The following is a 57,671-nucleotide window of genomic DNA, read 5'->3' as shown; positions in this document are numbered from 1 at the left end:
GGACGGCTCGCTCAGCGTGCCGGCCGATGCGGTGCAGAACGTCGATGGCAGCAGTGCGGTGTTCGTCGCCGTCGAAGGCGGCTTCAAGGCGCAGCCGGTGCTGGCTGGCCGTCGTGCCGGTGACCGTATCGAGATCCTCGGTGGCCTGACCGGCAGTGAGCGCATCGTCGGTGCCAATGCCTTCCTGCTCAAGGCCGAACTGGCCAAGGGCGAAGCCGAGCACGGCCACTGAGGAGGCGACCATGTTCAAGCTGATCATTGAAACAGCGGTGCGCCACCGCTGGCTGGTGGTGTTCATGGCGGCGCTGATCGCCGCCGTGGGCCTGTTCCAGCTGGGCAAACTGCCGATCGACGCGGTGCCGGACATCACCAACCGCCAGGTGCAGATCAACACGGTGGCACCGGCGCTGACGCCGGAGCAGATCGAACGGCAGGTGACCTACCCGCTGGAAACCGCGCTGGCGGGCATTCCCGGCCTGACCACCACGCGTTCGTTGTCGCGCAATGGCTTCTCGCAGGTCACCGCGATCTTCACCGATGCGACCGACATCTACTTCGCCCGCCAGCAGGTGGCCGAACGCATGCGCGAGGCATCGGAAGACCTGCCCGATGGCGCGTCGCCGATGCTGTCGCCGGTCACCACCGGCCTCGGCGAAGTGCTGATGTGGACGGTGGACTTCACCGCGTTCGATCCGGCCAAGCTGGCCAAGCCCGGTGAAGCGGGTTGGCAGGCCGGCGAGTTCTACCGCACGCCGGAAGGCAACCTGCTTCGCACGCCGGAAGAACGTGCCACCTACCTGCGCACCGTGCAGGACTGGATCATCGCGCCGCAGATGCGTTCCAGCCCGGGGCTGGCCGGCGTCGATACGGTCGGCGGCTACGTCAAGGAATACGGCGTGCATCCTGACAGTGCCAAGCTGGCCGCGCATGGCCTCGGCCTGGCCGACCTGGTCACGGCCCTGCAGCGTTCCAACGTGCAGGCCGGTGCCGGTTTCGTACAGCGTGCCGGCGAAGGCCTGGTGGTACGTGCCGACGGCCTGGCGCTGACCACCGACGATCTGGCACAGGCCCCGGTAGCCACCCGCAATGGCGTGGTGGTGCGCGTGGCCGATGTGGCCGACGTTGACCTGAGCCGCGCACCGCGCCTGGGTGCGGCCAGCCGCAACGGCCATGAGGCCGTGCTGGGTACCGCACTGATGATTGCCGGCGGCAACAGCCGCACCGTGGCCCAGGCCGCAGCCGCGCGCCTGGAACAGGTGAACAAGTCGCTGCCGGCCGACATCGTGGCGGCACCGGTGCTGGACCGCAGCGTGCTGGTCAATTCCACCATCAAGACCGTGGCCAGGAACCTCACCGAGGGCGCGCTGCTGGTGGTGGTGGTGCTGTTCCTGCTGCTGGGCAACCTGCGTGCGGCGACGATCACCGCGCTGGTGATTCCGCTGTCGTTCCTGTTCGCGGTGATCGGCATGAACCGCTTCGGCATCAGCGGCAACCTGATGAGCCTGGGTGCGCTGGACTTCGGCATCCTGGTGGACGGTGCGGTGATCGTGGTCGAGTCGACCCTGCTGATGCTGGGCCAGCGCCGCGCCGAACTGGGTCGTGCGTTGACCGCGATGGAACGCCTGCGCGTGGCCGCCGATTCGGCCATGAAGATGGCGCGCCCGGCGGCCTTCGGCCAGTTGATCATCCTGCTGGTGTTCGCGCCGATCCTTACCCTGGAAGGCGTGGAGGGCAAAACGTTCCACCCGATGGCAGCCACCTTCATGCTGGCCCTGGTCGGTGCCTTCATCTTCTCCTTCACCTTCGTGCCGGCGATGGCCGCGCTGCTGGTGCGCGAGCCGAAGGTCAAGGACGGCGATGCGCATGCCGATGATGGCGAGCACGAGACGAAACTGATCCGCGTGCTGCGTGCGCGCATCGAACCGGCGGTGCGCAAGGCTGTGGGCCATCCGCGCACGGTGCTGGCCGGTGCGGTGATGATGGTGGTGGTGGGCATCGGTTCGTTCTCGCTGCTGGGCCGCGAGTTCATGCCGACACTGGACGAAGGCAACGTGGCGATGCAGGCCCTGCGCGTGCCGTCGACCTCGCTGGAGCAGTCGCTGGCGATGCAGCTGGCGCTGGAAAAGGCGATTGCCAAGCAGCCGGAAGTGGAGACCGTGTTCTCGCGCACCGGTACCGCCGAGGCGGCGATCGACCCGATGCCGACCAACATCTCCGACAGCGTGATCGTGCTCAAGCCGCGCAAGGACTGGCCGGATCCGAAGCTGGGCAAGGATGCACTGGTGGCACGCTTCGAGAAGCTGGCCGGGCAGCAGCTGGGCAACAGCTTCGAGTTCAGCCAGCCGATCGAACTGCGCTTCAACGAACTGATTTCCGGCGTGCGTACCGACCTGGCGGTGATGATCTTCGGCGATGACTTCAACCAATTGCAGAAGGTGGCCGACCAGGTGGCGCTGAAGCTGCGTGCGGTGAACGGCGCGGCCGACGTGCGGGTGGAACAGATCTCCGGCCTGCCCACGCTGAACGTGGCCATCGACCACGTGGCGGCGGCGCAGTACGGCCTGACTGCCGCGGACGTGAGTGATGCGCTGTCCACCGGCATCGGCGGCACGGCGGCCGGCAAGATCTTCGAAGGTGATCGCCGCTTCAACGTAGTGGTGCGCCTGGACGATGCCTCGCGCAACGATCCGGACCAGCTGGCCTCGCTGCCGATCGCCACGCCCTCGGGGTTGGTGATTCCGCTGTCGTCGGTCGCCCGCATCACGGTGAGCGAAGGGCCGAACCAGATCAGCCGCAACAATGGCAGCCGCCGCGTAGTGGTGCAGGCCAACGTGCGTGGCCGTGATCTGGGCGGCTTCGTCGGCGAAGCACAGGCAGCGGTGGCTGACGTGGCGCTGCCGCCGGGTGCCTACCTGACCTGGGGCGGCCAGTTCGAGAACCTGCAGCGCGCGGAGAAGCGGCTGGCGACGGTGGTGCCGGTGGTGTTCCTGCTGATCGGCAGCTTGCTGTTCATGGCCCTGCGCAGCGGCAAGGAAGCCATTCTGGTGTTCAGCTGCGTGCCGTTGGCGCTGGTCGGCGGCATCCTCGCGCTGCTGCTGCGTGGCATGCCGTTCTCGGTGTCGGCGGCGGTCGGCTTCATCGCCGTCTCCGGCGTGGCCACCTTGAACGGCTTGGTACTGATGCAGGCGATCCGCGAGCGCTTGGATGCCGGTGACCTGCCGCTGCAGGCGGCGATCAACGGCGCCTCCAGCCGCATCCGCGCGGTGCTGACCACGGCGCTGGTGGCGATCGTCGGCTTCATTCCGATGGCGATCGCCAGCGGTTCCGGTGCGGAAGTGCAGAAGCCGCTGGCGACGGTGGTGATCGGTGGCCTGATCACCGCCACCGTGCTGACCCTGCTGGTGCTGCCGACCTTTGCAGCACGCGTGGCCAAGCCGCGGGCAGTGGGCTGAAAGACCACGGGGTCGGATCCTGCGATCCGACCCCGTTTGCCAATCCCGGGTAGTGGGGGGGGGGGGGGGGGGGGGGGGGGGGGGGGGGGGGGGGGGGGGGGGGGGGGGGGCGGGGGGGGGGCCCCCACGCGGGGTGCCGCGGGCCGGGGGCGTTCTTTGTCCCCGGGGGGGGGGGGGGGGGGGGCCCCCCCCCCCGCCCGCCACTACCCTTGCACGGTCAGGCCTTCTTGCGTTCGGCGATGTAGGCCTGGATCTGCTGTTCCAGCACCGGCAGCGGCACCGAACCCTGCTTGAGCAGGGTGTCGTGGAAGCCCTTGATGTCGAACTTGTCGCCCAGTTCCTTCTCGGCCTGCGCACGCAGGCGCACGATGGCGATCTCGCCCAGCTTGTAGCTCAGCGCCTGGCCCGGCCAGGAGATGTAGCGGTCCACTTCGGTGGTCACTTCATGCTCGCTCAAGGCGGTGTGGTCGCGCAGGTAGGCCAGCGCCTGCTCGCGGCTCCAGCCCTTGCTGTGCACGCCGGTGTCGATCACCAGGCGCGCAGCGCGCCACATTTCGTAGGTCAGGCGGCCGAAATCCTCGTACGGGGTTTCGTAGATGCCCATCTCCACGCCCAGCTTCTCGCAGTACAGCGCCCAGCCTTCGCCATAAGCGGAGATGTAGGCGTTGCGGCGGAACTCGGGCAGGTTCTTCTGCTCGGCGGCGATCGCGCCCTGCAGCGCGTGGCCCGGATCGGACTCATGCAGCGTCAGTGCCGGCAGGTTGTACAGCGGGCGCGACGGCAGGTTGTAGGTGTTGAGCCAGTAGGTACCCATGCCACCACGGCCGGCGGTCCAGAACGGCGCGATATCCGGCGGCACCGGCACGATGGTGAAGCGCGCGCGCGGCAGCGTCATGTACTTGCCGAGCTGGCCATCGGCCCGCTTGGAGATCCATGCGGCGCGCGACAGCAGCTCTTCCGGTGTCTTGGCATAGAACTGCGGATCGGTGCGCAGGAAGGCCAGGAACTCGGCGAAGCTGCCCTTGAACTTCACCTGCTTGATGATGTCGTTCATTTCCTTCTGGATGCGTGCGACTTCATCCAGGCCGATGCGATGGATCTCGTCCGGCGACAGGTCCAGCGTGGTGTACTCGTGGATCTGCTGCTTGTAGTACGCCTTGCCGCCCGGCATCGCTTCGGCGGCCAGGGTGGTGCGCGCCTGCGGCACGTACTCGTTGACGAAGAAGGTGCGCAGCTGCTGGAACGCCGGCACCACCTTGCCACTGATCGCTTCGCGCGCCTGCGCCTGCAGCCCGGCCTGCTCGGCGGCCGGGATGCTGTTGGGCAGCTTCTTGAACGGCGCGTACAGCGGCGATTCGGTCGGGTCCTTCAGTTCGGCAACGGTGGCAATGGACACTTCGCGGCCATCGAGCACGGCGCGCGGCACGCTGAAGCCGCGCTTCAGGCCGGCGCGCATGTTTTCGGTCTGCTGGCCGAAGTAACGCGGCACATCGTTCAACCGTGCGATGTAGTTCTGGTAGTCCTGCACGGTCTTCATCTCGCGCCGGGCCATGAAGGACAGGTTGGACCAGAACGAGGAGTCTGCGTTGAACGGCATCTCGTAGCCGCGCAGGCGCGTCTCTTCGGCCAGGTTGAACACCTGGTCGCGGTAGATCGCGTAGTTGACCTGGTTGTCGGGCGACAGGGTCTTCGGGTCGATCTTCTTCAGCGCAGCGAGGGTCTCGTCCCACACCTTCAGGCGCGCCTGCTGCGCGGCCGGGCCGACGTCGGGCATGCGGGTGGCATTGGCCGGGGCATCCTCGTCTTCACTGGCCTCGCCGCCGCCCTCCTGGCGCCACTTCCATTCCTTCTCGTACAGCGCACGGAAGGCGGCGTCGGCGGGCGATTCGGTGGCCACGCTGGCCGGGGCGGCGGTGGTGGGCGGCGCGGCCAGGGCCACCGCGGGGGCGGACAGGGCGATCAGCAGGGCAACGGCAAGACGGGTTTTCACGAGCACAGGTTCCCGGGAAGGCAGACCCCGATCATGGCACCGCCCACCGCCCGTGGCATGGGACGAAGGTCCTGCCTGCGCAGCAGGCAGGACCGGGAACCGGCTGCAGGCCGGGGCCCCAGCGCCGAAGGCGCGTGGTAGAGCCGACTGTTAGTCGGCTGCTCTTCAGCCAGACACAGCAAACCCCGCGCTGCGCGCAATAGTCGACTGACAGTCGACTCTACCCACAGCAGGCAGGACCGGGAACCGGCCACAGGCCCCAACGCCGCAGGCGCGTGGTAGAGCCGACGGGGTAGAGCCGACTGTTAGTCGGCTGCTCTCCAGCCCAATGTGGCAAAGCCCGCGCTTCGCGCGAAAGTCGACTGACAGTCGACTCTACCCTCAGCAGACCGAGCCCCCGCCAGCGCTCAGTGGCTGGCCCTGTCCCGCTTCCAGCCGCGGTGCTTGATGTCCAGGTGCAGGCTGTACAGCGCGGTGAACGCCGGGAACAGGTTCTGCAGCACGCCCACCGAGTCCTGCTTGGCCGAGAACAGGAAGTAGCTCAGCGTCATCAGGCTGCCGACCACGCTCATGTACCAGAACAGACGCGGGATCACCGGCTTGCCCGCGCGCTTGGAGGCAATGAACTGGACCAGCCAGCGGCCCCCGAACATCAGCGCGCCGGTATAGCCGATCAGCTTCCAGCCGGTCACATGCAGGCCGGTCCAGTACAGCCAGGTCAGCGGCTGATCCAGCCAGTGCAGCTCCAGATCCATCAACGCTCCTCCACCGCGGTGCGCTTGCTGCGGGTGATCAGCCAGGCCACGCCACGCAGGTCACGGATGCCGACCAGGGCGCGGCCGAGGTTGTTGTACTTGGAGACGCCGGCGGTACGGTGGCGGTGGTTGACCGGCACACTGGTGGTCTTCCAGCCCGCACGCTGCATCAGTGCCGGCAGGTAGCGGTGCATGTGGTCGAAGTACGGCAGGTCGAGGAACGCACTGCGCTCGAACAGCTTGATGCCGCAGCCGGTATCGGGCGTATCGTCGCGCAGCATGCGTGCACGGATGGCGTTGGCCCACTTGCTGGCCCAGCGCTTGCTGCCGCTGTCCTGGCGGTTGACCCGCCAGCCGGCGAACAGCTTCACCTGCGCCTCTGCCGCATCGCGCGCCGCCAGCAGCTTGGGAATGTCGGCCGGATCATTCTGCCCGTCGCCATCCAGGGTCGCGATCCACGGCGCACGTGCGTGCTTGACGCCGGTGCGCACGGCGGTGCTCTGCCCGCTCTGGTTCACGTGGTGCAGCACCCGCAGTTCCGGTGTGGTCGCCTTCAGGCCCTGCAGCACCGCCAGGGTGTCATCGCGCGAGTGGTCATCGATGTAGACGATCTCGAACGGCAACCGGCCACGCAGGGCAGCGGTGATCTCGGCCACCAGCGGTGCGACGTTGTCGCGCTCGTTGAACACCGGGACGACGACGGAAAGCTCGGGTTGGCTCATGGGGGACTCGGCCAAGAGGGAACAAAGACCGCGCATTCTCCGAAACCAAGGTTATCCGAAGATGAATCCGGCTGTGTGAGGATCCCTCCTCAGGCGCGGTCGCCAAAATACTCGCGGCACCACTGCACGACGGGCGGCAGACCCGCTTCGATCGGGGTCGCCGCGTCGAAGCCGAATGCGTCATGTGCACGCCGGGTATCCGCCATCGTGCGCACCATGTCGCCCGGCTGCATCGGCTTGTAGACCTTCTGCGCAGGGCGGCCGGCGGCCTGCTCGATCACGCCGATGAAGCGCTCCAGCTCGACCGGCGTATGGTTGCCGAGGTTGAACACCCGGTGCGGCACCGGACCATCGGCCGGATGCGCGAGCGCGCCGAGGATACCGGCCACGATGTCGGAAACATGTGTGAAATCGCGCTGCATGCGGCCTTCGTTGAACACATCGATCGGCCGCCCGGCCAGCACCGCGCGCGAGAACAGCAGCGGTGCCATGTCCGGCCGGCCCCACGGGCCATACACGGTGAAGAAGCGCAGGCCGGTAGCATGCAGGCCGTACAGCTGCGCGTAAGTGTAGGCCATCAGCTCGTTGGCCGCCTTGGTGGCCGCATACAGCGAGCGCGGCTGGTCCACGCGCTGGTCCTCGGAGAACGGCGGCGTGGCCGAATCGCCGTAGACCGAGCTGCTCGACGCATACACCAGGTGCTGCACGCCACGGTGGCGGCACAGCTCGAGCATGTTGACGAAGCCGACCAGATTGCTGTCCACGTAGGCGTGCGGATTTTCCAGCGAATAGCGCACGCCGGCCTGTGCAGCCAGATGGATCACCGCGGTCGGCTTCACCTCGTCGAACAGCGCGGCCAGGCCCTGCTGGTCGGTCAGGTCCAGGGTGCGCAGGTCCAGCGTCGGGCACAGCGCGGCCACGCGGTCGCGCTTGATCTGCGGGTCGTAGTAGTCGTTGAAGTTGTCCAGACCGACCACCGGCTGGCCCGCCTCCAGCAGCGCGCGGGCGGTGTAGGCACCGATGAAGCCGGCAGCGCCGGTAAGCAGGATGGTCATGGCAGGGGCCTGGAAGCAGTCATATAGGCCGCTGATGTTACCGGTCTCAGAACAAACCGAAACGCTTCTTCGCCACGTTGACGCGCCCGGGCTCGATCACATCCTGGATGCCCTTGGCATCGAAGCGGTCCAGCAGGGCCTCGGCGCCCTTTTTCAGCTTCAGGTCCATCTCTTCCGGGTACAGCGGGACCAGGGACATGAAGCAGATGGTCTTGCCGTCTTCCAGTTCCAGCGCAGCGAAGTCCTCCGGGGCAGTCACCGGCGGCAGCACGATGGCACCATCGAAGCCGGCACCCGGCGCGTAGGGCTCGCTGGGGTGGCCGTTGGGGATGGTATGGCCATAGCCCAGCCAGGTGTCGTACTCGTGCGGCAGCCGCGCCATGCCCTTCAGCAGGCGCACCGGCCAGTAGTTGCGCTCGTCCTCGAAGGCCTCCTGCGAGATCGGCCAGTCGGCCGGCAGGGTCACCATCAGTTCCATGTAGCGCGGCACGTCCGCCTCCACGTCGGCGGGCACGGTCATCGGCAGGTCACTCATGCCCGACGTCACCAGCCGCACATGCGGGCAGTGGTCATTGGGAGGCACCACGTGTACGTCGATATGCACCAGGTCGGAAATGATCTCGTGCAGGACGGTGGCGATCGGCCCGAGATGGCGCTCGATGTGCGCGCTGATCGCCTCGATGTGCTGCTCTTCGCCGACGGCGGGCACGAAGTCCTTTTCGCGCTGGTGCACCAGGATCTGGGTGCCGTCCGGACTGACGTCCCCGTATTCGTTGCTCATGTCCTGCTCCCTGATGAAGCCGCGGCGCGCGCGGCAGTACGTTCCCTGTCACCGGCAGGACCCGGCGCGCCGCGTCCCCCGTCACTGCGCCGGGCTCAGCCCTGGCGCGTACGCAGTTTTTCCAGCACGCCGTCCAGGGTATCCAGGTCGGTGTAGTGGATGATCAGCTTGCCCTTGCCACCGCGGCCGTGGCTGATCGCCACCTTGGCCCCCAGCGCTTCGGACAACTCGGTTTCCAGCGAGGCGATGTCGGCCTGCTGCACCTTCGGCGTGGCCACCGGGCGGTTGCTGGGCACTTTGCCAGCGGCGAAGGCCTGCGCACGGCGCTCGACCTCGCGCACCGACCAGCCTTCGTCGGCCGCTTCCTGCGCCAGCTTGCCGGCCAGCTCGGGGGCAAGGGTCAGCAGCGCACGGGCATGGCCCATTTCCAGGCGACGGGTTTCCAGCAGCAGGCGGATGGCCACCGGCAGCTCCAGCAGGCGCAGCAGGTTGGACACCGCCGCACGCGAGCGGCCGACGGCTTCGGCAGCCTCGGCATGGGTCAGGGTGAATTCGCTGATCAGGCGCTGCAGCGCTTCGGCCTCTTCCAGCGGGTTGAGGTCTTCGCGCTGGATGTTCTCGATCAGCGCCATCGCGATGACGGTGCGGTCTTCCAGCTCGCGCACCACCACCGGCACTTCATCCAGGCCGGCCAGCTGCGAGGCGCGCCAGCGGCGCTCACCGGCGACGATCTCGTAGTTGCCCGCCGGCAGCTGGCGCACCAGGATCGGCTGGATCACGCCCTGCGACTTGATCGAATCAGCCAGCTCGGACAGCTTGCCCTCGTCCATCTCGCGGCGCGGCTGGTACTTGCCCGGCTGCAGCTGGCCGACGGCCAGCTTGCGCAGCACTTCACCCGGCAGCGGCTCGATCACCGCGGTGGTGGCCTGCACCTGGCTGACCGCCCCCTTGGGACCCAGCAGGGCATCCAGGCCACGGCCGAGGCCTCGCTTCTTGGCTGCCGGCTTGCTGCTGGTCATCAGACGGTCTCCACGGCCTTGGCGGCCTTGTTGCGTTCGTTGTTGCGGCGGATGATCTCGCCGGCCAGGCCCAGGTAGGCCACGCCACCGCGCGAGGCGCGGTCGTAGCCGACGATGCTCTGGCCATGGCTGGGCGCCTCGGCCAGGCGCACATTGCGCGGCACGATGGTGCGGAACACGCGGTCGCCGAAGTGCTCGGTGAGCTCGGCCGAGACCGCGTTGGCCAGGTTGTTGCGCACGTCGAACATGGTGCGCAGCACGCCTTCGATCTCCAGCGCCGGGTTGAGGTTGGCACGCAGCGCTTCGATGGTTTCCACCAGCGCGCTCAGGCCTTCCAGTGCGTAGTACTCGCACTGCATCGGTACGATCACCGAATCGGCGGCGGCCAGCGCGTTGAGCGTCAGCAGCGACAGCGCCGGCGGGCAGTCGATCAGGATGTAGTCGTACTCGTCGCGGATCGGCGCCAGCGCACGCTTCAGGCGCTGCTCGCGTTCGCTCTGCGCCATCAGCTGGATCTCGGCCGCAGTCAGGTCGATGTTGCCCGGCAGCAGGTCGTAGCCTTCGGCCGTCTGCACGCGCACATCGGCGGCGCTGGATTCGCCCAGCAGCAGATCGTAGGTGGAGGCGGCCAGCTCGCGCTTGTCCACGCCACTGCCCATGGTCGCGTTCCCCTGCGAATCCAGGTCGACCAAGAGCACGCGCTTGGGTGCGTTGGCCAGGGAAGCGGCCAGGTTGACGGCGGTCGTGGTCTTGCCGACGCCACCCTTCTGGTTGGCGATGGCGATGATGCGGGCCATGCGGGTGTGCCTCGTCGACGTGTGCTGGGACCGGTCATTATGCGTACAACCGGGCCCTTGCGGAAATCGTGGATCGCCAACCTCTTGTTCCACAAGGGGCTGGCGACGGGAATCAGGGACCTGTAACAGTGACCAGGTGGCGTTCGCCGGCCAGGCCGGGCACGCTCAACGGGGTCACCTCGCGCACCTGCCAGCCAGCAGGCAGGTCCGCGATCTCTTCATGCGGGTAGACGCCCTTCATGGCCAACAGCACGCCGCCGGGGCGCAACAGATGGCCACCGACGCGGACGATGCCGGCCAGGGTGTCCATCGCACGCGCGGTCAGCTGGTCGTAGTGGCCAGCTTCGTCCAGCGCCTCGGCGCGCGATTCGGCCACGCGGGCGTTGCCCAGGCCGAGCTGGCGCACGGCCTCGCGCATGAAGCGCGCCTTCTTGCCGTTGCTCTCCACCAGGGTGACCTGCAGGCCCGGGCAGGCGATCGCCAGCGGGATGCCGGGCAAGCCGGGGCCGGTGCCGAGGTCGGCCAGGCTGCCATCGGCCACGAACGGCTGCATCGCCAGTGAATCGAGCAGGTGGCGGGTGACCATCTCCTGCGGGTCGCGGATGGCGGTGAGGTTGTAGGTGCCGTTCCAGCGGTGCAGCAGGGCCAGGTAACGCAGCAGCGGCGGCGCCAGCGCGGCGTCCAGGCCCATGCTGGCCAGGCCCTGTTCCAGCGTGGCAGCCACGCTGGCGGGAAGTGGGTGTTCGCTCATGCCGACATTATCGCCGGTTTTGCGCGCTGATTCCCCGCTTCAGTGCGGATACCAGGCCAGAGCAGCGCGGAACTGCCCGGTGGCCTGCCATTCGTTCAGGTGCCAGCGCGCGGCCTTGCCCAGTTCCGGGTCGCACCAGCGCAGGTGCAGGGCGCCATCGGCCCCCGGCGCCAGCTGCAGGCGGTGCAGGCCGAACGAGATGCCCTGCCCGTGCGCCTTCAGGATGGCCTCCTTGACGCACCACACGCGGAAGAACCAGTGCTCGCGCCCGGCCGCGTCCAGGCTTTCCAGCCAGGCCACTTCCTCGGGGTGGAAGAAGCGCTGCACGATTTCCAGAAGACGCGGCCGCGGGCGCAGCAGTTCAAGGTCCACGCCCAGTCGCACGCCTTCGCCCAGCGCTACCAGCAGCACCTCGCCGCTGTGGCTCCAGCCGGTGCCGTAGTGGGCCAGCGCGCCGCTCAGTTCCGGCCGGCCCTTGTCATCACGGACCAGTGGCAGCGTCTCCGGGTCGGCGCCCAGCGCCTGCGCCAGCACCTGCCGCGCCTGCGGTTCGCCGCGCTGGCCCGGCACGTGCGGGCGCCGCCAGACCGTCACCGGGCCGAAGCGCCACGGGCCATCGAGGGTGGCTGGCAGGCTCATCCGCACGCGCCCATCACGCAATTCCACGACGGGTTCACGGCCGTGCGCGTCAACTGGTCACAGTTCCCCACCGGAGGTTCGATCATGGGCATCATCATCTGGCTGATCGTCGGCGGCATCGTAGGCTGGCTGGCCAGCATCATCATGAAGCGCGATGGCCAGCAGGGCATCATCCTCAACATCGTGGTCGGCATCGTCGGCGCGCTGATTTCCGGCTGGCTGTTCGGCGGCGGCATCAACGAAGCGATCACCCTCCGCACCTTCCTGTTCTCGCTGATCGGTGCGGTGATCCTGCTGGCGATCGTCAACCTGTTCACCCGCAAGAGCATACGGTGATCTGAGGGTAGTGCCGGCCGCTGGCCGGCAGACGTTTCAGAACGGGCCCGGCAATCGTCGGGCCCCGTTCTGTAGAGTCGAGCTTGCTCGACTCCATGGGAGATCAGTCGAGCAAGCTCGACTCTACTTCCACCCACGCCGGCGCATGGTCGCTCGGGCGTTCCCAGGTGCGTGGCTCGCGGTCGATACCCGAGGCCACCGCACTGCCCTTCAGCGCATCGGAGACCAGGGTCAGGTCGATGCGCAGGCCCAGGTTGCGGCGGAAGCCAGCGGCACGGTAATCCCACCAGCTGAAGGTGCCCGCCTCGTCGTTGTGCAGGCGGAAGCCATCGTGCAGGCCCAGCTGCAGCAGCTTGTTGAGCGCGCCGCGCTCGGCGGTGGAGGTCAGGATGTGGTTGTCGTTCCACACCTCCGGGTCGTGCACGTCGCGCGCATCCGGGGCGATGTTGAAGTCGCCCATCACGATCAGCTTCGGGTGCCGCTGCAGTTCTTCGGCGATCCAGGCATGCACCGCTTCCAGCCAGCGCAGCTTGTAGTCGTACTTGTCGGTGCCGATGTCCTGGCCGTTGACCACGTACAGGTTGATCACCCGCAGGTCGCCGAAGGTACCGGCGATGACGCGCTTCTGCTCGTCCTCGAAGCCGGGGATGCCGATCTGCACGTCCTGCGCCGGCTCACGCGACAGCAGCGCCACGCCGTTGTAGGTCTTCTGGCCGGCGAACACGCTGCGGTAACCCGCGGCGATCAGCGCCGCATCGGGGAACTTGTGGTCCTCCAGCTTGGTTTCCTGGATACCGACGATGTCCGGGCCGAACTCCTTGAGCCACTGCTCCAGGTGCGGCAGGCGGACATTGAGCGAATTGACGTTCCACGAGGCGATCTTCATGGGGGCATTCTACCCGGGTGGGCTTGGGTAGAGGCCGACCTTGGTCGGCCTCCCCCAATCCCTCCTAATCCTTTCCGCCAAAAAATCGACGCTTTCGACTTTTGGCCGAACATGACCGAAATTGGCGCCTGGGATATGATCGCTGCCGCAAGATGCCACCCGCCGCCGAGCGCCCCTGTATGGATACGCGTGTGACTGCCGACAGCAACTTTCACTTCCTGCAGGAACACGATCCCGTCTTCCTGAAGCTGGCGATGATGGCCGAACAGGTCTTCGCCAGTGATCCCAACACGACGCTGATCAAGCTGAGGCAACTTGGCGAGGCCATCGCACAGGACCTTGCCGCCCGTGCCGCCATTCGTCGGGATTCCCAGACCAGTCAAGCCAGCCTGTTGTATCAGTTGGGCCGTGAACTGCAATTGGATCCGAAGGTGCAAGACCTGTTCCGGATCCTTCGTGTCGAGGGCAACAAGGCGACGCACGAGTTTGCCACCCAGCATCGTGAAGCCATGGACGGCCTCAAAGTCGCGCGGGAACTGGCGATCTGGTACCACCGTGCTTTTGGCACCAACGCGGCCCAGTTCAAGCCGGGCCCGTTCCTCCCCCCCAAGGATCCTGCAGCACCCCTGCGTGAGATCCAGCATCAGGTCGGCCAACTGCAAGCCGAGCTGGATGCCGCGCGTCAGCAGCACGATCAGAGCAAAGCCCTGATTGACCTGAAAGAGCGCGAGGTACAACTCAATGCAGAATTGGCTGAGGCTATGGATGCCGAGGCCCGGGAGCTCGCAGCGGCAGTCGCTCAGCGCGAACAGGAACTACAGCAGCTTCGGGCAGAGTTCGAGCAACGTGTAGCGGACCTTCAAGCTTCCGTCGGGGTCGCAACGAACGCGACGCAGCAGGTTGCCCGGAGCACACAGCGATCCAGCGCCAGCTTCGAGCTGAGCGAAGATCTCACCCGCATCCTGATTGACCAGCAGCTTCGCGATGCGGGATGGGAAGCCGACTCGCTGGAGCTCACCTACGCGAAAGGCGTCCGTCCGGAGAGGGGTCGCAACCTGGCCATTGCGGAATGGCCAACCTCTGTACCTCATGCCAATGCAGACTATGTGCTTTTCATCGGTCTGACGCCTGTTGCCATCGTTGAGGCCAAGCGCAAGGGGGTTAATGTCGCCGATCGCATTCCGCAAGCCGAGCGCTATGCGCGCGACCTGACCGCTGAGGGTGGCGTCGAAATGGCGTGGGCTGGTGCAGGCTTGCATGCTGGCTGGGAGGACGGCCAGGGTGGAACGTTCCAGGTGCCCTTGGCATTCGCCTGCAATGGACGTCCATTCGTCAAGCAACTTGCCGAACAGTCGGGTGTCTGGTTCCGCGATCTTCGCTCGCCCTCCAATCTGCGGCGCGCACTGCACGGTTTCCATACCCCAGCGGATATTCTGGACCAGCTCAAGCGGGACCGCGCCAAGGCAGAGGCGGAGCTCGAACATGAAGGTATGAGCTACCTTCGCTTGCGCGATTACCAGCAGCGTGCGATCCATGCCGTGGAAGAGGCGCTCGCCGCCGGCGAGCGCAACTGTCTGTTGGCAATGGCCACCGGTACTGGCAAGACGCGCACCATGATCGGATTGATCTACCGGTTGCTCAAGAGCGAGCGGTTCAATCGCATCCTGTTCCTAGTGGATCGCTCGGCACTAGGCACACAGGCGAGTGAAGCAATGGCCGAGATGACGCTGGAACAGAATCAGACACTGGCCCAGATCTACAACCTCGACGGGTTGGACGACACGCGAACTGCCGACGAAACCCGAGTTCAGGTCGCAACCGTACAGGCAATGGTAAGGCGCATCTTCCAGTCGGACGCGCCGCCAGCAATCGGAACGTTCGATTGCATCGTGGTCGACGAGGCCCACCGCGGCTACACCCTCGACCAGGACATGACCGAGGGTGAGCTGGCCGTGCGCGATCATGCGCAGTACCTGTCGCAGTATCGCCGGGTTCTGGACTACTTCGATGCCTGCCGAATTGGTCTGACAGCGACCCCGGCCAAGCACACAACCGAAATTTTCGGAAAGCCCATCTACACCTACAGCTATCGGGAAGCTGTAGCTGACGATTGGCTGATCGACCACGAGCCCCCGATCCGTTTTGAAACACTGCTCAGCCGCAACGGCATTCATTTCGACAGTGGAGATCAGGTCAGTGTGGTCAACATCCACACGGGCGAAGTGGACACCGCGGAGCTGGAGGACGAGCTTGATTTCAATATCGAGTCGTTCAACCGTCGTGTCATTACACCCAATTTTGATCGGGTCGTCTGTGAGCGGCTTGCCAAGGAATTGGATCCTGATGGCGAGGAGAAGACGCTGATCTTCTGTGTCAGCAAGAAGCACGCAGAGCACGTCAAGAACCGACTGGATGAAGCACTGAAGGCCATGCATGGCGATCAGTACAATCAGGCGAGCGTCGCGGTCATTGTCGGGGATAGCGACAAGGTCGATCAGCTCATTCGTTGCTTCAAGAATGAGCGCTATCCCAATATCGCAATTACCGTTGATTTGCTGACCACCGGCATCGACGTGCCCACCATCAGCAATCTGGTCTTCATGCGTCGGGTCCGCTCGCGCATCCTCTATGAACAGATGAAGGGGCGCGCGACCCGTCGCTGTGATGGGATCGGCAAGACCGTATTCCGCATCTTCGATCCGGTGGATCTGTATGCCGCCCTTGAAGAGGTGGACACCATGAAACCGCTCGTGAAGGACCCGAACGTCGGTATCGAGCAACTGATTGGTGAGCTCGGCCATGAAGCGAGCTTCAGCGCACCCGGCAATGATGGCGGAAGTCACGCGGATGATGCGCTGGCCCAGCTGAGCCAACGCATCATGCGCGTGCTGCGCCAGGCCGAGCACAAGGCTGAGCGCAGGAAGGACGTACGCGACAAGCTCGATGCGCTGGAGGCCGAATGGGGTGTGCCGCCTGCACAACTGCACAAGCACCTACATGGACTGGGCGCACGCGAGGCGGCTGCGTTCCTGAAGCGTCATTCCAACTTGCCGCAACAACTGCAGGAAGTGAACCAACTGTTGGGAACCGAGCGTTACCCCATCATTGCCGAGCATCAGGACGAACTGCTCTCACGCGAGCAGAGCTATGGCGTGAATGAGGCTCCGGAGGACTATCTGGACAGCTTCAATGCGTTCATTCGGGATCAGATCAACCAATCCACGGCCTTGAGTGTCATCGTCAACCGGCCGCGAGACCTGACCCGGGCACAGTTGAAGGAGGTTCGCCTGCTGCTGGACCAGAATGGCTACAGTGAGGCGCATCTGCGGGGCGCCTGGCGTGACAGCACCCAGCAGGAAGTCGCAGCCAGCATCATCGGCCACATCCGGCGCGCGGCGCTGGGAGAGGCGCTCACTCCCTTCGACCAGCGCGTGGAGCGGGCGATGCAGGGCATCTACGCCCAGCAGGCCTGGACCCCGGTGCAGCGCAAGTGGCTGGCCCGGCTAGCGCAGCAGTTGGTGCACGAAGTCGTCATGGGCCGTGAGGACGTCCAGCGGGTCTTCATTGGCGACGGTGGTGCACCCAAGCTTGATCGCCTGCTGGATGGCAGGCTGGACCAGGTACTGGGTACCCTGGGCCAGACGGTCTGGGAGCGGACAGGCTGACGGTGGCGGATGAGCCGATTAGGATGCATAATCGGCTCACATAACGAGCCGAATAGCCCCCTTGCTCGGCTCACTGTTCTGGAAACCCGCCCATGAGCTCCCCACACTGGATCTGGCAGCATCCCGAGTGGCCGCACTTTCACTGGAAAGCGGACGAGCTTGCTGTGGACCTTCGCGAGTGCCAGCAAGCCTATGGCCAAGTGCTGGGCATGGCGGGAGCCGTTGGGGGTGACACGCAATGCGAGCAGGCGCTGAATGCCCTCCTCTCCAGTATTGTCACCTCTTCAGAGATCGAGGGCGAGCACCTGGATGTCGGCTCGGTCCGGTCATCGCTGGCACGTCACCTGGGCATGGTTGATGCCACACCACGCCGCACCACTGCCCGAAGCGAGGGGCTGGCCGAGCTGATGCTGGACGCCACGGGCCACGCACAACAGCCCTTGGATCTTCCGCGCTTGATGCGTTGGCATCACTGGTTGTTTCCCAACGAGGAAGACGCCCTGCTCCCCAATCGCATCCAGATAGGGCAGCTTCGCGGCGAGGCTCCCATGCAGGTGGTCTCCGGCAGGATCGATCGACCACGCGTGCACTTCGAGGCCCCGCCCCGTCAGCGCTTGGAGTTGCAGCTGGACGCCTTCCTCGACTGGTTCAACAGCTCCCGGCAGGACGCAACACTCGACCCACTGCTGCGCGCCGGTACTGCCCACCTATGGTTCGTTACCCTGCACCCGTTCGACGACGGAAATGGCAGGTTGACCCGGGCCCTGACCGATCTTGCGCTGGCCCAGTCACAACCGCAGGCAATCCGTTTTCATGCGCTCTCGGCCGCCATTCTGGCCGACCGCAACGGCTACTACCTCAGCCTGGAGACGACCCAGAAGGGTGGATTGGACATCACCGCCTGGCTGCACTGGTTCCTGGGGACTCTCCATACCAGTCTGACCCAGGCGGTGCAGCGCATCGACAAGGTTCTGACCAAGACACGTTACTGGCAGGCGCACCGGGAGCAGCCGCTGTCCGCCGAACAGACCAAGGTACTCAATCGTCTGCTGGATGGCGGAGAGCGAGGTTTCACACCGGGCATCAGTGCCAGCCAGTACCAGACCGTGGCCAAGGTCTCCAAGGCCACCGCCACCCGCCACTTGACCGATCTACTGGAAAAGGGCTGCCTGCGCCGCCTGCCCGGCGGAGGCCGCAGCACCCGCTATGAAATCAACTGGCCGGCATTGGACGCGTCCCTGCCTGCCCTTACTGCATCTATGGAAGACAGCACCAATGAACCATAACGATATCGTCCAGAAACTTTGGAACCTCTGCGACGTCCTGCGCGACGATGGCATCAACTACAGTGACTACGTCACCGAGCTGGTGTTGCTGCTGTTCCTGAAAATGGAATACGAGCAGGTGCGGAACAACGAAGCGTTCGAGCACAAGCTTCCCGCAGGCTGCCGATGGCCCGACCTGACAGCCCTGTCAGGCACCAAGCTGCTCACCGGGTACAAGCGCATGCTGCTGGACCTCAGCCAGAGCGATGACCTGATGATCGCGGCCATCTATGCCGATGCGCAGACCAGCCTGAAGGAGCCGCGCCATCTGGAGACGCTGATCAAGGCACTGGATGGCCTGGACTGGTTCAGCGCGCGCGAGGATGGCTTGGGCGACCTGTACGAAGGGCTCCTGCAGAAGAACGCGAACGAGACCAAGTCTGGTGCGGGACAGTACTTCACCCCGCGCGCATTGATCGACTCGATCATCCGCTGCCTGAAGCCACAGCCGGGTGAGGTCATCCAGGACCCGGCGGCCGGTACCGCCGGCTTCCTGATTGCCGCAGACGGATACATCAAATCACAGACCGATGATCTGTACACCCTGACGGACAAGGAGCGCCGCTTCCAGCGCCGCAAGGCGTTTGTCGGCATGGAGCTCGTCCCGGGCACCCGTCGCCTGGCGCTGATGAACTGCCTGCTGCATGGCATGGATGGCGAGGGCGAAGGCGTGGTGCAGTTGGGCAACAGCCTGGGCAATGCCGGTGCAGACCTATCGAGAACTAAGGTCGACATCATCCTCTCCAATCCGCCGTTCGGTACCGCCAAGGGCGGTGGCGGCCCCACCCGTGACGATCTGACCTATCGCACTAGCAACAAGCAGCTTTCATTCCTTCAGCATATCTACCGCGGTCTCAAGCCTGGTGGTCGTGCCGCAGTGGTACTGCCGGACAACGTGCTATTTGAAGCCGGGATTGGGACCGAGATCCGTCGCGACCTGATGGAGAAGTGCAACCTGCATACGCTGCTGCGCCTGCCCACCGGCATTTTCTACGCGCAGGGCGTGAAAACCAATGTGCTGTTCTTCCAGAAGGGCACGCCAGAAAGTCCGCGCCAGGAAACGGGGTGCACGAACGCTACGTGGGTGTATGACCTGCGCAGCAACATGCCCAGCTTCGGCAAGCGGACGCCGTTTGGTCCTGTGCACTTGAAGCCGTTTGAAGATGCTTATGGAGAAGACGCAAACGGGCGCAGCCCGCGTGTGGATGAGGGTGAGGAAGGCCGGTTCCGCTGCTTCACGCGCGATCAGATCAAGGATCGCGGTGATTCGTTGGATATCACTTGGCTGAAGGATGCTGACAGTGTGGATGCGGGTAATCTGCCTGCGCCGGAAGTGCTGGCGGCTGAGGCCATGGCGGAGCTGTCGGAAGCGCTGAGGGAGTTGGCTACGTTGATGCAGGCGCTGGGTGCGGGTAATGAGGCGTTGGAGCAGAAGCGGTTGCTGGCTGAGCTGATGGGATTTGAAGTTGCTGACGTCGAGGTGGAAAGTGAATGAGCTTCCAAGCAATTGGCTGGCACTGACCTTGGGCGACGTCGTCGACTATGGCTCAAATCAAAACGTCCAGCCAAGCTCTATGTTGGCAAGCCATTGGATGATTGAGCTTGAAGATATTGAGAGGGATACTTCTCGGATCATTTCCAAGACGAGCGTTGAGCAACGTAAGCCGCAAAGCGCAAAGAGCAAATTCCAAGCGGGGGATGTGCTCTACGGCAAATTGCGTCCGTATCTTAACAAAGTTCTCCATGTCGACTTCGCTGGCTACTGTTCCAACGAGATCATCGCGATCACTCCTGGGGAATTGAATGCGCGATATCTCTACTATTTTTTGAAGTCTCCGATCTTTCTCTCTTACGTTTCAGCAGTCACTCATGGCGTCAGAATGCCAAGATTGGGAACAGAGCAGGCAAGATCAGCGCCCTTTCCTCTAGCACCCGCCAGTGAGCAGAAGCGCATCGCGCAGAAGCTGGATATCCTCGTGGCGCAGGTCAATGCTCTCAAGGCACATATAGATCGCATCCTGAGATTAATTGAACGTCTTCGAGAATCAACCCTTAGCTCTGCGTCTTCTGGAATGCTATCTGAGGACTGGAGATCATTGAATCCTGGTGCGAAATTCCAGCTCCACAGTACCCAACTCAGTGCGCGCACTCGACGCGGCGTTCCAAGCCATGTAGCGATGCCCGACGCAATCAGTTCCTTCAACGTTCCAAGTGGATGGATATGGGCGTCAGCGGCTGAGCTCCTTAGGGCCGGTGCTTTTATAGATATTAAGGATGGAAATCACGGTACAAACCATCCAAAATCCAATGAGCTGGGCACCGACGGACTTCCTTTTGTCACTGCGGCAAACGTACTAGCGACTGGAAGAATAGACTACGAAGCCGCTCCGAAAATTTCAGGAACTCCTCTAAGTCGAATTCGAGTCGGATTCGCTGAACCCGGAGATGTTGTATTTACGCACAAAGGCACAGTAGGTAGAGTCGCGATTAATGACAGATCTTGCGTACTTACGCCTCAAACGACCTACTACAGGTTGGATAGCAGCCAAGTTTCAAGCAAGTATTTGCGAATTTTCCTCCAATCCCCTCTATTCACTGCTCAGACCGCCGTGGTGAAGTCTCAGACAACGCGCGATTTTGTACCTATCACCGCTCAGTACGCGCTCTTTCATCTTCTACCGCCCCTACCAGAGCAATTGGAGATCGTGAGGCGAGTCGAACGGCTCTTCTCAATCGCTGAACAGTTGGAAGCCAAGGTCGCCACGGCCAAGCAACGTATCGACGCCCTGACCCAAAGCATCCTCGCCAAAGCCTTCCGGGGTGAACTGGTCCCCCAGGATCCCAACGACGAGCCGGCCGGCGTACTCCTCGAGCGCATCCGTGCCCAGCGCGCTGCTGCACCCAAACCCAAGCGTGGCCGCAAGGTCGCAGCCAACTGATTTACCCCCGAAAGGACTCGCCCGCATGACAACCTTCGACAGTACCAAGCTGCCACTGAAAGACCTGCTTAAGGACATCGTTGACGGCAAGATCCAGCTGCCGGACTTCCAGCGAGGCTGGGTATGGGACGATGAGCACGTGCGTAGTCTGCTGGTCAGCCTTGGCCGTTCATTCCCGGTGGGTGCGGTGATGCTGTTGGAGACAGGTGGCGCGGTGCGTTTCCAGGTACGCCCTGTTGAGAACGTCCCGCACGAAGGCCTGCTGCCTCCGGAGAAGTTGATCTTAGACGGGCAGCAGCGCCTGACAACGCTCACCCAGGTACTCAAGCTTTCCGGTCCGGTGAAGACCACAACGGACAAGGGCAAGCCCGTCGATCGCCATTACTACATCCATATCCCCACTGCGTTGGCCGGGCCAGACCGCCTGGACGAAGCGATCATCGCCACCGATAGCAATCGTCAGCTGCGCAGCGACTTCGGTCGCAAATTGGATCTGGATCTCTCCACGCGCGAATTGGAGTGCCAGCAGCTCTACTTCCCCTGCTCAGAGATTCTCGAAGCAATGGCATGGCTGAAGGACCTCTTCAAGTTCAATGTCACAGCACAAGCGCAGTTCTTTGAGTTCAAGGAAAGCGTACTGGATGCCTACAACGAGTATCATATTCCACTCATCGTACTGAAGAAGGAAACCAGCAAGGAAGCTGTGTGCCTGGTCTTCGAGAAGGTCAATACGGGCGGCGTTCCGCTGTCGGTATTTGAGCTGGTCACCGCTACCTATGCCGCCGATGGCTACAACCTGCGCGACGATTGGTATGGCAGCCAGCAACGCGGCGTGATCTCGCGGCAGAAGCGGCTGGCTAGAGAGCCTCTTCTGAAGAGCGTGGAAAACACCGATTTCCTGCAGGCCGTGACCATGCTGCATACATTGGAGAAGCGTCGCGCAGATCTGGCCGCAGGCAAGAGCGGCAAGCATGTAGCGCCGGTGAGCGCCAAGCGCGCCTCGGTGCTGGAGCTTCCGCTGGAGGCCTATCAGCGCTGGGCAGACATCGTGGAACAAGGCTTCATTCGTGCCGCCAAGTTCCTGCGCCATGAGTGCTTCACCTCTCCGCGGGACCTGCCCTATCGCACACAACTTGCCCCGCTTGCTGCAGTACTGGCACTGATCGGTGCCGATGAGCGATGGCGCGAACCGCAGATCCACCAGAAGTTGGCTCAGTGGTATTGGTGCGGCGTGCTCGGTGAACTGTATGGCGGCGCGGTGGAAACGCGCATGGCCAATGATGTGGAAGAGTTGCTGGGCTGGATTGAGCAGGACGGACAGCAGCCACGAACCATCTCGGATGCCGCATTCCAGATCGACCGTCTCGCGTCGCTTGCGTCACGACTGAGTGCCGCCTACAAGGGCATCAACGTGCTGGTGCTGCGTGAGGGTGCGCAGGATCTCTACTGGAAGGGACGTATCCGCGACCTGGAAGCCGACGATATCGCATTGGATATTCACCATATCTTCCCGCGCGACTGGTGTGAGAAACAGGACATTCCGCGACGCCGCTACGATTCGATCATCAACAAGACTCCGATTTCCTACAGGGCAAATCGTATGATTGGTGGCTCAGCGCCTTCCCTCTATCTGTCCGCACTGCAGTCGCACAAGCAGGTGCTACTTGACGACGCGGGAATGGACGCATTGCTGGCAAGCCATCGAATTCCCGCTGCCGTGCTGCGCGCTGACGATTTTGAGGGACTCTGGAACCAACGCCAGCTGGCTCTGTTGGCTCTGATTGAAGGTGCGATGGGCAAGAAGGCCACTGCACAGGCCGAGGCTGAAGCCCTGGTGTGATCGCAATTGGGTGTGCCAACCAAGGTTGGCACCCACCGGTAGTGCCGGCCGCCGGCCGGCAACCCCATGAACCGTCGGCAAGACCCTGCAGTTGCCGGCCAGCGGCCGGCACTACCGAAGCAGCAGCTTCAACAACCCCGCAACCTTCGAATACGGCGGCCGCAGCCGGTCACTGGCAGCCCAGCGCGACTGCCACAGCACCGGCAGCCGCTTGCTCATGGCATCGAACCCGGCCCGGCCGTGGTACGCGCCCATGCCGCTGGCCCCCACCCCGCCAAACGGCAGGCCATCGGCGGCGAAGTGCAGCAGCGTGTCATTCACTGTCACCCCGCCGGCCACCACCTGGCCGAGGATGCGCTCCACCGTGGCCCGGTCATGGCTGAAGGGATACAGCGCCAGCGGCCGGTCGCGCGACAGCACGTCGGCCAGCGCCGCATCCAGATCCGGGTACGCCCGCACCGGCAGGATCGGCCCGAAGATCTCCTCGCGCATCAGGTCCAGGTCGTCCGGCGGGTCCAGCACCACAGTGGGCACCAGCAGCCGCTCACGATCAGCCCGCGCATCGTCCACCTGAGCCAGCGGAATCACAGGTACACCGCGTTCGCGCGCCTGCGCCAGGTAGCCCTGCAGACGCCGGTACTGTCCTTCGTTGATGATGCGCGTGTAATCGTCGGCGCTGCCGAAATCGCCATAGCGCTCGCGTACCTGCTGCTGCAGCGCCTGCACGAACTCGCGCTGGCGCGCGGTGTCGATCAGCACGTAATCCGGCGCGATGCAGGTCTGCCCGGCGTTGAACCACTTGCCGGTAGCCAGCCGCGCAGCGGCTTTGTCCAGCGGGAAATCGCGGCAGACGATGGCCGGCGACTTGCCGCCCAGTTCCAGCGTGACCGGCACCAGATGCTCGGCGGCGGCAGCCATCACCTTGCGGCCAACCGCCGTCGAGCCGGTGAACAGCAGATGGTCCAGCGGCAGCGAGGACACCGCCGCCGCCACATCCGCCCCACCCTGCACCACCGCCACGCGATCGGGCGGGAACACACTGGCCAGCAGATCGGCCAGGAACGCGCTGGTGCGCGGCGTTTGCTCGGAGGGCTTGAGCAACACGTGGTTGCCGGCGGCGATGGCGGTGGCCAGCGGCACCAATGCCAGCGTGACCGGGTAGTTCCAGGGCGAAATCACCCCGACCACGCCCAGCGGCGTCGGTCGCAGCTGCGCGCGCGCCGGCCACAGCCGCCAACCGGCACCGACGCGCTGCGGCTTCGACCAGCGCCGCAGGTGACGGCGCAGGTGGTCGATGGCCGACAGCACGCTCATGCCATCGGCCAGCTTCGATTCGGTGTGGGCGCGGTGGCCGAAGTCCTCGGCGATGGCCCGGGCCATTTCGTCCAGGCGCGGCTTCAGCGCCTCGCGCAGGCCGCGCAGGTCGGCTTCGCGCTGGTCAAGCGAAGGGCGCTGGGCCTGCCAGGCGCTTCGCAGGGTGTGCAGAACAGCGGGAAGTTCGGCGGCTGAAGTGGTCATTCCGCGACTATACGGCGTACGCGCGTGAGACAGCCGGTAGTGCCGGCCGCTGGCCGGCAACCTCATGGATCTTCGGCAACTTCGTGCAGTTGCCGGCCAGCGGCCGGCACTACCGAAACGAAAAGGCCGCGGTCTGCACCGCGGCCTTTTCTTCACTCCATGTCGATCACCGTTATTTGGTGATATCCACGTCCTTGGTTTCGCGCAGGAACAGGCCGCCGATCACCACCGACATCAGCGCGATGATGATGGGGTACCACAGGCCGTAGTACAGGTTGCCGGTACCGGCCACCAGCGCGAACGAGATCGCCGGCAGGAAGCCACCGAACCAGCCGTTGCCGATGTGGTACGGCAGCGACATCGAGGTGTAGCGGATGCGGGTCGGGAACAGTTCGACCAGGTAGGCGGCGATCGGGCCGTAGACCATGGTCACGTACAGCACCAGCAGCCACAGCATGAAGATGGTGCCGGCGATGTTGATGCGGGCACCATCCGCCTTGGCCGGATAGCCGGCGGTGGTCAGCGCGGTCTTCAGCTCCGCACCAAACGCATCGGCCTTGGCCTTGCCTTCTTCCTTGGTCAGGCCGGCGGCCTCATACGAGGTGACGCTGGCGCTGCCCACGTTCACCATCGCCAGCGAACCGGCGGCGGCGGGCTGCACGTCGTACGGCACACCAGCCTTGGTCAGCGCGGCGGTGGCCACGTCGCAGGAGCTGGTGAACTTGCGCAGGCCAACCGGATCGAACTGGAACGAGCAGGTAGCCGGATCGGCCACGACCAGGGCTGGTGAGTTGGTGCGGGCTTCTTCGATGGCCGGGTTGGCGAAGTGGGTCAGGCCCTTGAAGATCGGGATGTAAGTGACGGCGGCCAGCAGGCAGCCGGCGAGGATGATCTTCTTGCGGCCGATACGGTCGGACAGCCAGCCGAAGAAGATGAAGAACGGCACGCCCAGCGCCAGCGCGGCCGCGATCAGCAGGTAGGAGGTGGTGGCATCGACCTTCAGCATGCTGCTGAGGAAGAACAGCGCGTAGAACTGGCCGCCGTACCAGACCACCGCCTGGCCAGCCGCAGCACCCAGCAGGACCAGCAGCATCAGCTTCAGGTTGCCGCCCTTCAGGCTGTCACGGAACGGCGTCTTGGAACCCTTGCCCTCGGACTTCATCTGCTGGAACAGCGGCGATTCGCTCAGCTGCAGGCGGATCCACACGGACACGCCCAGCAGCAGGATCGAGACCAGGAACGGAATGCGCCAGCCCCAGGCTTCGAAGGCTTCGTTGCCGAGGAAGTAGCGGCAGGCCAGGATGATCAGCAGCGACATGAACAGGCCGAGCGTGGCGGTGCACTGGATGAAGCTGGTGTACAGGCCGCGCTTGTCGTCCGGCGCATGCTCGGCCACGTAGGTGGCTGCACCGCCGTACTCGCCGCCCATCGCCAGGCCCTGGGCCAGGCGCAGGATGATCAGGATCACCGGTGCGGCGAAACCGATCGAAGCGTAGTTGGGCAGTACGCCGACCAGGAAGGTCGAGATGCCCATGATCAGGATGGTGACCAGGAAGGTGTACTTGCGGCCGATGCGGTCGCCGAGGCTGCCGAAGAAGGCCGCGCCGAACGGACGCACGAAGAAACCGGCAGCGAACGCCAGCAGGGCGAAGATCATGCCCGTGGTTTCATTGACGCCACTGAAGAACTGCTTGGCGATGATGGCGGCGAGCGAGCCGTACAGGAAGAAGTCATACCACTCGAAGACCGTACCGAGGCTCGAGGCGAAGATGACTTTCTTGTGGCCCTTGGTCAGGGTGCCCGCTTTGTGCGCGGTGCTGGGTGTACTGGACATGGGACGCTTCCCCTCCGAAGCAATCGTTGTTGGTGGGTGCCGACCTTGGTCGGCACGCAATTCGGTAGGTGCCGGCCGCTGGCCGGCACGCTCTTAGAAGCTGTACTTCGTGGTGAACTGCAACCGCGTGATGTCACCCTTGTTGCCGTTCTCCACTTCGCGACGGCCATACATCAGCTCGGCACCGATATCGACCTTGGGCAGCGGCGAGTAGAAGATGTTGCCGCGGATGCTCTGCACGCTCTTGGTCACCAGCGGGCCGAGGATGCTGTCGTTGTCGTAGTCGCTGCGCGCGTAGATCAGGTTGGTGCGCAGCTTTGGCGAGAACGCATGCCGCCAGCCCACGTAGCCGGCAAGCACGCCGGTCGGGTTGAGCTCGTCGCGGGCCACGTCGTAGGCGCTGTCTGCGGTGATGCCCAGGCCGATGTAGCGGGCGATGCCTTCGCCGCCGGTCAGCTGGTAGTGCAGCGAATCGCTGTCACCCATCACCCACTTGCCGCCCAGGGTCAGGCCGCCGGCCACCTTGTCGGCCTTGGCGCCGGTGGCCTGGTTGTCGACCTTCAGCTGACGGACGATGCCGCCGACACCGAAGGTGCCCCAGTCGCCCTTCCAGCCATAGCGCATGGTCAGATCAGGCAGGCTGCCACGGTCGGAGTTGGCGCTGGTGTTGGTCCATGCCCCGGTGACCGGGTTGCGGGTACCGGTGAGGGTGGTGGTTTCCGGGTTTTCCAGTGCGACGCTGAAGCCCCCCTGGGTGTAGCGCACCTGGGCCTGGCGCACGAAGATCACGCCGTCGGTGGGGCCGACGAAGTCGACCGCTTCGGGCAGTGCGGCCGCGTCCATGAAGTTGGACCAGGTCTGGCCGGCCATCCAGTTGTTCCAGTACATGTAGGCGTGGCGCAGGGTCACACCGTAGGTATTGGTGGCGGTCTGGTTGCCCAGCGAGTTGCCGAAGAAGTCCATCTCGAAGAACGCACCGGCCTTGTTGCCCGATTCGCTCACGTTGTCGATGCCGAGGTTGAAGCGCGAGAACTTGGCATGGGCATTGAAGTCGGTGCCCGAACGCTTGCCGCTGCCGCCGGCGCCTTCCACCGGCGTCTGTCCCGGCAGGTACAGCGAGCGGCCGGTGGCGTCGTCGGCCAGCTGGCCATCGCTGGTCTGGGTGGCGAGGAAATCGGCCTTGATGAAGCCGCCGATCTTGACCGTGGTGCCCGGCGCCGCGCCCGGGGTGATGGTGGTGACCTGGATCGGCTGCTTGCCGGCTGGCACCTGTGCGACCGGCTTCTGCTCGACCTGCACCGTGCGGACTTCGGTCACCGCCTGCTGGGTCTGGCTGATCTGGGTCTGTTGTTGTTGCTGCGAAGACAGCAGCAGCTGGACCTGGCGTTCCAGTTCGGCAACGCGTGCTTCCAGCGCTTTCTCTTTGGCGGTCTCTGCGAACGCCATGCCCGGTGCGACCAGGGCGACCAACAGGCAGGCCGCCAAAGGTTTGCGCACGGCTTTCAACGTACGGTGGCTCATGTTGCCCTCTCTCCCAAGTGGCAAGGTGATGCCGCGCGTGGGGCACGGTCGAGCCGAGACTGCGGGGCGATTATGTATAGCGGCTATTCGCCATTGGTCGAACCCGGCCCTGCTGGGCGCTCACTTTCGACCATGGTCTAACCACAGTGGTGACGCGGCCGGGGGTGGATGGGGCAAACTGAAGGGGATCGGTCGCTGCGATGCTGCGACCGCACATACAAAGTCAACGTGCAAGTGAGGGTGCCATGGCTGATATCTACCCCGTCGATCCGCAGTTCGCCGCCAAGGCACGCATCGACAAGACGTCGTACGAACAGCAGTACCAGGCTTCGGTGACCGACCCGGATGGTTTCTGGGGCAAGGCCGCCGAGCGCCTGCAGTGGATGCGCAAGCCGACGAAGATCAAGAACGTCAGCTACGACCTGTCCGATTTCCACATCAAGTGGTTCGAGGATGGCGAGCTCAATGCCAGCGTGAACTGCCTGGACCGCCAGCTCGAGAAGCGCGGCGACAAGACCGCCCTGCTGTTCGAGCCGGACGGCCCGGATGCACCGGCCCAGCACGTGACCTATCGCGAGCTGTACGAGCGCACCTGCCGCCTCGGCAACGCGCTGCGCAACCTCGGCGTCAAGAAGGGCGACCGGGTCACCATCTACCTGCCGATGATCGTCGACGCCGCAGTGGCCATGCTGGCCTGCGCGCGCATCGGTGCGATCCACTCGGTGGTGTTCGGTGGCTTCGCGCCGAACTCGATCGCCGACCGCGTCAGCGACTGCCAGAGCAAGCTGATCATCACCGCCGACGAAGGCCTGCGCGGCGGCCGGAAAATTCCGCTCAAGGCCAACGTCGATGCCGCGCTGAAGCTGCCCGGCACCAATACCGTGGAAACCGTGCTGGTGGTGCGCCACACCGGCGGCGCGGTGGACATGCAGGCGCCGCGCGACCGCTGGTTCCACGACGTGGTGGACAGCCAGCCGGCCAGCTGCGAGCCGGAACGCATGAACGCGGAAGACCCGCTGTTCATCCTCTACACCTCCGGTTCCACCGGCAAGCCGAAGGGCGTGCTGCACACCACCGGCGGCTACCTGCTGTACGCGGCCTACACCCATGAAGCGGTGTTCGACCTGCGCGAGGACGACATCTACTGGTGCACTGCCGACGTCGGCTGGGTCACCGGCCACAGCTATATCGTGTACGGCCCGCTGGCCAATGGCGCGACCTCGCTGATGTTCGAAGGCGTGCCGAACTACCCGGACACCTCGCGCTTCTGGAACGTCATCGACAAGCACAAGGTGACCATCTTCTACACCGCCCCGACCGCCATCCGTGCACTGATGCGCGAAGGCGAGGAACCGGTGAAGAAGACCTCGCGCGCGACGCTGCGCCTGCTCGGCAGCGTCGGCGAGCCGATCAATCCGGAAGCCTGGCGCTGGTACTACGAAGTGGTCGGCGACAGCCGCTGCCCGATCGTCGATACCTGGTGGCAGACCGAAACAGGCGGCATCCTGATCTCGCCGCTGGCCGGCGCGATGGACCTCAAGCCGGGTTCGGCCACCCTGCCCTTCTTCGGCGTGCAGCCGGCGCTGGTCAATGCCGATGGCGAGATCCAGGATGGCCCGACCGAGGGCAACCTGATCATCCGCGATTCCTGGCCGGGCCAGATGCGCACGGTGTACGGCGACCACCAGCGCTTCATCGATACGTATTTCCGCACCTACCCGGGCAGCTACTTCACCGGTGACGGTTGCCGCCGAGACGAGGACGGCTATTACTGGATCACCGGTCGCGTCGACGACGTGATCAACGTGTCCGGCCACCGCATCGGCACCGCCGAAGTGGAAAGCGCGCTGGTCTCGCATCCGAAGGTGGCCGAAGCGGCCGTGGTCGGCTTCCCGCACGACGTGAAGGGCCAGGGCATCTATGCCTACGTGACCCTGGTGGCCGAAGAGGCACCGAGCGACGAACTGCAGAAGGAACTGGTCGCCTGGGTGCGCAAGGAGATCGGCCCCATCGCCACGCCGGACCACCTGCAGTGGGCGCCGGGCCTGCCGAAGACGCGCTCGGGCAAGATCATGCGCCGCATCCTGCGCAAGATCGCCGAGAACGCGCCGGACCAGCTCGGCGACACCTCGACCCTGGCCGATCCGTCGGTGGTGGCGTCGCTGGTGGACGAGCGCAAGGTGCGCTGATGGCGTGACCGCAGGCGCAGGACGCGCCAGGGACGTGGCCGGGAGGAGGGACCCGGCCGTGTCCGACCCGTCCTGCACCTGCCATCACGTCGCTCTTTTTCCTGATCGATAAGCTCGACCCATGACCACCCTCCTGATTGCCGATGACCACCCCCTGTTCCGCGAAGCCCTGCGTGGGGCGGTGCAGCGGGTCATCCCCGGCGTGCAGCTGTTCGAGGCCGACAGCGTGGAAGCGCTGTATGCACTGGCCGACCAGCACAACGACGCCGACCTGGTCCTGATGGACCTCAACATGCCCGGCGCGCAGGGTTTCAACGCGTTGGTGCACATGCGCTCGCTGCACCCGCAGCTGCCGGTGGTGGTGGTATCGGCACGCGAGGAGGCGACGGTGATGCGCCGCGCGCTCGATCATGGCGCGCTGGGCTTCATTCCCAAGTCGGCCGACTCGGACACCATCGGGCATGCGCTGGGCACCATTCTTGATGGCGAGACCTGGGCACCGCCGGAAGCGCACAACGTGCCGCCTACCGGCAGTGAGGAACGCGAAGTCGGCCAGCGCCTGCGTGAGCTGACCCCGCAGCAGTTCCGCGTACTGCAGATGCTGGGCGCCGGTCGCTTGAACAAGCAGATCGCCTACGACCTCAACGTCTCCGAAGCGACGATCAAGGCCCACGTCACCGCCATCCTGCGCAAGCTGGGCGTGACCAACCGCACCCAGGCCGTGCTGATGGCCGGCAAGCTGGCGATCGACGACGACGCCATCGTGCTGCCGCCGGAAGAAGACTGAAGGTAGTGCCCGCCGCTGGCCAGCATTGGCCTGAAACGCGCGACATCATCTGAACCCGCATTGGTAGGTGCCAAGCTTGCTTGGCACGCTTTTGACGTTGCACCTGCCGGCCAGCGGCCGGCACTACCAGTGCACCGCTGCGCTCTCGATATAGCCGTCGCTATACAAACCAGCCCTGCCTGCGCGTTTGCCCGGAAATGCGCCACGCGCGGATCGCGGTGCTAAGCTTCGCGTCCCCTTGGGGAGTAGCCGGATTCCTTCGCAGGAATCGTCCACGTCAACATACTCGGCCAGTGCGCCGTGGCGTGGACAACCATGATGGTTGGCGAGACCAGCGGCCCGCGCGCGCAATGTCAGGTTGGGCGCGAGCGCAGGCCGTGCGTCCGTCCCAGCCCGACCTCAGCCGCCGCCCATGTCCCCCATTTCGATCCTCCTGATCGGCTTTGCCATGTCCACCGATGCCTTCGCCGCTGCAATCGGCAAGGGTGCGGCCATGCGCAAGCCGGTGTTCCGCGATGCATTGCGTGCCGGCATCATCTTCGGCGTCATCGAGGCGATCACGCCCATCATCGGTTGGCTGCTTGGCCGCGCCGCCCTGCAGTACGTCGAAGCCTTCGACCACTGGATCGCCTTCGGCCTGCTCGGCGCGCTGGGCATCCACATGATCTACAACGGCCTGCGCCCGGACAGTGCCGACGAAGACGAAGACCCCTCGCAGCACCACGGGTTCTGGAAGCTGGCGCTGACCGGTTTCGCCACCAGCATCGACGCGATGGCGGTGGGTATCGGCCTGGCCTTCATGGACGTGCATATCGGCGTGATGGCAGCGGTGATCGGCCTGTGCACGCTGACCATGGTTACCGTCGGCATCATGCTCGGCCGCGTGCTGGGCAGCATGGTCGGCAAGCGTGCCGAGATCATCGGCGGCGTGATCCTGGTGATCATCGGCGCGACGATCCTGTACGAACACCTGCACGGCGTGGGGTAACACATCCGCGATTACGTGGTTGCCGGCCAGCGGCCGGCACTACTGCGCGTCGCGCAGCGCGCCCAGGAAGGCGCGCAGCGAGGCCGGTTTGATCGGCTTGGTCAGAACGCGGTAACCCCGTTCGCGCGCCATCCGCTTCAGCTCGTCGCGGCCATCGGCAGTCAGCAGTGCGCCGGGCAGCGGATAACCGGCTGCCTCGCGCAGCGCCACCAACGCATCCAGGCCGTCCATGCGGTCGTGCAGGTGGTAATCCACCAGCATCACCTGCGGGCGCTCGGCAATCTTCTCCAGCGCCTGGTCGACGGTGGCCGCGGTGATCACCTGCACCTGCCAACGGCCCAGCAGCGCGCGCATGCCGTCGAGGATCTCCTCGTCGTTGTCCACGCACAGCACGCGCAGGCCCGCCAGCGAATCGCTGCGTACTGGCGCGGCGACGGTCTGCGCAGGCGTGGCCAGCTCGGTGTAGCCCGGCAGCGGTGCCACCTGCGGCAGGATGATCGAGAACATAGAGCCCTTGCCGACCCGGCTGCGTGCGTTCAACCGATGGTCGAGCAGGCGCGAGATGCGCTGGCAGATCGACAGTCCCAGGCCTAACCCCTGCTCGCCCCAGTCGAATGGTTGCTGGTAGCGGTGGAACTCGTCGAAGATCTGCCGCATATGGTGTTCGGGAATGCCGGGGCCGGTATCCCACACCTGCAGTTCCACTTCGTCGCCGCGCTGGCGCACGGCCAGCACGATGCGGCCCTGGCGGGTGTAGCGCAGCGCGTTGGCCAGGAAGTTCTGCAGCACGCGGCGCAGCAGGCGACGGTCACTGCGCACCCATGCCGGGCGTGCGAACAGGTCCAGGCGCAGGCCACGGCCGGCGGCGACCGGGGTGTATTGCGCGGCCAGTTCGCGCATCAGCGCGCTCACGTCGAACTCGCCGATCACCGGGTGCAGGCCGCCGGCATCCAGCCGCGACACATCCAGCAGGCCATCGAGCAGCTCTTCGGCGGCACGCAACGACGCATCCACGCGCTCGGCCAGATGCTTCTGCTCGTCACTCACGTGATCACTGTCGCGCAGTGCCGAGGCGAACAGGCGCGCAGCGTTCAACGGCTGCAGCACGTCGTGGCTGATCGCCGCCAGGAAACGGGTCTTCGATTGCTGCGCGACCTCAGCCTCATGCGAGCGCTCGGCGACGCGCTGCTCCAGCGTCTCATTGGCTTCCAGTAGCGCCTTTTCCGCATGCTTGTAGTCGGTGATGTCGTTGTAGCTGGTCACGTAGCCACCACCAGGCAGCGCCTGGCCACGCATCTCGATCACCTTGCCATCGCTGCGGGTGCGCTCGAACACGTGCGGTGAACCGGCACGCATGTAGCCGATGCGGCGGTTGATCTGCACTTCGATATCGCCCTCGCCCAGCTCGCCGCGCTCGGCGTTGTAGCGGATCAGGTCGGCCACCGGGCGGCCCACGTAGAGCATGCCGTCGGGGTAACCAAACATGTCCTGGTAGCGGCGATTCCAGGCGGTCAGCCGCATGTCCGGATCGACCACGCTGACCCCGGCGCTGATGTTCTCCAGCGTGGTCGACAGGATTTCGCGATTGAAGCGCAGTTCCTGCCCGGCTTCGTCCAGCACGGCCACCACTTCGCCCAGATCCATGCCCGAGCCACGCAGCAGGCTGGTCAGCAGCAGGCGTGCTGAGGCCGCACCGATCGAGGCGGCCAGCAGGCGCTCGGTGAACTGCACCCACGGGCGGTCGGCAGGTGCCGAGGATTGCAGCTCACGGCCCAGTGACTGCGCCTGTTCGAAGAACGAACGTCGCGCATGGCGTTCACCCACTACGCGCGAAGCCAGCGCCAGCAGATCGCCCACATGCACGTGACCGGGCCAGCCACCTGCCACCGACGGGCGTTCGGCGTACGGGTCAAGGAAGGGTGCGGCACGCAGTCGCTCGTCCACACCGGGCCGCCAGCGCGCGGACACCAGCATCATCGTCGCCGCGTTGACCAGCAGCGACCAGAACGTGCCGTGGGTCAGCGGGTCCCAGCCGGTCATGCCGAACAGCTGCTGCGGGCGCAGCCACTCGATGCCGAACGGGCCGTGCTGCACCCACGCAGCATCGACCCAGCCGGCCATGGTCATCGCCGGCAACAGCAGGGTGTACAGCCAGGTGGCGAAGCCCAGCAGCATGCCGACCTCGACGCCACGACGGCTGGCGCCGCGCCAGTACAGGCCGCCGATCAGGCCGGGCGCGAACTGCGCCACCGCCGCGAACGCCATCAGGCCGTACGAGGCCAGCGTGCTGTCGTTGCTGCTGGTGCGGTAGTAGCTGTAGGCCATCAGCGCCAGCAGCAGGATCGCCAGGCGGCGGATCCACAGCACGCGCGAGGCGACGTCGGCGGCCTCCTGATGGTCACCGCTCCGACGCAGCAGCACCGGCATCACCAGGTCGTTGCTGACCATGGTGGCCAGCGCAATCGATGACACGATGACCATGCCAGTGGCCGCCGAGAAGCCGCCCACATAGGCGATCAACGCCAGCGCATTGCGGCCTTCGGCCAGCGGCAGGGCCAGCACCATCGAGTCGTCGGCGACGCTGCCGCCGGTACCGAACAGGGTCACGCCGGCGGTGGCGATCGGCAGCACCATGCCCGAGATCAGCACCAGGTAGCCGCCGAACATCCAGCGCGCGCGGCGCACATCGCGCACATCGCCGCACTCAACCACCGCCACATGGAACTGGCGCGGCAGGCAGACGATGGCGAGGAAACTGAGCAGGGTCTGCGAGATGAAGCCTACCGGCGGCAACCCAGTGAACAGCGTATGCACCGACTCGACCACCGCGTCGGTGCGGTTGCTCAGCCACAGATAGGCAAACACGCCCACCGCCACCATCGCCAGCAGCTTGATCACCGATTCGAAGGCGATCGCCAGCATCATGCCGTGGTGGTGTTCGGTGGCATCGACCTGGCGGGTACCGAACAGGGTGGCGAACAACGCCATCAGCAGCGCCACGTACAGCGCGGGATCGGTGAAGAAGCCGGTCGGGCCGGTGTTGCCGGTCAGCACCTGCAGGCTCATCGCCACCGCTTTGTACTGCAGGGCCAGATACGGAATGATGCCGATCAGCGCGATGATCGCCACCAGCGCCGCCAGTCGCCGCGAACGGCCGAAGCGCGAAGAGATGAAGTCGGCGATGGAGACCACGTTCTGGCTGCGCGCGATCAGCGCCAAGCGCTCGATGATGCGCCAGCCGAACAACAGCAGCAGCAGCGGGCCGATGTAGATGGGCAGGTAGCCCACGCCGTTGCGCACGGCGGTGCCGACCGCGCCGTAGAAGGTCCACGACGAGCAGTACACGGCCAGCGCCAGGCTGTAGACCACCGGCCGCAGCCACGGCCGGTCGGGGTACATCGGCCGACGGTCACCCCACCACGCCACGCCGAACAGCAGCGCGGCATAGGCAACCGAGACCAGCAGCAGGATCCAGCTGGAGACCACGCGCGCGTTTCCGTCGGAAGAACCCGCAGTGTAGGCCAGGCGTGGCCGGGGGTGCGGGCTCGTTGGGGGCAACCACCCCCACCAAGGTGGGGGCCTACGCGGTGCGGGCCACGACCATTGGTCGTGGCCGGCTTCTTACTGGGCCGGCACGCCCATTTCCTTCAGCAGCTCGGGCGCCGGGTAGACCTTGGCCAGCAGCCAGCGCAGGTAGCGCATGTCCACGTGCACGGCGCGCTTGTAGCGCGGGTCGAACCACCAGCTGGCGCTGACCGATTCCCAGTTGCTGTCGAAGTTCAGGCCGATCAGTTCGCCCTTGGCGTTGAGCACCGGCGAGCCGGAGTTACCGCCGGTGGTATCCAGGTTGGTCAGGAAGTTGACCGTCTGGGTCTTCAGCGCCGGGTCGGCGGTGCTACCGAAGTCACCCTTGGCGATCGCGGCCAGCAGCGGCTTGGGCGCATCGAACGGATAGGCGTTGGTGTTCTTCTCGACGATGCCGGCCACGGTGGTCACCGGCGAGTAGGTCACGCCGTCGCGCGGATGCAGCGCTTCGACCTTGCCGTAGCTGATGCGCAGGGTGCGGTTGGCATCCGGGTAGACCGCGCGGCCCTGCTTGGCACGCCAGGCGAACAGCGCCTGCATGTAGGCCGGGCGCAGGCGCAGCTGCTCGCCTTCGCGGGTCTTGCTTTCGTTCTCGATGCGCAGCTGCGCGGCCACCAGCGGGGCGGCCACGGTGATCAGCGGATCGGCAGCCAGCGCCTTGCCTTCGCGTGCAGCAGCGAAGCGCGACAGGCGCTGCGCCTCGTCACCCAGCTGGGTGCCGGCATACAGCGTGTCCAGTGCCTTGGCCAGCTGCTGCGGGGTACGGCCGAAGGCGGCATCGAACTCGGCCACGCGCTGCGCGTCAGGCAGCTTCTGGTAGCGGGTCAGCAGGGTGGTCAGCAGCGCCTTCTCGACTTCCGGCGCGTAGCGGCGCTGGACCTGCTTGAGCACGCCTTCGATCATCGCCTGGTCGCGCTGCTGGAAACCGCTCTCGCGCTGTGCGTCCGGCTTGGTCGATTCGATGCGCAGGCGCTCCAGCAGCAGCGCCGAGCGCAGCAGCTGGCTCTGTGCGGCCATCTGGTCCAGCAGCAGGTCACGCTCGCCCACCGCCGCGCCCTGCGACAGGTTGGCCAGCAGCGCCTTGATATCGCCCTGGTACTTGCGGTCGGTAGCAGCCAGCATCGCCGTCTCGTCGGCGGCACGCTGGGCCTTGGCGTCGCTGCGCAGCAGGCCTTCCAGCTCACCCGCGGCGCGCTTGCGGTTGTTCTTCAGCGACTGCAGCTGTGAGGCGTAGCGGGTGCGCGCCTGCGCGTCCTTGGCGCTGGCGGCCTCGATGGTGTCGATCATCTGCTGGAACACCGAGACCCGGCGCGGCAGCACGGTATCGATCTGGCCAGCGAATTCGGCCGCGGTACGGTGGCGGTAGGTGATGCCCGGGTAACCGGCCAGCATCGCGTAGTCGCCTTCCTTCGGGCCTTCCACCGACATCTGCAGGTGCGCCGGCGCCTGGTAGGGCACGTTGTCCTGGCTGTAAGCGGCCGGCTTGCCGTCCTTGCCGACATAGGCGCGCAGCAGGGTGAAGTCGCCGGTGTGGCGCGGCCACATGAAGTTGTCGATCTCATCGCCGTAGTTGCCGATCGCACGCGGCGGCGCGTAGACCAGGCGCACGTCGCTCAGTTCCAGCTGGGCGATGCGGTAGAAGTCGGTGCCGTAGTACATGTTGGCCACCGAGCAGCGCACGCTGCCGTCCTTCTCGCACTCGGCCACGATCTGCTTGCTGGCCGCATCCACGGCATCGAAGTAGGCACGGCCGGTCTTGCCACGCGCCTGCGCCAGTACCTGGTCGGTCACCTTGTCGAAGCCGACGGTGACCAGCACGCGGAAGTCCGGGTTGGCCGGGCGCTCATCGGCGCGGTCCTTGGCGATGAAGCCACCGTTGATCAGGTCGTGCTCGGGCGAGCTGTTGTACTGGATCACGCCCATCGCCACGTGGTGGTTGGTCAGCAGCAGGCCGTCCGACGATACGAACGAGCCGGTGCCGCCACCGGCACGCACCACCGCGCTCAACGGCGGTGCGGTGACATTGGCCAGGTCGGCCGGATTGCCCTTGAAGCCTGCGGCCTGCAGCGGCTTGGCCAGCTCCGGCAGCTGGGTCGGCATCCACATGCCTTCATCGGCGTGGGCGCCGGCGGCGAGGGTCAGGCCCAGGGCCAGGGCGGTGGGAAGGGCTTTGCGTGGTGACATGAGGCAATCCGGTACGACAGAACAGCCCGGGACCATAGCCGCTGGGGCCGGATGGGGCAACGGCCGATGGTTGGGGGGTATTGCGCCCGCCGGGCGTGGCCCGGCGTTTATCCCATTCACGCATGGCGTGGATCTACTTTTCCCTGCGCCAGTTGATCGACCCACGGTTTTCCACCGTGCTCGATTCCACTTCCACGTCGAAGCCGCGGCGCAGCAGGTACTTCAGCGTGATCACCGAACCGGCACCGACCAGCGACACGCCGTAGCCGACGTACAGCTTGGGCGAGATGTACTTGCCGACGCCGATCACCGAGCCACCCAGCGCGCGCGACTGGCTTACGCCGGCATCGTCCAGGCCCAGCTTGGCACCCAGCTGCGAGGCCAGCAGTCCGCTACCGGCGGACAATGCCGCCGAGGCCGCGTTGACCTGCTGTGTCTGGTCACTGCTGGCACCGGTCAGGCTGCGTCCCAGCACCAGGTAGGCCAGCGCTTCGGACTGCGACATCGCCGGATCGGACCACACGTCCGCACGCGGTTGCTGCGCACGCCCGGTCACGTCGATGCCGGCGGTGACATCACCGATCCGGCGCTCGGCACGGATGTTGATGCGCGGGTCGGACACCGCGTTGTAGTTCCAGGTGAGGTTGCCGCGGGTGATGGTCAGGTCCTGCCCGTACGCCTTGTAGCGGCCACTCACTTCCAGCCCGCCATTGGCGGTCATTTCGCGGCCAGGCTTGGCCCAGACCTGCATCTTTCCGGTCAGCGCGCCCTTCAGGCCGAAGCCGGTCATCTTCACCTTGTCGCCGAGGCTGACCGTCAGGTCCATGTCTAGCGGCGAGGTGCGCGACTCTTCCGGATCGGCCGGGTCGAGCACCACCACGTCTTCGGACACCGAGGTGCCGCGGTCCAGGCGCTCCAGATCGATGTCGGCCTCGGGCACGTGCACGGTGCCACGCAGCTCCATCGCGGCCTTGGCCAGGGTGAAGTCGAGGTTGGGATTGGCAACGATGCGCAGTTCGCTGGTGTTGGACAGCAGCACGTTTTCGCCATGGATCTTCAGCTGCAGCGGCTGTGCATCGCCGAACCACGACAGGCCACCATCCACGTACAGCGTGCCCTGGCCGGAGTTGGCCTGCGCGGTGATCTTGGCCGAACCGTCGGGCTGGGCCACGAAGCTGCCCTTGCCCTGGTCGAAGGTCAGGCCGAGCGCCGGGAATTCACCCTTGAAGTTGCTCAGCTGCGCGTCACCGCCCAGCGACGGCTGGCCGCGCGTGCCGCGCAGGCTGACGTGGCCTTCGATCAGGCCGGTCGGTCGCACGATGTCCGGCGAGAACAGCTCCAGCCAGTACAGCCGCGACATGTTGAGGTAGAGCTCTCCGTTCAGCGGTGCGCTGGCTTCCCAGCCGGTCTGCATCCTGGCGTCGACGAAGCCGTTGCCCTGGAAGCCCATGCCCAGGTAGCCCTTGATGCTGGCCGGGGTCATGTCGAGCTTCAGCGAGAACTGGTCGTAGCGCACCAGCTCGCCACGGGTGGTGTCCCCCACGGTGTTGCGATTCTCGCCCAGGCGCACGCCGCCTTCCTTCGAGCGCACTTCCACATGGCCTTCCCAGGCGTTGCCGCGCGGGCGGATCTGCGCGTCCAGGCTGACATCGCCACGCAGGTAGATGCGACGGCCGGACTGCGGCGGCAACCACGGCTGCACCAGCGCCAGTGGCAGCGCATCACTGCGCACCACCAGGCCTTCGCGCGGCCAGTTGGCCTGTGCGCACAGCGCGCCGCTGCTGGCGGCGGCCAGGCAGGCTTCGGACAGGGTGTAGGTGCTGCCGTTGATCGCGAACGCCGCCGGTGCACGCAGCGACCACGCATCACCCTTCACCGGTGCGATGCGCAGCGAGGCCAGCTCGCCGCGCCACTGCGTGCCCTGCTGGCGCACGCTGCCCTGCAGCTCGATCGCCCCCATCTCGTTGCGGGTCTGCGCAGCCAGGCGCAGGTTGGAGACACTGCCCTGCGCATCCACGTTCAAGCGTTCCAGCAGCATGCCGGCATTGACCTGCTGGCCCTGGATCGCCAGCGAGCCGCTGTCGCCGCGCCACGGCAGGTGGCCCTTGATGCTCACGCTCTCGGCGCCGTAGCCGTCCCAGTTGAGGTTGTTGCCGACCAGGTCGGCGGTGATGTCCGGCGCATCGCGCGGGCCCTTCACCTGTACCTGGCCACGCAGGCCGCCATCGGCGCCCGGCAGCAGGTCACTCAGCTGCAGCGGTTCGAAACGCGCATCGATGTCGAGGCGGTCACCGACCTTGCCCGAAGCGGTCACCCGGCTGCTGCCCAGCGACAGCTTCAGATCACCTTGGCCCTGCGCACCCTGCAGCGCGAACTTGCCCTGCGCGTCGAGGTTGCGCTGGCGCAGCACGCCCTTCAACGACGGCAGATCGACCGTGGCTTCCAACGTGCCGGCGGTACCCGGCGGTGCGTTTGCCGGCGGCGGCAGCTGGCGGCCCTTGGAGGCCAGGTTGCCGGACAGGCGGCCGTTCCAGCCCGGCACGAAATAGCCGGGATCGAAGTCCTTCAGCGTGGCCTTGGCATCCCAGTCCAGCTGCGGTGCCCACGCCACCTGGCCTTCCACCTGCAGCTGCCCGCCCGGGGTCTGCGCCTGCAGCTGGTGGATCGACGCGGCCTGATCGTTGCCGCGCACATCGAAGTGCAGCTGTGCCTTCTGCGCGTCGCGCTCGACCTCGGCGCGGCCGATCGTCGCCCAGGCCTTCAGGGTACCTGCCAGGCCGAAGCGTGCTTCCTTCAAGGTGACCGGCACCGGGGCGCTGCCGGCGGTGTTCGGGTCCGCCGCTGGCACATAGGTCAGGTCATGGGCGACCACCGAGAAGTTGAGCTTCTGCTGGTCTTCCTGGCTGAAATCGGCGGTGCCTTCCAGCCGCGCCTCACCGCCAAGACCCTTCACCAGCAGCGGTGAGACTTTCAGCACCTGGTCCTTCAGCGATACCACCGACGGTGCCAGTTCCAGTTCCTGATCGCCCTGTTTCACCTTGCCACGCAGGTTGGCGTTGCCGCCCTTGCCGGCGGCGGTGAAGTCCAGTGCCAGCGGCGCGATCGCCGAGCTGGCCAGTGCCGGCGACAGCAGCGCCAGATCCAGCTCGTCACTGCGGATGCTGGCGCTCCAGCTCGGATCGGTGCGGCCATCGAACACCAGCATCGCGTGCAGCGGCTTCGGCGCGCGCCCGGCCACGGCCACTTCCATGTGCGACAGGTCGCCGCGCGCGACCAGGCCGATCGTGGCGGCAGTGCGGCCACGCGGGGCGGGCAGCACTGCAGTGACGGTCACATCGGTGTCGTAGTCCTTGGCCGGGATGTAACGGCCCTGGGCAGTGAAATTGCCCATGTCGCTGTCCACCACCAGCTTGTGTGCCTGGAACTCGCCATTGGCGATCTCGATGCCGCCGCGCACGCGGCTGATGTCGATCACCGGCTCGTTGGCCTGGCTGATGCGGAAACCATCGATGGCGATGGCATCGGCCTGGATCGCCAATGGCATTTCGATCTGCGGCAGCGAATCGGGCCAGGACGGCAGTTTGAACGGCTCATCACTCTTGGCCAGGTTCAACGTCGCGTTGGTCAGTTCCAGCTTGTCCAGCAGCAGCTTGCGGCCCAGCAGCGGGCGCAGGTCCGGCTCCAGGTGCGCGCGCTCGGCGTGGAAATGGATGTCGTCGTAGCGGAAGTCGACGTTGTACAGGGTCAGCGGGCCGGCCACCGGGCCGTCCACCTTGTCCCAGGTGAAGCTGGCGCCGACCGGCAGCCGTGCCACCACCTGTGCCAGCAGGACGTCTCGCCCGGCCACGGTCTGCAGCAGCCAGTACACCGCCAGCAGGGCCAGCAGCACCAGGCCCAGCACGCCCGCACCGGACCAGGCCCAGAAGCGGCGGCGGCGGTAGAAGCGCACGCGCGGCGGCGTGGTCGGGTTCGGAGTGGGTGCGGGCGTACTCACAGGTCCGCTCCGATGTTGAGGTACAGCTGGAACTGCGAATCCGGGTTGTTCAAGCCATGCGCGATATCCACGCGCACCGGGCCCACAGGCGATTTCCAGCGCACGCCGAAGCCGACGCCGGTATGCAGATCGATGGTGTTGTCGAAGGCGCTGCCGGTATCGACGAACACCGCCGCACCCCAGGGGCCACCATTGAAATAGTGCTCGTACTCGGCCGAGCCGATCACCAGGTTCTTGGCGCCCAGCGCGTACTTGTCCGGTGCCGGGGTACGCGGGCCCACCTCCCGATAGGCATAGCCGCGGATGCTGCGGTCACCACCGGCGAAGTAGCGCAGGCTGGGCGGCATCGCCACCAGATCGCTGGTCCAGGTCGTGCCACCCTCGCCGCGCAGGATCAGGCGGTTGCTTTCGCCCACCGGGATGTACCAGCGCAGCACGGCATTGGCCTGCACGAAGCTGGTGTCCGAACCGGCACCCTCAACGCCGGCACGCACCGTCGCAGTACCGCTGATGCCCTTGCGCGGGAAAAGTTCGTCATCGACGTTGACGTAGTCGGCGACCACCTGCGGGTACACCAGCGTCGAGGTGTTGTAGACCGCGTCGGTGAATTCGGTGCCGGAGGCATAGCGCCAGCGCTCGCGCAGCGCGTTGATCGAGGCGATCGCGGTCCAGTGTTCGTTGATCTCGCCGCTGCGGCTGGCGATCAGCTTGAAGTTGCGCAGGTCGATGTAGTCGGTCTGCTCGTCGTAGGCGCTGGCAGCGAAGGTGTACCAGCCGTCAAGCCAGTTGAAGGCCGGAATGCGGTAGCTGGTGACCAGGCTCTTGCGCTTCTGCGCATAGTCCAGCTGCGTGTTCATCTTGTGGCCGCGGTTGTTCAGCCACCGCCGTTCGATGCCACCGCGCACACCCGGGCCACTTTCGCTGCCGTAGCTCAGACCCGCGGTGTAGATGGTGCGCTTGGCACGGGTCAGTTTCACATCCACCGGCACTTCGCCGTTCGCATCGGCCTGGTCGGGCCGCGGCTGGATGTCGATCACGCTGAAGTAGTCCAGCTTGGTCAGCGACTCGCGCAGCCGGTCCAGCTTGCCCTCGTGGAAGTAGCTGCCCTGTTCCCAGTACACCAGCGGATCGAACAGCTTGTCGACGAAGTAGTCCTGCTCGAAACGCACCGGGCCCATGTTGTAGCGGCGGCCGCTGTCCCAGGTCAGGTCGATGTCGGCGGCGTTGTCGGCACGGGTGATCTGCACCTGACGCTGGGTGTAGTCGGCATCGAAATACCCACGTTCGGCCAGGCGACGGGTGACGGTGATCTTGCTGGCTTCGTACTGCGTGTGTTCGAAACGTTGGCCCTTGCGCGGTTTGAACGCGGCCAGATCGTCCTGCAGGTACTGGTCGTACATCGCCGGTCCGGTGATGTCGATGTGCTCGCGGCGGACGGTCACCGGGGTGCCCTTGTCGACATGGATCAGCACGCGCACGTGCTCGTCCTCGCGCGGCGCCTCGACCTTGATCACCGGGTTGTAGTATCCGAATGGTTCCAGTGCCTGGCGGGTCTGCCGCTCGGCCTGTGACAGCAGGTACTCCAGGCGCGATTCGCCCTGTTCCTTGCCGATCGTGTCGTACAGCGACAGCGATTCCTGGATGTTCTCGATGATTGCGGCGTCGTCGCCCTTGTCCAATCCCTTGATGTCCACCTTGTCGATGGTGCCGCGCGCGTGGGCCACGGAGGTGGCGGCCAGCGACAGGACCATCAGCGGCAGGGCGTATTTCTTTGGCTGCATGCGGCACAGCATACCGACCGAAGGTGATGATGCGAAATGCATCACGTCATTGGGGATCGGTTGTTAAGTGGCGGTCAAAATACGCGCCTTTGTGGCGATCGTCGTGATCGCAGCCGAGGATGCCGGCATCGTGCGCGATGCCGGCAATGACCCCGATGGACATCCGCCATCGATCCGATGCGCGGTGGCAATGCCGGCCAGCGGCCGGCACTACCGATACGGGCGTCAGCTCGACAGATGCTCGATCGCCGCCACCTTGCCCAGGCGCTCACCCAGCATCGTCAGCAGCGCCAGGCGGTTGCCACGCAGCGCCGGATCCTCGGCATTGACCATCACGCCATCGAAGAACGCGTCGACCTGCGGGCGCAGGCGTGCCAGGCGGGCCAGCACAGCCACATAGTCCTTGTGCTGCAGGCTGGCGCCGGTGTCGTCGATGGCCGCGGTGACCGCTTCAGCCAGCGCGCGCTCGGCGTCTTCCTGCAGCAGCGCCGGGTCGATCTGGGCGGGAATGTCGCCTTCGGCCTTGCGGAGGATGTTGCGGATGCGCTTGTTGGCCGCAGCCAGCGCCTCGGCTTCCGGCAGCGCGGCGAAGGTGCCGATCGCATCCAGGCGGCGGTCGAAGTCGTACAGCGAGGCCGGCTTCAGCTCGGCGACGGCGTTGAAGTGCGTGGCCGGCACGCCCTTGTCGCTGTAGTAGCCCTTCAGGCGGTCGAGGATGAAGTCGTACAGCTCGCCGACATCGGCCTGCACGTTGCGCGCGGCCAGGCCGGCGTTGGCGCTGGCCAGCAGCGCGCGCAGGTCCAGCTCGAAGCCGCTTTCGATGATCGTGCGGGCCAGGCCCAGCGCGTTGCGGCGCAGGGCGAACGGGTCCTTGTTGCCGGTCGGCTTCAGGCCGGCGGCGAAACCACCGGCGAGCGTGTCGACACGTTCAGCAATCGCCAGCACCTTGCCCAGCGGCGACAGCGCGATGTCGTCACCGCCGAAGCGCGGCTGGTAGGCCTCGTCGATGGCCAGCGCCACCTCCTGCGATTCACCACCGGCCACGGCGTAGTGGCGACCGGCGATGCCCTGCAGTTCCGGGAACTCGTTGACCATGCGCGACTGCAGGTCGTTCTTGGCCAACTGCGCGGCCCGCTTGGCCTGCGCGGCGTCGGCGCCGACCTGGGGGGCGATCACTTCGGCCAGAGCGGCCACGCGTGCCACCTTGTCGGCCACGCTGCCCAGCTTGGCCTGGTAGGTCACCGTCTTCAGGCCGTCGCCCATCGACACCAGGCCCTGCTTCAGGTCCTCGTCGAAGAAGAACTTGGCATCGGCGAAGCGCGGGCGGATCACGCGCTCGTAGCCCTTGGCCACTTCGGCCACGTCCTTCGATTCGATGTTGGCGATGCCGATGAACTTCTCGGTCAGGGTGCCAGCGGCATCCAGCACCGGGAAGAACTTCTGGTTGACCTCCATCGTCTCGATCAGCGCTTCCTGCGGCACCGCCAGGAACGCACGTTCGAAGCCGCACAGCACTGCCGACGGCCACTCGACCAGGTTCACCACCTGTTCCAGGTTGTCGTCGGTGATGCGGGCGCTGCCACCCGCCTTGGCCGCGGCGGCCTCGACTTCGGCGACGATGCGCGCACGGCGTTCGCTCGGGTCGACCAGCACGAACGCGGCGCGCAGGGCTTCAACATAATCCTGCGGCTGTGCCAGCGACACCGCCTGGTCGTGGTGGAAGCGATGACCACGGCTGACGCGGCCGGCCTGCAGGCCGAACAGCTCGGCTTCGACCACGTTGGCACCGTGCAACAGCACCAGCCAATGCGCTGGGCGCGCGAAGCCCCAGGCGTGGTCGCCCCAGCGCATCGGCTTGGGAATCGGCATCGCCGCGATTGCCTCGCGCAGGATCTCCGGCAGCAGGCTGGCCGTGCTCGCGCCCGGCGTCACCGCGCGGTGCACGAAGCGCTCACCCTTGTTGTCGGTGGTCTTCTCCAGCGCGGTCCAGTCGATCCCGGCCTTGGCGGCGAAGCCCTGCAGGGCCTTGGTCGGCTGGCCTTCGGCGTCCAGCGCGATGTTCAGGTACGGGCCTAGCACTTCGCTGTGCTGTTCCGGCTGTTCCAGGCCAACGCCCGGCAGCAGCACGGCCAGGCGGCGCGGGGTCGACAGCGGGCGCGCATCGCCCAGTTCCAGTGCGACGCCGCGCTTGCGCAGGCCGTCGACAACGCCATCGAAGAACGCCTGGGCGAGGCCCGGCAGCGCCTTGACCGGCAGCTCCTCGGTGCCCAGTTCGATCAGCAGGGGGGACAGTTGGCTCATCGTTTCAATCCTGTGGTGGGGGCGCAGCGCGCGACGCGTCCGGCGCCCCGGAGTAAGGGGGAGAGCGGCCGTCAGGCCTTCTTCGCGCCCGGGAAGCCCAGCTTCTCGCGCTGCTCGTAGTACGCCTTGGCCACCGCCTGGGCCAGCGCGCGCACGCGCAGGATGTAGCGCTGGCGCTCGGTCACGCTGATCGCGCGGCGCGCATCCAGCAGGTTGAAGGTGTGGCTGGCCTTCATCACCTGCTCGTAGGCCGGCAGCGGCAGGTTCACTTCCACCAGCTTCTGCGCTTCACGTTCGCAGGCATCGAAACGGTGGAACATCTCTTCCACGTCGGCGTATTCGAAGTTGTAGGTGCTCTGCTCCACCTCGTTCTGGTGGTAGACATCGCCGTAGGTCACCGGCTGGCCGTCCGGGCCGTGGGTCCAGACCAGGTCGTAGACGTTGTCGCAGTTCTGCAGGTACATGCACAGGCGTTCGAGACCGTAGGTGATCTCGCCCAGCACCGGGCGGCACTCCAGGCCACCGGCCTGCTGGAAGTAGGTGAACTGGGTCACTTCCATGCCATTGAGCCAGACTTCCCAGCCCAGGCCCCAGGCGCCCAGCGTCGGCGACTCCCAGTTGTCCTCGACGAAGCGCAGGTCGTGCACCAGCGGGTCGATGCCCAGTGCCTTCAGCGAATCCAGGTACAGCTGCTGGATGTTGTCCGGCGCCGGCTTCATCGCCACCTGGTACTGGTAGTAGCGCTGCAGGCGGTTCGGGTTCTCGCCGTAGCGGCCGTCGGTCGGGCGACGCGAGGGCTGCACGTAGGCCGCGTTCCAGCTCTCCGGACCGATCGCACGCAGGAAGGTGGCCGGGTGGAAGGTACCGGCGCCCACCTCCAGGTCGAGCGGCTGGATGAGCACGCAGCCCTGCTGGGCCCAGAACTGGTTCAGGGTCTGGATCAGGCCCTGGAAGGTGATCGGAACGGTCGGGGTCGCGGACATGCGTACGAGTCTTGGCCGGCAAGGGGGTGCGCTAGTATAACGGCCGACCTGCGGGGCATTCCGTACCCGGGAGGAGCAGGCAGATGGAACATCGGCTGCCGGTGGGCACGCCCGGCGAGGCTGGCGGCGTGCCGCTGCCGTGGGGTCGCCTGCAGTTCGAGCAGATTGCCGCGGCCCTGATCGCCGATGGCCTGGTGGGCGAGCAGGACCGCGAGCGCATGCGCTTTTCCGCGCAGGGCGCACGCAACGCCAGTGAAGTGCACCCGCTGGTGCTGCTGTCCAACCTCAAGCTGGCCGCCAACGGCGGTGGCGAACTCACCCTGGAGCGCCTCACCGAGTGGCTGGCGCAGCGCACCGGCAGCCGCTACCTGCGCATCGACCCGACCCGGGTCGACGTTGCCGCGGTCACCGCGCTGGTCTCGCATGCCTACGCGCGCCGCCACCGTTTCCTGCCGTTGGCAGTGGATGCCGAGCGCGTGCTGGTGGCCACCAGCGAGCCACTGGTACAGGAATGGCGCCGCGACCTGCAGCACCTGACCCGCCGCCGCATCGAGCTGGCGGTGGTCAACCCGCTGGACCTGCACCGCTACACCATGGAGTTCTACGGGGTGACCCGTTCGGTGCGCGGCGCCCGTGGCGACGTGCGTGGCGAAGCCAATACCACCCTGCCCAGCTTCGAACAGCTGGTGGAGCTGGGCCGCACCGGCGACGTCAACGCCGACGACCAGCACATCGTGCACATCGTCGACTGGCTGCTGCAGTACGCCTACGAGCAGCGCGCGTCGGACATCCACCTGGAGCCGCGCCGCGAAATGGGGCGCATGCGCTTCCGCATCGACGGCGTGCTGCACAAGGTGTTCGAGGTACCGCCGGCGGTGATGACCGCGGTAGTCAGCCGAATCAAGGTGCTCGGCCGCATGGACCTGGCCGAACGCCGGCGCCCGCAGGATGGCCGCATCAAGACCCGTTCGCCGGGCGGCCGCGAGGTCGAGATGCGCCTGTCGACCATGCCCACTGCCTTCGGCGAGAAGTGCGTGATGCGCATCTTCGACCCGGATGCCGCCTTCAAGAGCATCGACCAGCTCGGTTTCAGCCCGCAGGAGGCGGCGGGCTGGAATGCACTGGTCGAGCGCCCGCACGGCATCGTGCTGGTCACCGGCCCGACCGGCTCGGGCAAGACCACCACCCTGTATTCCACGCTGAAGCGGCTGGCCACGCCGGACGTGAACGTATGCACGGTGGAGGACCCGATCGAGATGATCGCGCCCGAGTTCAACCAGATGCAGGTGCAGGCCAACATCGACCTGGACTTCGCCAGCGGCGTGCGCACCCTGCTGCGGCAGGACCCGGACATCATCATGATCGGCGAGATCCGCGACCTGGAAACTGCGCAGATGGCGGTGCAGGCCTCTCTGACCGGCCACCTGGTGCTGTCCACCCTGCATACCAACGACGCGCCCTCGGCGGTCACCCGCCTGCTCGACCTGGGCGTGCCGCACTACCTGCTGGCCAGCACCCTCAACGGCATCCTCGCCCAGCGACTGGTGCGCACGCTGTGCCCGCACTGCAAGCAGCCACACAGCCTCGGCGCCGCCGATTGGGCGGTGCTGGCTGATAGCCATGCCGCATATCCAGATGCCGCCACGCCCTGTCGGCCGGTCGGTTGCCTGGAGTGCCGGCGCACCGGATTCCTCGGCCGCATCGGCCTGTATGAGTTGCTGCCATTGGGCTCGCGGCTGCGCGGGCAGATCCGCGCCGACATGGATCTGGCCGGTTTCAGCCGGGCTGCGCGGGCTGAAGGGCTGCGAACCCTGCGCCAGGCCGGGCTTGAAAAGGTGGCGCAGGGGCTGACTACAATCGAGGAAGTCCTGTCAGTGCTGCCGCCCCCGGATGAACCCAGCCCCGTTCCTGATCCTTGAAACCGGCCGCCCGGTACCGACGCTGCGCCGCTACGGGCGCTTTCCGCACTGGATCCGCGTCGCCGCCGGGCTGGAAGAGCACGAGACGGTGGTGGTCGATGTCGAACACGGTGGCGCCCTGCCCGACCCGCATGCCTTCGCTGGCGTGCTGGTGACCGGCTCGGCCGCCTTCGTCACCGACCACGCCGAATGGAGTGAGCGCAGCGCCGCATGGCTGCGCCAGACGGCCCACGACGACCTGCCCGTGTTCGGCATCTGCTACGGCCACCAGCTGCTGGCGCACGCGCTGGGTGGCGAGGTGGCCTACAACCCGGCCGGCCGCGAGTCCGGCACGATCGAGCTGGAACTGCAGCCGCAGGCCGCACAGGACCCGCTGTTCCAGGGCCTGCCGCAGCATTTCGCTGCCCACGCCACCCATCTGCAGACCGTGCTGCGCGCGCCCGACGGGGCCGAGGTGCTGGCCCGTTCGCCGCTGGACGGCTGCCACGCCTTCCGCTGGGGCCGCCAGGCCTGGGGTGTGCAGTTCCATCCGGAGTTCGCCACCCACCACATGCGCGGCTACGTGCGCGCCCGCGCCGACTGCATCGGCCGCCATGGCGGCTGCGCCCGCAGCATCGAGCGCGCGGTCAGTGCCGCGCCGCTGGCCCGCCAGCTGTTGCGGCGCTTCGTCCGCCAGGCGCGGCTGTCTTCAGCCCAGCCGATGGCAAAACAGGGATAATCGGCGGCACGGGCAGCCGCCCGGCCCCCTCCTGTCCTTCCCGGATGTCCATGAAAGAGATTCGCAAGCTGCCGGCCTCGGCGGGCGCCCAGTGGTTGCTGGATACGTTCTCCCTGTACCGGCGTGCGCCGCTGCAGCTGGCCCGGATCGGCCTGACCTGGCTGCTGGTGAGCTGGGTGGTGACCCTGCTGTCGACCTTGATTCCCGGCGCCGCCGGCATGGCAGTACAGCTCATGACCCTGGCCATTTCGCCGATCATGTTCGGCGGCATGCTGTATGCCGTGGGCGAGATCGACGAAGGCCGGCCGGGCCTGGCCTCGCACCTGCTGCAGCCGATCCGCGACCACCGCGTCAGCCACCTGCTGGTGCCGCTGGCGATCCAGGTGCTGGCGGTCCTGCTGCTGGGCGCGCTGCTGTTCATGATGATCGGCCGCGAGGGCTTCACCGCCTTCAGCGAGGTCATGACCAAGATGGAAGAGATCAGCCGCAGTGGCCAGCAGATCAAGCCGGAAGATGCGGCCGCGCTGGTCGCCAACCTGCCGGCCAAGCGCATCGCGCTGTGGATGCTTCTGGTGTTCCTGAGCGCGGTGGCGCTGTCGCTGGCGATGTTCACCCAGCCGGCGCTGGTGGTGTTCGACAAGCAGAGCGGCATGCATGCGCTGCGCCTGAGCCTGCAGGGCTGCATCGAGAACATCGGCGCGATGTTCGTGTTCGCCGCGCTCGGCCTGATCGCCGCGTTCTGCATGTACATCCTGTTCGTGATCGTGATCCAGGTCGCGATGCTGATCGGTGGCCCGCTGGCCGCGGCCTTCATCGCCCAGCTGGTGCTGACCACGGTGCTGATGCCGCTGTATGTCGGCGCGGTCTATGCCGCGTGGAAGCAGATGTTCGTGCATCGCGGCAGCCGCGCGGCCCCGCCGATCCCGACCACGCCGACCTCGAGCGACGTGTTCCACGCCTGACGGAAAAAGGGGGCGGAGGGGATTAAGTCGTTCATGCCCAGTGTGTGCAGCTAACGACTTAATCCCCTCCGTCCCCTTTTTTCTTTCAGGCGGCGGGTTTCTTCACTACCGACGACGGCACCAGCCAGCGCGCGGCGTGGATGCCCAGCTCGTAGAGCAGGCACATCGGAATCGCCAGCATCAGCTGCGAGACCACGTCCGGCGGGGTCAGCACTGCGGCCACCACGAAGATGCCGACGATTGCGTAGCCACGGCCTTCCTTGAACTGCTGCGGCGTCACCCAGCCCAGCAGCACCAGGATCACCATCGCCACCGGCAGTTCGAAGCTGCCGCCGAAGGCAAAGAAGATCGCCAGCACGAAATCCAGATAGGCGTTCGCATCCGGAGTGATCGCGATCACGTCCGGGCTGAAGGTGGTGAGGAAGTGGAACACCGCCGGCAGCACCAGGAAGTAGGCGAAGGCACAGCCGGTGTAGAACAGCAGCACCGACGACACCAGCAACGGCACCGCCAGGCGCTTCTCGCGCGCATACAGGCCCGGGGCAACAAACGCCCACAGCTGGTACAGCAGCCACGGCACCGCCACAAACAGGGCCACGAAGAAAGTCAGCTTCAGCGGTGCGAAGAAGGCACCGGCCGGGTTGGTGGCGATCATCGTCTGCCCGTTCGGCAGCTGCGAGACCAGCGGTTCGGCCAGCGCGTTGTACAGCTTCTGGGTAAACGGCAGCAGCGCCAGCAGCACCACGCCCAGGCCCAGCAATGCGCGCACCAGGCGGCCGCGTAGTTCCACCAGATGCTCGACCAGCGAGCTTTCGCCGAAATCCTGTTCACTCATGGCTGGCGCTCCGGGCTGCTCTGCGGCGGCGGCGCACCGGCTTCAGGGGGTGTCGCCGGCGTCGGCTCGGGAGCAACGCTCTCCTGTGCCGGCGCATCGGCGTCGGGTACGGCGCTCATGTGCGGCGGAAGATCTGCGGGCGCCGGCGCGCGTACTTCCTGCGCCAGCGTATCGCCGTGCTGCCGGGCCTCCTGCGCTTCGCGACGGATCGCTTCACCGCTGGCGCGCAGCTGGTTCTCGGTGTCCTGCATGCCCTGGCGCACGTCCTGCATCTGCCGCTTGATGTCCTCGGCCTGCAGTTCGCGCTCCAGTTCCTGTTTCACCGAATCCCACTGATTACGGGCACGTCGCACCCACAGGCCGGCGAAGCGGGCCGCCTTGGGCAGGCGCTCGGGACCGAGCACCACCAGGGCGACCACTGCAATCACCAGCAGCTCGCTGAAGCCGATATCAAACACCGCGACCGCTCCGGATCAGCGAGCGTTACGGTCGTGCTCGTCCTGCGCGGCGCGCGAGGCGTCCTGGCTGCGCGATTCATCGCCCAGCTGTGCGTTCGGCTTGTCCTCGTCGCGCATGCCCTTCTTGAATTCCTTGACCGCCGAACCGAGATCCTTGGCGCCACTGGTCAGGCGCTTGGTGCCGAACACCAGCAGGACGATGGCCAGCACGACCAACCAATGCCAGATGCTGAAACTGCCCATAAAGACGCTCGTTACGTTAGTGATCAGGCTGTCGAGCATAGCGCACCGGGTGTTAGCCGGCGCGCGTGACGAAAGTCAGTTTCCGCCCAGCGTTTCCGTGCGGATTTCGCCGTCGTTGACCGGCTGGAAGCCCTGCTGCTGCGGCGGCGGGTTCTGCGGCACGTTCTGCAGCGGTGCGGTGGTGGCTTCGGCTGGGGCGGCCGGCGCTGCCTGAACAGGCGCCGGAGCAACGGCCGGGGCCGCTGCCGGGCGTGGCGCGCTACCGCCGTTGCCGTTGCGGTTGTTGCGGGCGGCGTAGGTGGCCTCTTCCAGACGATCGCGGAAGGCGACCACATCCATCGACGGCGAGCCCGCGGCGCGGCCTTCGAAGATCATCCGCGGCGTGGTGTTGCTGCCGTAGGCCTCCAGGTTGGCGGCATCGTCGATCTGCAGCACCGCACCATCCAGGGCGACACCGGCGAACAGGCCGCGGGCGCGCGACCAGGACCAGATCTCGGCCTTCAGCTGACCGTCGGTGGCGGCGGCGGCATTGCGGCCGACCGGGCCGGCGGCGACACCCGCATCGGCGCCCAGCGTGAACTTGCCGTTGACCAGGTTGTCCAGGCTACGGTCGTTGCGGAACACCAGCACCACATCGGAGGACTGCACGCCGGCCTGGAAGCCGATGCTGCCGCCGGTGAGCTTCACGAACACCGGATTGGACCAGGCACCGTTGGGCATGCGCACGGACATCAGGCCGTGGCCACGACGACCGCCAATGACCAGACCGGCCTTGATCGTGTCGGGAATGACGATGACCGCGCGGCCTTCGTCGAGCAATTTGTCCGGAATGCCCTGTTCAGGGATTTCCTGGATTTCAGCCAGCACGCGCACGGCATTGCGCGCACGCTGGTCTTCCTGCGGTCCGGCCATGGCCTGGCTGGACAGCAGGCTGGCGGCGATCAGCAGGGCTTGGATCGGGCGACGCATGGCAGGCTCCAGAAGTCAGTCCATAGGAAGATATAGCAAGTGACTGAAATTAGTAGTGTTGTCATGAATCCCCAATGAGCGTTCCCTGCTCACATTCATGCGCGCTATGCCTGCAATCCGAACCCTGCATCCCGGCGAGGCACCGGATCGGCGACAATACGCTCATGCTCGACGCACCCGATACCGCCGTGCTGGCGGTCAACCTAGGCACGCCCGAGACGCCGACGGCCCCCGCCGTACGCCGTTACCTGGCTGAATTCCTGTCCGACCCCCGCGTGGTCTCGATCCCGGCACTGCTGTGGCAGCCGTTGCTGCGCGGACTGATCCTGCCGCTGCGCAGCAGCCGTTCAGCGGCCAAGTACGCCCAGGTCTGGCTGCCGGAGGGCTCTCCACTGATGGTGCATACGCGCCAGCTGGCGCAGGCCATGCAAGCGCTGTTGCCGACCCTGAAGGTTCGCCATGCAATGCGCTATGGCGAACCGGCGCTGGCCAGCGAACTCGACCGGCTGGCGGCCGACGGTGCGCGCCGCATCGTGGTGCTGCCGTTGTACCCGCAGTACTCCACCACCACCACCGCCTCGGTCGAAGACCGCGTCGATGCCTGGCAGCGCCGCAATCCGGGCGTGACCGTGAGCCTGGTACGCGACTATTCGGTCGATCCGGGCTGGGTCGACGCCGTTGCCGGCTCGATCCGCCGCTACTGGGAACAGCACGGTCGTGGCCAGAAACTGATGTTCTCCTTCCACGGCATTCCGCAGCGACTGGCCGATGCCGGCGATCCGTATCCGCAGCGCTGCGAGGCCAGTGCGCAGGCCATCGCCAAGGCGCTGGAGCTGGGCAGGGACGACTGGCAGATGGGTTATCAGTCGCGCTTCGGCCGCGAGCGCTGGCTGCAGCCGTATGCCGAGCCGAGCCTGTGGGCGCTGGCCGAATCCGGCGTGAAGCAGATCGACGTGGTCTGCCCGGGCTTTGCCACCGACTGTCTGGAGACGCTGGAAGAAGTGGCACTGGGCTTCACCGAAACACTGGCCGAGCGCGGCGCGACGATGCGCTACATCCCCTGCCTCAACGCCGAACCGGAGCACGCACGTGCGCTTGCGCGGCTGGCCGTGGCCTCGCTGGCGTGAGTCTGCAACCGTTTGAACTGGAGGTCGGTGGCGCGCGCGTCGCCGGCCTGCGCAACCACGGTGACGGCCCGCGCGTGCTGGCCCTGCATGGCTGGCTCGACAACGCGGCCAGCTTCGTGCCGCTGGCGCCGCACCTGTCGTCGTTGCAGCTGGTGGCCATCGACCTGCCCGGCCACGGCCACAGCGCGCATCTGCCGGCCGGTGCCAGCTACACCACGGCCGCCGCCATCTGTCACGTACTCGACGTCGCCGACGCGCTGGGCTGGGACCGTTTCAGCCTGCTCGGCCATTCGATGGGCGCCGGCATCGCCAGCCTCACCGCCTCGGTCAGCGACCGTGTCGAACGGCTGGTGGCAATCGAAGCGCTCGGCGGCCTGCGTGGTCCCGAGGAAGAAACCGCCAACCGCCTGCGCGAGCATGTGAATGCCACGCGCGCACTGGCACGCAAGCAGCTGCGCGTGTTCCCCGACCTCGCTGCGCCGATCCGCGCGCGGATGATGACCAACCAGCTCAGCGAGCGCTGTGCACGGCTGCTGGTCGAGCGCGGCGTGGAGACGGTCGAAGGTGGTTACCGCTGGTGCAGCGACCCGCGCCTGATGCTGCCCACTGCGATCCGCCTCAGCGAAGGCCAGATCGACAACCTGCTGCAGGCCATCGCCTGCCCGACGCAGGTGATCTACGCCACACCGGCGCAGTCGTACTATCCCGAGCCGATGCGCAGCGACCGCCTGCGCCACCTGCGTGATGGACGGCTGGCGCTGTTCGCCGGCAACCATCACCTGCACATGGAAACACCGGCGCAGATCGCCGAGGTGATCCTGCGCTTCCTCGCCGTCGACAACGCCGGCTGAGTCGCAGCGTCCGCGCGCTTCACTCCGCGCGTTTGCGGCCGATACATCAGTTGCGGGCCCCTGCGTCCGCAGCACGCAGGTCCGGTCGGGCCTGCGGCGTGTGTCTGGTTCTGCAAGGAAGTCCGCATGCCCGCTCTGCCGCACCGTCACCCACAGGATGTGGCCACGGTGTCCCGTCTCCGCGTCGCTGATCGCGCCGCATTCCCCGAATTCCCGGCTCGCGCCCTGGTCACGCACTCCTGCGTGTGCCGCGGCGTGGCTGTTGTCGTTTGCTGATCCAGGAGTCGCCGATGTCCGTTGCATCCTCCCGTCCCCCCGATACCGCCCGCATGCCGCATCTGCAGCAGCTCGCGCGCCGCGCTGACCGTCGACTGCTGATCGGCAGCGCGGCGTTGGCTGTGGCTGGCCTCGTGCTGGCCCTGCGTGGGCCCCACGTACCGGGCGCTGCGTTGGCCGCGGCCGCCGTACTGCCCGCCCTCTGGCTGGCCGGTCCACTGGCGGGCCGGGCTGTCGCCCGCAATGGCCTGGCATTGCTGTTGTCGCTGCAGCTCGCCTTGTTGTGCGCGATCGTCGGCCCGGCGCCGGCGTTGCCGGTCGCGTTGCTGCTGGGCGTGCTGCTCAGCCACCGCGATCGCCTGCCGGTATGGCTGGCCGGTGGTGTTGGCACCCTCGCCCTGCTGGTACCGCTGCTGCACGGCGCAGCCGTGGGACAGACGTTGCTGCAGGCGGGCCTGTTCGCCAGCCTGACCATGTTCCTCGGCCAGGTCGCGCTGCGCCTGCGGCAGCAGACCGAGGCGCTTGGCCACGGCCCACGCCGCCTGGCCGCTCTGGCGCGCGATATCGCTACGGGCACCGATCTGAGCACACATGCGGATACCGCGGCCTATGCTCCCGGTTCGCTGGCCCATGCGCTGGCCGATACCGCCCGCCACGTGCAGGTGCAGCGTGGGCGCGAGGCTGACGCGCATGCCGAGAATGCGCAGATCCGCCAGGCCCTCGATGCCTCGCGCACCGCGATGATGATTGCCGACAACGACCACGTGATCCGCTACGTGAACCGCTCGGTGGTAGCACTGCTGCGCAACCAGCAGGCAACACTGCGACAGGCCTTCCCCGATTTCGACGCCGAGCGCCTGGTCGGCAGCAGCATCCACCGCTTCCACGCCGACCCGGACCGCATCCGCGCGATCCTCAACGGCCTGCAGGTCGCGCACAACGGCAAGGTGCAGATCGGCCCGGTGCACTTCGCGCAGGTGGTCACCCCGGTGTTCGATGCGCAGGGCGTGCGCCTGGGCTTCGCCGTGGAATGGCATGACCGCACCCATGAACTCGCGCTGGAGAACGCCGTGGCCGGCATCGTCGCAGCGGCTGCGGCCGGTGATCTCGACCAGCGCCTGCAGGCCACTGAAGGTGCCAGTTTCCTCGATGGGCTGACCGGTGGCATCAACCAGCTGCTCGATACGCTCGGCAGCACCGTCAACGAAGTGCGGCAGATGCTCTCGGCACTGGCCAATGGCGATCTGGACCGGCGCATGCACGGCGAGTATCACGGCGCTTTCGCTGCCATCCAGCGCGATGCGAATGCCACGGCCGGACAGTTGGCACGCATGGTCGGTCGCATCCAGGACTGTGCGGCCTCGATCAGTACCGCCGCCAGCGAGATTGCCGCCGGCAACGGCGCGTTGTCCGAGCGCAGCGAGCGCCAGGCCGCGCACCTGCAGGAGACCGCAGCATCGATGGAGGAACTCACCGCCACCGTGCGCCAGAACGCCGCCCATGCGCGTGAGGCCAGTGCGTTGGCGGCTTCCACGCAGAGCGCTGCCAGTGACGGCAACACGGCCATGCAGCGGGTGGTGAATACCATGCAGGCCATCGAAGGTGCTTCGAAGCGGATCGGTGACATCACCGGCGTCATCGACGGCATCGCCTTCCAGACCAATATCCTGGCGTTGAACGCAGCGGTGGAGGCGGCACGCGCCGGTGAACAGGGCCGAGGCTTCGCGGTCGTGGCCAGCGAAGTGCGGGGACTGGCGCAACGCTCCGCTGCGGCGGCCCAGGAGATCAAGAAGCTGATCGACGAAGCTGGCCGCCAGGTGGGCGAAGGTGCCCAGCTGGTAGCCGACGCCGGCCAGCGCATGCAGGGCATTGTTGGCGGCGTGGAGGATGTCAGCCACCTGATGCGCGAGATTTCCGCGGCGTCGCAGGAGCAGTCGATCGGTATTGAGCAGATCAACCAGACCGTAGTGCAGATGGATCAGGCCACGCAGCAGAATGCCGCGTTGGTGGAGGAAGCGACCGCGGCCGCACGCGAGCTGCAGAGCCAGGCCGGCACACTGACCGAAGCGGTCTCGGTGTTCCGGCAGCAGGAACCGCACGAGGTCTCGCAGGCCGCCTGATCCGGGCCTTCAGTTCGATCCTGATCAAGACGGCGCCCGCAGGGCGCCGTCTTTATTGTTGCGTATGCCTTGCTGCCAGTAGCTACCAACCTTGGTTGGCGCCGTGGTTCGTCGCGGAGGGCGTCCACGCATGGAGTGGATCTACTGGTAATGCCGGCCGCTGGCCGGCAATCACAGCGACGCGCACTGTCTGGACCTGCTGCCGGGGTTGGCACCGCTCTTCGCAGGGACAGCCATCCACGCATGGCGTGGATCTGCTGTGGGTCCGCCTGCACTCGGTAGTCGCCAACCTTGGTTGGCGCTGTGGCTGTCCGCGGAGAATATCCCCGTATGGCGTGGATCTACCGGGCGATGTAACGCCATCGGATTGCCGACCAGCGGCCGGCACTACCCGGCATTTTCTGCGCACAAAGAAAAACCCCGCTGCGTGAGCAGCGGGGTTTTGGGTGTAAACCCTGGCGATGACCTACTCTCGCATGGCTTGAGCCACACTACCATCGGCGCAGCTGCGTTTCACTTCCGAGTTCGGGATGGGATCGGGTGGTTCCACAGCGCTAATTTCACCAGGGAGGCGGT

General features: G+C 66.0%; 40 protein-coding genes, 1 rRNA gene and 1 riboswitch (1 of these 42 running past the window's edge). Of the genes, 17 read left to right on the top strand and 24 right to left on the bottom strand.

Translation table 11 applies throughout. The annotated features are described in order from the left end of the window. Together V3B46_RS07150 and V3B46_RS07145 are read left to right on the top strand one after the other, a co-directional pair. Positions 1 to 232 carry the end of an efflux RND transporter periplasmic adaptor subunit gene (locus V3B46_RS07150; protein WP_329891516.1) on the top strand. 974 nt of this gene lie to the left of the window's left edge, so the window shows 232 of its 1,206 coding nt (coding positions 975-1,206); its start codon lies off the left edge, out of view; its stop codon occupies positions 230 to 232. A 10-nt stretch (positions 233 to 242) separates the two neighbouring features. Beyond that, positions 243 to 3,452, top strand: a complete 3,210-nt coding sequence (locus V3B46_RS07145; protein WP_329891515.1) for an efflux RND transporter permease subunit — start codon at positions 243 to 245, stop codon at positions 3,450 to 3,452. A 217-nt stretch (positions 3,453 to 3,669) separates the two neighbouring features. On the opposite strand, the gene V3B46_RS07140 is transcribed toward V3B46_RS07145, so the two are convergent. From V3B46_RS07140 to V3B46_RS07100, 9 genes are all read right to left on the bottom strand, one after another. Continuing rightward, a complete protein-coding gene (locus V3B46_RS07140) occupies positions 3,670 to 5,442 on the bottom strand; it encodes a DUF885 domain-containing protein (RefSeq protein ID WP_329891514.1) in 1,773 nt (590 codons plus the stop codon). A 407-nt stretch (positions 5,443 to 5,849) separates the two neighbouring features. After that, positions 5,850 to 6,197: a lipid-A-disaccharide synthase N-terminal domain-containing protein gene (locus V3B46_RS07135; RefSeq protein WP_162292089.1), complete on the bottom strand. Its 348-nt coding sequence runs from the start codon at positions 6,195 to 6,197 to the stop codon at positions 5,850 to 5,852. After that, on the bottom strand, positions 6,197 to 6,919 hold the full coding sequence (locus V3B46_RS07130) for a glycosyltransferase family 2 protein (RefSeq protein WP_005420380.1): 723 nt from the start codon (positions 6,917 to 6,919) through the stop codon (positions 6,197 to 6,199). The genes V3B46_RS07135 and V3B46_RS07130 overlap by 1 nt, the downstream gene beginning before the upstream one ends. An 89-nt stretch (positions 6,920 to 7,008) precedes the next feature. After that, entirely contained in the window at positions 7,009 to 7,974 is a 966-nt protein-coding gene (locus V3B46_RS07125; protein ID WP_329891513.1) for an NAD-dependent epimerase/dehydratase family protein, read from the bottom strand. A gap of 46 nt (positions 7,975 to 8,020) precedes the next feature. Continuing rightward, the gene (locus V3B46_RS07120; protein WP_329891512.1) at positions 8,021 to 8,755 is read right to left on the bottom strand and encodes a suppressor of fused domain protein; all 735 of its coding nucleotides are present in this window, start codon (positions 8,753 to 8,755) and stop codon (positions 8,021 to 8,023) included. A 95-nt stretch (positions 8,756 to 8,850) separates the two neighbouring features. Further along, positions 8,851 to 9,774 carry a ParB/RepB/Spo0J family partition protein gene (locus V3B46_RS07115; protein WP_019338308.1) on the bottom strand — a complete coding sequence of 308 codons (924 nt, stop codon included), beginning with the start codon at positions 9,772 to 9,774 and terminating at the stop codon, positions 8,851 to 8,853. Next, positions 9,774 to 10,571 carry a ParA family protein gene (locus tag V3B46_RS07110; protein ID WP_303637256.1) on the bottom strand — a complete coding sequence of 266 codons (798 nt, stop codon included), beginning with the start codon at positions 10,569 to 10,571 and terminating at the stop codon, positions 9,774 to 9,776. The genes V3B46_RS07115 and V3B46_RS07110 overlap by 1 nt, the downstream gene beginning before the upstream one ends. Positions 10,572 to 10,683: 112 nt before the next feature. Next, entirely contained in the window at positions 10,684 to 11,322 is a 639-nt protein-coding gene (gene rsmG, locus V3B46_RS07105; protein WP_032128471.1) for a 16S rRNA (guanine(527)-N(7))-methyltransferase RsmG, read from the bottom strand. 39 nt (positions 11,323 to 11,361) lie between these two features. Beyond that, complete coding sequence (locus V3B46_RS07100; RefSeq protein WP_329891705.1) at positions 11,362 to 11,961, bottom strand: 4'-phosphopantetheinyl transferase family protein; 600 nt, start codon at positions 11,959 to 11,961, stop codon at positions 11,362 to 11,364. An 84-nt stretch (positions 11,962 to 12,045) separates the two neighbouring features. Between V3B46_RS07100 and V3B46_RS07095 the strand changes: the two genes are divergently transcribed. Continuing rightward, on the top strand, positions 12,046 to 12,297 hold the full coding sequence (locus V3B46_RS07095) for a GlsB/YeaQ/YmgE family stress response membrane protein (RefSeq protein ID WP_025878785.1): 252 nt from the start codon (positions 12,046 to 12,048) through the stop codon (positions 12,295 to 12,297). A 103-nt stretch (positions 12,298 to 12,400) separates the two neighbouring features. On the opposite strand, the gene xth is transcribed toward V3B46_RS07095, so the two are convergent. Beyond that, entirely contained in the window at positions 12,401 to 13,183 is a 783-nt protein-coding gene (gene xth / locus V3B46_RS07090; protein WP_329891511.1) for an exodeoxyribonuclease III, read from the bottom strand. A gap of 191 nt (positions 13,184 to 13,374) precedes the next feature. Between xth and hsdR the strand changes: the two genes are divergently transcribed. From hsdR to V3B46_RS07065, 5 genes are all read left to right on the top strand, one after another. Next, on the top strand, positions 13,375 to 16,848 hold the full coding sequence (gene hsdR / locus V3B46_RS07085) for a type I restriction-modification system endonuclease (protein ID WP_329891510.1): 3,474 nt from the start codon (positions 13,375 to 13,377) through the stop codon (positions 16,846 to 16,848). A 92-nt stretch (positions 16,849 to 16,940) separates the two neighbouring features. Continuing rightward, positions 16,941 to 18,134 carry a Fic family protein gene (locus V3B46_RS07080; RefSeq protein ID WP_329891509.1) on the top strand — a complete coding sequence of 398 codons (1,194 nt, stop codon included), beginning with the start codon at positions 16,941 to 16,943 and terminating at the stop codon, positions 18,132 to 18,134. Beyond that, positions 18,124 to 19,668, top strand: a complete 1,545-nt coding sequence (locus tag V3B46_RS07075; protein ID WP_329891508.1) for a class I SAM-dependent DNA methyltransferase — start codon at positions 18,124 to 18,126, stop codon at positions 19,666 to 19,668. Before V3B46_RS07080 ends, V3B46_RS07075 begins: the two co-directional genes overlap by 11 nt. Next, positions 19,661 to 21,112, top strand: a complete 1,452-nt coding sequence (locus V3B46_RS07070; protein ID WP_329891507.1) for a restriction endonuclease subunit S — start codon at positions 19,661 to 19,663, stop codon at positions 21,110 to 21,112. The genes V3B46_RS07075 and V3B46_RS07070 overlap by 8 nt, the downstream gene beginning before the upstream one ends. A gap of 25 nt (positions 21,113 to 21,137) precedes the next feature. Then, entirely contained in the window at positions 21,138 to 22,952 is a 1,815-nt protein-coding gene (locus V3B46_RS07065) for a GmrSD restriction endonuclease domain-containing protein (RefSeq protein WP_329891506.1), read from the top strand. Positions 22,953 to 23,063: 111 nt separating this feature from the next. Here V3B46_RS07065 and V3B46_RS07060 read toward each other — a convergent pair whose 3' ends face one another. From V3B46_RS07060 to V3B46_RS07050, 3 genes are all read right to left on the bottom strand, one after another. Then, positions 23,064 to 24,470, bottom strand: a complete 1,407-nt coding sequence (locus tag V3B46_RS07060; protein WP_329891505.1) for a coniferyl aldehyde dehydrogenase — start codon at positions 24,468 to 24,470, stop codon at positions 23,064 to 23,066. Between the two features lie 172 nt (positions 24,471 to 24,642). Further along, a complete protein-coding gene (locus V3B46_RS07055; protein ID WP_154264837.1) occupies positions 24,643 to 26,304 on the bottom strand; it encodes an MFS transporter in 1,662 nt (553 codons plus the stop codon). 93 nt (positions 26,305 to 26,397) lie between these two features. Next, a complete protein-coding gene (locus tag V3B46_RS07050; protein ID WP_329891504.1) occupies positions 26,398 to 27,825 on the bottom strand; it encodes a DcaP family trimeric outer membrane transporter in 1,428 nt (475 codons plus the stop codon). 245 nt (positions 27,826 to 28,070) lie between these two features. Between V3B46_RS07050 and acs the strand changes: the two genes are divergently transcribed. The 3 genes from acs (at position 28,071) to V3B46_RS07035 (ending at position 31,789) form a co-directional block, all read left to right on the top strand. Then, positions 28,071 to 30,014, top strand: a complete 1,944-nt coding sequence (gene acs, locus V3B46_RS07045) for an acetate--CoA ligase (protein ID WP_329891503.1) — start codon at positions 28,071 to 28,073, stop codon at positions 30,012 to 30,014. Positions 30,015 to 30,135: 121 nt separating this feature from the next. After that, complete coding sequence (locus tag V3B46_RS07040) at positions 30,136 to 30,801, top strand: response regulator transcription factor (protein WP_005420420.1); 666 nt, start codon at positions 30,136 to 30,138, stop codon at positions 30,799 to 30,801. 234 nt (positions 30,802 to 31,035) lie between these two features. Next, a riboswitch (yybP-ykoY riboswitch) is annotated at positions 31,036 to 31,199 on the top strand. A 14-nt stretch (positions 31,200 to 31,213) separates the two neighbouring features. Beyond that, a complete protein-coding gene (locus V3B46_RS07035; RefSeq protein WP_006403281.1) occupies positions 31,214 to 31,789 on the top strand; it encodes a manganese efflux pump MntP in 576 nt (191 codons plus the stop codon). 39 nt (positions 31,790 to 31,828) lie between these two features. Here V3B46_RS07035 and V3B46_RS07030 read toward each other — a convergent pair whose 3' ends face one another. From V3B46_RS07030 to glyQ, 6 genes are all read right to left on the bottom strand, one after another. After that, complete coding sequence (locus V3B46_RS07030; RefSeq protein ID WP_329891502.1) at positions 31,829 to 35,275, bottom strand: hybrid sensor histidine kinase/response regulator; 3,447 nt, start codon at positions 35,273 to 35,275, stop codon at positions 31,829 to 31,831. Between the two features lie 135 nt (positions 35,276 to 35,410). After that, positions 35,411 to 37,558 carry a S46 family peptidase gene (locus V3B46_RS07025; protein ID WP_329891501.1) on the bottom strand — a complete coding sequence of 716 codons (2,148 nt, stop codon included), beginning with the start codon at positions 37,556 to 37,558 and terminating at the stop codon, positions 35,411 to 35,413. Between the two features lie 133 nt (positions 37,559 to 37,691). Then, a complete protein-coding gene (locus tag V3B46_RS07020) occupies positions 37,692 to 41,552 on the bottom strand; it encodes a translocation/assembly module TamB domain-containing protein (protein ID WP_329891500.1) in 3,861 nt (1,286 codons plus the stop codon). After that, the gene (locus V3B46_RS07015; RefSeq protein WP_329891704.1) at positions 41,549 to 43,345 is read right to left on the bottom strand and encodes an autotransporter assembly complex protein TamA; all 1,797 of its coding nucleotides are present in this window, start codon (positions 43,343 to 43,345) and stop codon (positions 41,549 to 41,551) included. The genes V3B46_RS07020 and V3B46_RS07015 overlap by 4 nt, the downstream gene beginning before the upstream one ends. 213 nt (positions 43,346 to 43,558) lie before the next feature. After that, complete coding sequence (gene glyS, locus V3B46_RS07010; protein WP_329891499.1) at positions 43,559 to 45,634, bottom strand: glycine--tRNA ligase subunit beta; 2,076 nt, start codon at positions 45,632 to 45,634, stop codon at positions 43,559 to 43,561. Between the two features lie 71 nt (positions 45,635 to 45,705). Further along, on the bottom strand, positions 45,706 to 46,617 hold the full coding sequence (gene glyQ / locus V3B46_RS07005; protein WP_329891498.1) for a glycine--tRNA ligase subunit alpha: 912 nt from the start codon (positions 46,615 to 46,617) through the stop codon (positions 45,706 to 45,708). 83 nt (positions 46,618 to 46,700) lie between these two features. On the opposite strand from glyQ, the gene V3B46_RS07000 reads away from it, so the two are divergent. Genes V3B46_RS07000 through V3B46_RS06990 form a run of 3 tightly spaced genes read left to right on the top strand, consistent with a single transcriptional unit; the run spans position 46,701 to position 50,216 of the window. Next, positions 46,701 to 48,536 carry a GspE/PulE family protein gene (locus V3B46_RS07000; protein WP_329891497.1) on the top strand — a complete coding sequence of 612 codons (1,836 nt, stop codon included), beginning with the start codon at positions 46,701 to 46,703 and terminating at the stop codon, positions 48,534 to 48,536. Next, positions 48,508 to 49,254: a glutamine amidotransferase gene (locus V3B46_RS06995; RefSeq protein WP_329891496.1), complete on the top strand. Its 747-nt coding sequence runs from the start codon at positions 48,508 to 48,510 to the stop codon at positions 49,252 to 49,254. Before V3B46_RS07000 ends, V3B46_RS06995 begins: the two co-directional genes overlap by 29 nt. A 50-nt stretch (positions 49,255 to 49,304) precedes the next feature. Next, a complete protein-coding gene (locus V3B46_RS06990; RefSeq protein ID WP_329891495.1) occupies positions 49,305 to 50,216 on the top strand; it encodes a BPSS1780 family membrane protein in 912 nt (303 codons plus the stop codon). Positions 50,217 to 50,301: 85 nt separating this feature from the next. Here the strand turns inward: V3B46_RS06990 and tatC are convergent, their stop codons facing one another. From tatC to V3B46_RS06970, 4 genes are all read right to left on the bottom strand, one after another. Continuing rightward, positions 50,302 to 51,051 carry a twin-arginine translocase subunit TatC gene (tatC, locus tag V3B46_RS06985; RefSeq protein WP_010482410.1) on the bottom strand — a complete coding sequence of 250 codons (750 nt, stop codon included), beginning with the start codon at positions 51,049 to 51,051 and terminating at the stop codon, positions 50,302 to 50,304. Next, the gene (gene tatB, locus V3B46_RS06980) at positions 51,048 to 51,509 is read right to left on the bottom strand and encodes a Sec-independent protein translocase protein TatB (protein ID WP_329891494.1); all 462 of its coding nucleotides are present in this window, start codon (positions 51,507 to 51,509) and stop codon (positions 51,048 to 51,050) included. Before tatB ends, tatC begins: the two co-directional genes overlap by 4 nt. Positions 51,510 to 51,524: 15 nt before the next feature. Beyond that, positions 51,525 to 51,752: a Sec-independent protein translocase subunit TatA gene (gene tatA / locus V3B46_RS06975; protein ID WP_032128453.1), complete on the bottom strand. Its 228-nt coding sequence runs from the start codon at positions 51,750 to 51,752 to the stop codon at positions 51,525 to 51,527. Between the two features lie 75 nt (positions 51,753 to 51,827). Then, positions 51,828 to 52,721 carry a lipid-binding SYLF domain-containing protein gene (locus V3B46_RS06970; RefSeq protein ID WP_329891493.1) on the bottom strand — a complete coding sequence of 298 codons (894 nt, stop codon included), beginning with the start codon at positions 52,719 to 52,721 and terminating at the stop codon, positions 51,828 to 51,830. A 164-nt stretch (positions 52,722 to 52,885) separates the two neighbouring features. Here V3B46_RS06970 and hemH point away from each other — a divergent pair, with 164 nt between their 5' ends. The 3 genes from hemH (at position 52,886) to V3B46_RS06955 (ending at position 57,095) form a co-directional block, all read left to right on the top strand. After that, a complete protein-coding gene (gene hemH / locus V3B46_RS06965; RefSeq protein WP_262230326.1) occupies positions 52,886 to 53,848 on the top strand; it encodes a ferrochelatase in 963 nt (320 codons plus the stop codon). Then, the gene (locus V3B46_RS06960) at positions 53,845 to 54,699 is read left to right on the top strand and encodes an alpha/beta fold hydrolase (protein ID WP_329891492.1); all 855 of its coding nucleotides are present in this window, start codon (positions 53,845 to 53,847) and stop codon (positions 54,697 to 54,699) included. The genes hemH and V3B46_RS06960 overlap by 4 nt, the downstream gene beginning before the upstream one ends. Positions 54,700 to 54,989: 290 nt before the next feature. Then, entirely contained in the window at positions 54,990 to 57,095 is a 2,106-nt protein-coding gene (locus tag V3B46_RS06955) for a methyl-accepting chemotaxis protein (RefSeq protein ID WP_329891491.1), read from the top strand. Between the two features lie 453 nt (positions 57,096 to 57,548). Here V3B46_RS06955 and rrf read toward each other — a convergent pair. Then, positions 57,549 to 57,663: ribosomal RNA gene (gene rrf, locus V3B46_RS06950) — 5S ribosomal RNA — on the bottom strand. Positions 57,664 to 57,671: the final 8 nt, after the last annotated feature.

This window comes from Stenotrophomonas sp. SMYL11 (assembly GCF_036320005.1).
GTDB lineage: Bacteria > Pseudomonadota > Gammaproteobacteria > Xanthomonadales > Xanthomonadaceae > Stenotrophomonas > Stenotrophomonas maltophilia_A.
Note: the sequence above shows the minus strand (reverse complement) of the source record. Positions and strands in the feature narration are given on the sequence as shown.

Excerpts from the sequence above, each read along its gene's own strand:
- V3B46_RS06995 (WP_329891496.1), top strand. The coding sequence starts at position 48,508 with ATGAACCCAGCCCCGTTCCTGATCCTTGAAACCGGCCGCCCGGTACCG.
- V3B46_RS06955 (WP_329891491.1), top strand. The coding sequence starts at position 54,990 with ATGTCCGTTGCATCCTCCCGTCCCCCCGATACCGCCCGCATGCCGCAT.
- V3B46_RS07135 (WP_162292089.1), bottom strand. The coding sequence starts at position 6,197 with ATGGATCTGGAGCTGCACTGGCTGGATCAGCCGCTGACCTGGCTGTAC.
- V3B46_RS07125 (WP_329891513.1), bottom strand. The coding sequence starts at position 7,974 with ATGACCATCCTGCTTACCGGCGCTGCCGGCTTCATCGGTGCCTACACC.
- V3B46_RS07065 (WP_329891506.1), top strand. The coding sequence starts at position 21,138 with ATGACAACCTTCGACAGTACCAAGCTGCCACTGAAAGACCTGCTTAAG.
- V3B46_RS07015 (WP_329891704.1), bottom strand. The coding sequence starts at position 43,345 with ATGCTGTGCCGCATGCAGCCAAAGAAATACGCCCTGCCGCTGATGGTC.
- V3B46_RS07075 (WP_329891508.1), top strand. The coding sequence starts at position 18,124 with ATGAACCATAACGATATCGTCCAGAAACTTTGGAACCTCTGCGACGTC.
- V3B46_RS07080 (WP_329891509.1), top strand. The coding sequence starts at position 16,941 with ATGAGCTCCCCACACTGGATCTGGCAGCATCCCGAGTGGCCGCACTTT.
- acs (WP_329891503.1), top strand. The coding sequence starts at position 28,071 with ATGGCTGATATCTACCCCGTCGATCCGCAGTTCGCCGCCAAGGCACGC.
- V3B46_RS07145 (WP_329891515.1), top strand. The coding sequence starts at position 243 with ATGTTCAAGCTGATCATTGAAACAGCGGTGCGCCACCGCTGGCTGGTG.
- V3B46_RS07115 (WP_019338308.1), bottom strand. The coding sequence starts at position 9,774 with ATGACCAGCAGCAAGCCGGCAGCCAAGAAGCGAGGCCTCGGCCGTGGC.
- V3B46_RS07060 (WP_329891505.1), bottom strand. The coding sequence starts at position 24,470 with ATGACCACTTCAGCCGCCGAACTTCCCGCTGTTCTGCACACCCTGCGA.
- glyS (WP_329891499.1), bottom strand. The coding sequence starts at position 45,634 with ATGAGCCAACTGTCCCCCCTGCTGATCGAACTGGGCACCGAGGAGCTG.
- V3B46_RS06990 (WP_329891495.1), top strand. The coding sequence starts at position 49,305 with ATGAAAGAGATTCGCAAGCTGCCGGCCTCGGCGGGCGCCCAGTGGTTG.
- V3B46_RS07095 (WP_025878785.1), top strand. The coding sequence starts at position 12,046 with ATGGGCATCATCATCTGGCTGATCGTCGGCGGCATCGTAGGCTGGCTG.
- hemH (WP_262230326.1), top strand. The coding sequence starts at position 52,886 with ATGCTCGACGCACCCGATACCGCCGTGCTGGCGGTCAACCTAGGCACG.
- V3B46_RS07000 (WP_329891497.1), top strand. The coding sequence starts at position 46,701 with ATGGAACATCGGCTGCCGGTGGGCACGCCCGGCGAGGCTGGCGGCGTG.
- tatC (WP_010482410.1), bottom strand. The coding sequence starts at position 51,051 with ATGAGTGAACAGGATTTCGGCGAAAGCTCGCTGGTCGAGCATCTGGTG.
- glyQ (WP_329891498.1), bottom strand. The coding sequence starts at position 46,617 with ATGTCCGCGACCCCGACCGTTCCGATCACCTTCCAGGGCCTGATCCAG.
- V3B46_RS07130 (WP_005420380.1), bottom strand. The coding sequence starts at position 6,919 with ATGAGCCAACCCGAGCTTTCCGTCGTCGTCCCGGTGTTCAACGAGCGC.
- V3B46_RS07035 (WP_006403281.1), top strand. The coding sequence starts at position 31,214 with ATGTCCCCCATTTCGATCCTCCTGATCGGCTTTGCCATGTCCACCGAT.
- V3B46_RS07040 (WP_005420420.1), top strand. The coding sequence starts at position 30,136 with ATGACCACCCTCCTGATTGCCGATGACCACCCCCTGTTCCGCGAAGCC.
- V3B46_RS06970 (WP_329891493.1), bottom strand. The coding sequence starts at position 52,721 with ATGCGTCGCCCGATCCAAGCCCTGCTGATCGCCGCCAGCCTGCTGTCC.
- V3B46_RS07050 (WP_329891504.1), bottom strand. The coding sequence starts at position 27,825 with ATGAGCCACCGTACGTTGAAAGCCGTGCGCAAACCTTTGGCGGCCTGC.
- xth (WP_329891511.1), bottom strand. The coding sequence starts at position 13,183 with ATGAAGATCGCCTCGTGGAACGTCAATTCGCTCAATGTCCGCCTGCCG.
- rsmG (WP_032128471.1), bottom strand. The coding sequence starts at position 11,322 with ATGAGCGAACACCCACTTCCCGCCAGCGTGGCTGCCACGCTGGAACAG.
- V3B46_RS07055 (WP_154264837.1), bottom strand. The coding sequence starts at position 26,304 with ATGTCCAGTACACCCAGCACCGCGCACAAAGCGGGCACCCTGACCAAG.
- V3B46_RS07025 (WP_329891501.1), bottom strand. The coding sequence starts at position 37,558 with ATGTCACCACGCAAAGCCCTTCCCACCGCCCTGGCCCTGGGCCTGACC.
- V3B46_RS07100 (WP_329891705.1), bottom strand. The coding sequence starts at position 11,961 with ATGAGCCTGCCAGCCACCCTCGATGGCCCGTGGCGCTTCGGCCCGGTG.
- V3B46_RS07110 (WP_303637256.1), bottom strand. The coding sequence starts at position 10,571 with ATGGCCCGCATCATCGCCATCGCCAACCAGAAGGGTGGCGTCGGCAAG.
- V3B46_RS07120 (WP_329891512.1), bottom strand. The coding sequence starts at position 8,755 with ATGAGCAACGAATACGGGGACGTCAGTCCGGACGGCACCCAGATCCTG.
- tatA (WP_032128453.1), bottom strand. The coding sequence starts at position 51,752 with ATGGGCAGTTTCAGCATCTGGCATTGGTTGGTCGTGCTGGCCATCGTC.